Raw genomic sequence first — 57,671 nt, forward strand, 5'->3', positions numbered from 1 at the left:
GGGTTTGGTGAAGGATTTGTTCATTACCCACACGCATCTGGACCATCTTCGTGCAGAAGATTTGGAGATGCGGATGCCTGTTTATGCCCATGGATTGGATGTTCCTCTGCATGTTTATGGACACGATGCCGTTATTCGCAAGTGCCGAGATGCTGTTGGAAGACCTGATGCGGAGCGAATGGTGCTGCGAAAGATCGTACCGTTCGAAACCGTCGATACCGGAAATGCAAAGGTAACGGCGCTGCCGGCTTACCATGACCCGGATGAAACTTGTCTGCTCTTTCTGATCGAAAAGGATGGGAAGCGTATTTTTTATGGGCACGATACCGGCCTTCTTCCTGAAGAAACATGGCGATGGCTGGAACAGACGAGCGTGGACCTCGCCATCTTGGATTGTACGAACGGTCATTTGCCATTTACAGGCGGGCATCTTAATATTGAGGCGGTTCTGGAGATTAGGAATCGGTTACGCAGCAATGGAATTCTCAGCCAGGATGGTAAGGTTGTGGTTACACATTTCTCTCACAATATTGGACTGCTGCACGACGATCTTACGCAGTTTTTTGATCAAGAAGACATCATCGTTGCTTTTGATGGGATGATTTTGCAGCTATAATACGGGTCCCTGGATGCAGCGGCCTGAATGGAGTGATTGCAGTTCATGAAAGCTTCCGAACAGTATTACTTACAATACAGCCATCATGTTGAAATTGAGAGACAGCAGGCGATTGACGAGGGGAAAAACATCAGTGCAGAATTGGCTGCTAAGTATGAGAAGCTGGTCTTGATGCAGTGGAATGATCCCCAGCGTGAAGAAATGGCAGCGACTTATATAGACGAAATGGGGAAGCAGCCCTTAAGAGCTGACTTCTCGTTTGTTGAGCCTTCGAACCTGCCGGAAATTTTAATGGAACGATCGGCAGCAGAACTTTCGGCAGTTCAGTCTATTCCATATGAAGATTTAGCGGATAAAATGTATGGTGCATGGCTTGGTCGTTCCGCAGGCTGTTTACTTGGTCAGCCAATAGAAGGCTGGAGTAAGGAACGAATTATGGGTTTGTTAAGGGAGACAGGCAATCTTCCCGTTCATTATTATATTTCATCCGAAATTGACCCTGAGATTGCCAAAAAGTACGGCGTCATTAATGAGGGAGGGTCGTATGGCAACGAGTGCGTAAGCTGGATTAATAATGTGAAGCATATGGTTGAGGACGATGATATGAACTACACAATTATTGGCCTTGCTGTCGTGGAAAAATACGGCTATGATTTCTCTCCTGACGATGTAGCGGAGTCTTGGCTAAACCTCTTGCCGCTGCTGCGCACCTGCACAGCTGAACGAATTGCCTACCGGAATCTAGCTAATCGGTTGGATCCACCACTTTCAGCTACATATCGCAATGTCTATCGGGAGTGGATTGGTGCTCAAATCCGAGTTGACTTGTATGGCTACATTAATCCAGGAAACCCAGCGAAAGCAGCTGAAATGGCTTGGAGAGACGCTTCAATCTCACATGTGAAAAATGGCATCTACGGTGCTATGTGGACGGCGGCTATGCTGGCAATGGCTGCGGTGACGGATAATAGGCAGGATGTTATTAAAGCCGGGCTCGGTCAAATTCCTGCGAATTGTAGACTTGCTGAGGATATTCGGTCGGTATTGAACTGGTACGAAGAGAATGTGAACTTCGATACTGTAGTAGAGCGTATCCACCAGAAATATGACGAAAGTAATCCCCATCACTGGTGTCATACCCTCTCAAATGCGATGATCGTGGCCGCTTCGCTGCTGTATGGTGAAGGAGAGCTGGAAGCAACGATAGGTTTGGCAATCATTTCGGGCTTTGACACGGATTGCAATGCGGCTACCGCAGGATCTATTGTAGGTATGCAAAAAGGAGCGCGTAGTCTGCCGGAGAAATGGGTGAAGCCGCTAAACGATAAAATCCGTTCAGGAGTAGACGGGTTCGGAATCGTGTCTCTTTCCCATTTGGCAGAGCGAACGATGAAGCTGATTGAAAATAATCCTTATTTGAAGTGATGGAGTAGGTACTCATTGAAAGATTCTGATCATACAAACCCAATACCGTTTTGAACTGCACCCCAATTGTTAGACACCATCTAACAATTGGAGGTGCAGTTTTTCTATGACCAGGTTCAGTACAGATGGAAAAATACATGCTGTTATACGTTATCAAAAGGGATCAGACAGCTTGAAAACCATTAAGAATTTCTTTGGGATTATGAAATCTGAATTTCTGTACTTAAAGGAATTTGAAAGTATTGAGCATTTTAAACAAGAGCTCTCTACATATATCGACTATTACGATAATCTGTCTAACTTTAAGGGGTCACTTCACTCGAGAGAGTGGCTTTTTTTATGTCTAAAGAGGTTGAACGGGTGAGTATTACCTAGTTTTATAAGAGATAAGGTTATAGAGTGTATCACTAAAAGATTCATTTAGAATTACAAATCCGAGACAAATTACCTATTCCATCGTATAATTGTTTGAAGTGAAATAAATGTCTGATTTTATTCTCTAAAAAAGTAACAACTAAGGGGCGTACATCATGGATTCGATATTATTTATTGCAGCGTGGGCAATTGTTGGAATTTTTATTGGTGGAGTAATAGTACTGATTAAAGCTAAATTCAAGAAATAAATTTACAAAAAAACACGGATTTCATCATGAAAGAGCTGTATAATTTGTCATTCGGTGAAAGAATTGCATTCGAATTATTCGATTGAAGTTCCATCAGTGAGTAAACCAAAAATAAAGACGAGTGTAAAAATAGATGGCGAATTAATAATAAGGCAATGAATTCAACATCATAGTTTATGTACTCCAAATGGCTATGAGATTGAAACCATTTAGAATAGCTGAGTAACAAACCCAATACCGTGTAGGTGTTGGGTTTGTTGTATATTAGAAGAAAAGGGACTTGTGGAATTGTTAGACTGATATTCTAGGATATAGTATAGGTTTGCTGATCTCTTGTAGATGAGTGTAGTCGTAATCGCAATGAAGAGGTAGTTGCACATTTAATTAAAAAAGAGGAATTCGAAAGAGTTTTTGATAGATGTATGGATTGAGACAATTAATAGGAGGGATATATTTGACACTACTTAGAAAAGGCTCTAGGAAAATCGTTGTTGGAAATGAAGAATATAGGTTTATTATTTCGGCAACAGCAAAAGGTACTATTCTGTTAGTGGTAGAAAATGGGGATGTATCAGGAAAAAGAATTGAAGTGAAGATCGAATCAGACATTAATGATTTTTGGGTCGAATTTCCTTACGTTGAAGGTTTGAACTTAAAACTATTAAAACCAAAAGAAGTAGCTGGAATCATTCAGGAAGCAGTTAAGCTTAATTGGAATTCAAGAGAAAAAGGTTCACCTTTGTTATTTGATTGGGCTGACAATAAGTTGATTAGAAGTCAATGATGGAACTGTTTATCGCGATTTTCGAATGAAGGTTGAACAAAGAACATCAGCTAGCGAGCTTCTGAGAATTTAAAGTCTGGTTGGCAATCCAGTAAGATACATATGTTTAGCGTTTGTATGTTGTTTAAGTGCTTCGATCGTTTTGGAGTTAGGTTGCTTATATATTTCTAAATAGTCTATTTCGTTATATTCATGACGTACAGGAAAAGCCAATTTTTCTTCGGTTAAAGAAAACTCCGCAGTAATACCAGCTTTATTTCCACGAGCATCAAAGCGTATCCATCTTCCAATACTTTTGATATAAGCGGCATTAAGAGCATGGATGCAATACCCTGTACCTTGTGTATCACCGATTGTCAGTCGTTGATAACAAAATCCAGTTGGAATCCCTTTGCTTCTTAATAGAGCAGATAGTAAATTAGATTTGGCGTAACAAATACCTTCTTTGTAAAATAGCACATCCGAAGCGGTACATGTAATTCGGCTGCTTTGAATATCCCAAGAGTGAGATATATGGTCTCGAACAAATTCATAAGCATTCTTTATAAAATCGACTTCATTTAATGATTCGGAAAATAACTCCGCCGATTTCTCGTTGATTGTCGGGTGACTGAAATCAATGAGTTCTGTTTCCTCCAAATAATCTTCTAAACAATCCGATTCACATGATAAATTCATTGTAAAGTACCCTCCAGCATCGATTTAAACCATTTGAATTATTATGCATCAAGATGGATTAATATACAATAAGTAAAATCTAAATTCGTTTAACCATAGTTAACCATAGGAGTATTAATGACTGAATAATGAAATGTAATATGGTACAATAGACGGAGATTTCTTAAGAAGATTACGATATGTTTCATTTGTGTTCTTACAACAAAAAACCACTTCCTGAGTCAGCACATTCGTACTGAAAGAAAGTGGTCTAAGTAAACAAAAATGAGTTCTGGTCAGCTTGCCTGCGCAATGGCTTCCCAAAACCCTTGAAAGTGTATAGTTGGTGCGGTCGAGAGGACTCGAACCTCCACGGCTGTTACACCACTAGAACCTGAATCTAGCGCGTCTGCCAATTCCGCCACGACCGCAAAACATGTTTTAACACAAAATATCGTACCATGAGCAAGCTGGAATAGTCAACAATATTTTATAAAAATGGGGGAAAATGTTGTGGAACAATTAGAGCAAAAAATTATACAAGAAGGGATCGTCCTCAATGACAATGTATTGAAGGTGGATTCGTTCTTAAACCATCAAGTAGATCCGCAGCTTATGCTTGCCATAGGTCAAACCTTCACCTCACTTTTCGAAGCGCAAGCAATTACGAAGGTACTTACGCTTGAATCCTCAGGCATTGCACCTGCTGTTATGGCTGCTCTGCAAATGAATGTTCCGTTAATATTTGCACGTAAACGGAAGTCGCTAACACTTAAGGACGATCTCTACACGGAGAAAATCTATTCCTTCACTAAACAAGAGGAAAGTGAAGTATCGGTTTCACGCAAGTTTTTGGCGGCAGAAGATCGTGTCCTCATTATTGATGATTTTCTAGCGAACGGCGATGCAGCACTTGGTTTGGCTCGTATCGTAGAGCAAGCGGGAGCTTCGGTAGCTGGAATTGGCATCGTGATCGAGAAGGCGTTCCAGCCAGGGCGGGAAAAGCTGATCGAACATGGTTATCTCGTACATTCATTGGCAAGAGTCGCATCGCTCGCAGGCGGCAAGGTATCCTTTGCTCCCCATCCTGTTGTTCACTCGTAAGCAAAGCATTGACAATACAAGTTGTATGTAACTATAATGCTTACAGGATAATGAAGCTATAATAGCTATCGAATTTGACAGGTGGTGATTGCGTTGACTAGCAATAGGTTTGCAGTAGCCGTTCATATTATGACGTTATTGGAGACAAATAAGGCAGCACGACTGACATCAGACTATATCGCTGGCAGCGTAAATACGAACCCTGTTGTCATCAGGCGTATTCTTGGATTATTAAATAAAGCGGGTCTTGTTACTACAAACCCAGGAGTTGCAGGTGCTGTGATTACAAGGCCAGCAAGCGATATTACTCTTTATGATATTTACAATGCCGTGCATAACAACGGACAAGACGAGCTGTTTGCTATTCATGAGCAGCCCAATCCAGAATGCCCAGTTGGCCGTAATATTCAGTCCTCGCTAGAAACGGCGTTTCATGAAGCGCAGAAGGCGATGGAAAACAAGCTGGCTAACATTACACTTGAGCAAATTATTCAGGATGTTGTAAGCAAGTTTTAAAAATGGAGTGGATTAATCACAAGAGAGGCCTAAATGGGTCTCTTTTTTTTCTACATACTGAAGTTATAAAGTTTTTTCTGAGAAGCTGCAGCCTTCGCATATTTTCCAGCATTTTCACAAACAATGATAGTAAACAGTGAAGAGGTGCGTGCAGCAATGAGGAGACAGCATAATGCTTTTGAGGAAAGAGAAATGTGGAAATTTCGTAATAAGAAAAGACTTTATTTAGCTAGAACAGCTGCGGCTGCCCTACTACTTTGTACACTTGCAGCTGTTGGAAGTCCGCTCAGCTACGATAATGTATCCGCTCAGAGTTCAAAGATAAGTGCGGCTGCGCAGGTGGATGAACGTAAGCCAGTGGCAATCGTAATCGATGATTTTGGAAATAATATGAGCGGAACAGAGGAAATGATGAAGCTTCCGATCAAAATTACAGCGGCAATTATGCCGTTTATGCCAACGACTAAGAAGGATGCAGAGGAAGCGTATAGACTTGGCCACGATGTCATTGTTCATATGCCGATGGAGCCGAATAAGGGGCTTAAAAGCTGGTTGGGCCCTGGGGCGCTTACGACTGATCTGAGCGATGCTGAGGTTCGTAAACGGGTAGAGGAAGCTATTGACGATGTGCCTCATGCAATCGGGATGAACAATCATATGGGCTCCAAAGTAACAGCAGATGAGCGGATGATGCGAATTGTACTCAGCGTATGCAAGGAACGGGGTCTCTTTTTTCTCGATAGCCGGACTACCTTCAAAACGGTTGTTCCCAAAATAGCCAAAGAGCTGGGTGTGCCGACAGTTTCCAATGATGTATTTCTTGATGACATTTATACCGTTCAGCATATATCCAAGCAAATCGGTGTACTTCGAAAACATTTGGAGTCACATGTTAGCTGCATCACAATCGGACATGTAGGAGCACCTGGGAAGTATACAGCCTCGGTTCTCCATCAATCCATACCTGCAATGCAGCCTAGCGTGAGATTTGTGAAGCTGACTGCACTTATTGGCGGAGACTCAATGAACGATCCACTTATACTGCCGAATTCCTGAGGCAATGGCTTCAGCAACTTCTTGCTGACGCTGTGGATCTGTCAACATCGTACGATCATGATCGCTGCTAATAAAGCCCATTTCTACGATAACAGCAGGATCTTGAACTTTTCTAAGTAAATAAAACGGTTTTCCTTCCCTTGGAAGGAATGCCGTATTTTGCTGTCGATTGAGCGCATCTTGTATGCAAAATGCAAGTAATGAGCTTTCACCGCTACTCTGATGCAGCACTAGAGGGCCTTTCTGCATCCTTTTCTTAGACCAATTTACATGCAAACTAATGAGCAACTCACTTTCAATTTCATCGGTTAATTGGCGGCGCTGTGATAAATCCTTACGATGTCTTGAACGCGTATTATGCCAACGATTATCGTCGCTGAGAGCATAATCGCCGGTTCGATTAAGTACAGCTGGAATGTTATGGCTTCGTAAAATGAAATACAGCTTACGAGCAACAGCTAAATTAATGTCCTTCTCTAGAATATCAGCCGCTGAAGCTCCCCCGTCAATGCCGCCATGTCCAGCATCAATGATGACAACGGTTGACGGCAGCGCCCAATCCTGATTATAGCCTACCGGCAGAAGAGGCCATGCAAAAGCGCTGGATGAGCTGCTGGAAGCAGCCAGCCATATTGCAACAAAGATTAATGCCATTTTACGAAACATGCTGATTGTTCCTCCAGATTTCTTTGACATAAGGTTAGCGTGGCTGTTTAGAGGGAAACTCATGCATGTTTAGTTTGGATGGTTAAGGGGCAAACTTAAATTATTAATTCATACGGTATTGAAGGGAATGAGTCATATGGCAAAAGGCGATGAATACGTTAAATTTATGGCCGAAAAATTAATTGCTTATATAGAGACGCCAAGGGAAGAACGGAAACAAACCAATGTGTTAGCCAAATCTCGGAGAGAGCATTGGCTAACGCGTTGGTTTGGATGGGGACCTATGAGTATCATGTTATGGTGGCGAGGACGCGCTGAGCGTCATCGGTAAAAGTGGCCAAGTTCGATAAGAAGTTGAAGCGGAATATAACGGCGATCGGATTCATCTTCACCTGCTTCAAGAGCGACATAAATTTGTTCGTTGTCCCATTTGTTATATCCGACTACAGACCAGACATACAACATTTGACCATCAAACAGCTCTGCGGTATAGCGGAGCTGTTCTTTGTTGTTTATTTTGGCAAAAAGAGATGAGTAAGAGCTTGAGCTTAAAGTGAGAGGTTTATTCGTTAGCCAAGGAAGCTTATCAAATGGATTAAATGACGGCAGAGAGACTTGTTTGAGAAGTGCTGCTTTCTGCGTGCTTAACAAGGGGACGGCCTTATCAAGCTTTGTTGAAGCAGCATTCATCCAATCTTCCTTGTTGGCAGGAAGCGATTCACCACTAGCGGCATCGGCATAATAAGTTTCTTCCGCCGTCGTTATTCTCCATGCGGCAAGGAGAGGATGAACGTATAACCTTTCAATCTGGTTTGCAGGTTTCAAAAGCTCCAGCTGCTTAATCGCTCGCGTGAGAGTGCTCTCGTCGAATAAGGGTTGGCTGTTTGTTCCGTACTCACCCAGTTGATATCCACCGGTCTCCACCGCATTAACGACGAGATAACCAACTGTATTTTTATTTTGCATGACAAGTACAAGCCAGCTATGCGTTCCTGGTCCGATTGGAGAAACAACGATCGTCGACTTCTTCCATGCGGCAAAAGATGGCTGTACGGCTAGTTCTTCAACCCAGCGCTGCGCTTGCTGCTGAACAGGCTCATAAACGGTTGTAGGATTAGAAACGGCCGTAGCAGCTTGTGGCTGCAATCCGCCTGCATACAATACAATAGCGGTTAAGACGCATGCCGCAGTAAACTTAATGAATTTTTTTGGCATAATTAATCACCTCCATGTTATTGTATAGGACAAGCTTTAAGAAGGCTGTTACAACCTGTCGTGTAAGGGCGGCCTAGTGACCGCCTTTTTTTGACGTATTGCTGCGGATAACGTCTAATCTATGTCAATCGATACCCTCGAGATGAAAGATGCCGCAGTTAATGGCGGACGCAGTCACTCTAGGTTCGTATTGCCACCTTATTTCGGATTGACGTTGTGCGAATTGCTCTTCGATTGCCGGCTTGTTATCTTCGAGAGCATTCTTAACGAGCGGCTCATAATAGCCGATTATTCGGTCAAGCTCTTCCTTTAGCCTAGCCGAGGCACCCTCAGCCCAGCTATAGTCGTAGCTGCGAAGCTTGCGCTCAAGCGTTTGCTCCACGATGTTAAGTGCTTTATTAAAGGAAAGGCCGTTTTTGGTGATGTGAATATTAGCTGGCAGACGTGGTGTAAGCTTATGCGTGAGCAACCGATCGTAGAAATGCTCTATACATTGGCCAGTCGCTAGCGAGACGCCGTAGCTATGAATTTCTTCACGCTTGCGATCGCAAGCAAATTCCACTCGCATATTAACCGATAGCCATGCAGTGTAAGGTGTAGAAGCAAAGGGATTACTGGAACGTTTATCAGGCTCCTGAAATAAATGAACGAAACTGCCCTTCGCCTTCGCAGCATCAAATATTTGCTCCAGCTTGCGTGCGCCAAAAAACAGGTCTTCGCGCGGAACGCGAACAGGTGCTGTCAGACTTCCGTGAACGAATCCAAGAGACCGTCCAAGAGCAGCATTCGCAGCTATATCCTGAGCGTTTAAAACAGCATCCTGCTCCGTAATCACAGCTTCATTTTTTTTTAGCTCTTCGGCAGCATCATATTTGTTTTTGTCGGTAACGAACAGGAAAGTCATCGTCTCCGGTTCTGCGTCAACACGATCGACGAAGCTCCAGTAGTAGGGGCGATTCGTAAGCTCACGGTCGGCGTGAGGAGAGAGCTTGACCGTAAAATGGCTTGGTGATTTTTCTAGAATCGAGCATTCTGTAGCTTCTAAATAGCGGTTTACGAATTTGTGCACCTGTTTTTCGTTCAAGGCTGCACCTCCACAGTTTGTCCAAGCGTATCCAAATTCACTAGTAGATCAGGACTTGTTGGCAGCGGATTTTCTCCGGTCAACACCTCTTCACGAATCCGGCTTAGGGAAGAGCCCAAATGATTGATTTTCTGTTTTAAATCCGTATCGTTGCCCGATTCGAGCAGCATTCGAGCAAGTCGCTGCTCAAGCGAGCCATCCCCTTTTTCGAAACGCTCCAATATATGATCCAGCTCACCGATAACAAGCTCGAACAGATTGATTTTTTCATGCAATAGGTTGACGATATGCTCTTCAATCGTCCCGATTGTGCATAGGTTATAGATCTTCACGTCTTCCTTTTGTCCAAGGCGATGCACGCGGCCAATGCGTTGTTCGACTCTCATCGGATTCCATGGCAGGTCGAAATTAATCATATGGTGGCAAAATTGTAGATTGATCCCTTCGCCGCCAGCTTCCGTTGCGATTAAGATTTGTGCGCGACCACGGAATAAATCCATCATCCAATCCTTCTTGCCTCGGTTCATACCGCCACGATAAGGTACGGCAATCATGTTTTGCGCACGGAAAAACTGCAGCAAATATTCCTGAGTAGCCCGGTATTCGGTAAAGATGATGACCTTGTCATCCATTTCTTTGACAAGCTCCATCGCTTTTTCTGCTTTTGTATTTGCCTTGATATTACGAATCTTCTCGACGAGCTCCCATATTTTTGGACGCATAGGAGAGTCTTCTGACGTTTTCTTAAATAGATTCACAAGAGTTAGAAATACGGCATCGCGGCTGCTGCATACTTCACGCTGAAGGGTAACGAGAGAGAGCATGCTCGATAAATCACCGCCGCTTTCCTCATAACGCTCTTTGACGAACCCGGTTACCGCATCGTACAGCGCTTGCTCTTCTTCTGAAAGGTTAAGCGGTATATTTTTGACAAATCGTTTCGTGAAATGAATGCCGCCGTCCCCGCGCCGATTACGAATCATGACGCCGGACAGAGCTTCCTGCAGCTGATCTTCATTTTTCGGTAGACGCTTGTCGACAACAAAGTTTGCAGCAAATTCACTTTGACCGCCTAGTTGACCTGGCTTGAGCAGTGTAATGAGATTGAACAGCTCATCCATATCGTTTTGGATAGGAGTGGCCGTAAGTAGCAAACAATATTTTTTACGCAAAAGATTAGCGAACTGATAGTTAGTCGTTTTCTTGTTTTTCAGCTTATGCGCTTCATCGATAATGATGATGTCATAATCTGTACCTAGCACAATCTCGCGATGCGGATCACGCTTCGCGGTATCGATAGAGGCGACAACTACATCATATCCCCATGTATGCTCCTTCTTCTGAGCTACAGCGGAGATGCCGAATTTCTGATTCAGCTCACGCACCCATTGGAGCACAAGTGAAGCGGGGACAAGAATGAGGATACGCTTTGCTAATCCGCGCACGATGTATTCCTTGAGAACGAGTCCTGCTTCTATCGTTTTCCCTAGACCTACCTCATCGGCTAAAATCGCGCGGCCTCCCATTTCATGCACGACTTTGCGGGCTGTGCTGATTTGATGTGCCATCGGCTCGAAGGCCGGAAGGGATCGCAAACATAACAATTCTTCAAAGCTTTCTATTCGCTTCGCTTGCTCGGCCTCCATGGCGAGCTGATATAACGTCCAATCATCCCATGGACCGCCTTTTGACAAACGGTTTTGCAGTTCTTCAAACCAAGAGCGGTCATGCTGCAGTTCGACTAAAGGATGAAGCTTGCGAGAAGTTAAAGCCGAGCCTGCTTCACCTGAGGCAGCCTGCGGTGTCGTCTGAAATGTCATCTAGTACAGCTCCTTCCGCAGTAAAAGGATAAGTTGTTATTAGTATTGCCTTCTCATCTAATATTAATAAGATACTGCTAAAAAAAGAGCATGGACTAGAAATATAATGAGAGTGGGCATATTAGTGGTCAGGTTTGCTAAATTTCGCCACAAACAAGCATGTTAATCAACATATAGTATAGTATAATGGTTTAATGACACAATATATTGTGCTAAAAGCATATAGTATCTTACCTATGCCTTCAGCACGTTAGTTTGAGGGAGGAAGCATTCGCGATGGAGATGTCTGGTGAAAAGCGACTTGAGGGACTAAGTGAGAAAATATTTTTGGATCGATATGCTTGGAAAAATGCAGATACGAGTAATACGGTGGTCGGCGATATCGCGCTTGTTCTAACGAAAGATGATCCGAAATTTCCTGTAAAGGAAGTCGGAGAGGTGATCTCGCGTGAAGGTAATAATGTCACGGTTAAGCTTAGAAATGGTGAGCTTGTGGAGTCTAGTATCGATAAGCTCACCCTTACAATAGAGAAGACGCCGGAGGAAATGTGGGATCGTCTTGCTGGTGCGATGTCATCCGTTGAAGCAGGTCTAGATAAGCAAAAGGAATGGCGTGAAAAATTCAGATATTTATTGGATGATTGGAAGCTGGTTCCAGGGGGGCGAATTGCTGCGGGTGCCGGCGCCAGTGAGGAACTGACGCTGTTTAATTGTTATGTGATTCCTTCACCAAAAGATAGCCGCGGCGGCATCATGACAACGCTCACTGAGATGACTGAAATTATGGCACGAGGTGGCGGTGTTGGGATGAATCTATCGTCGCTTCGACCGAAGCGAGCAATTGTTGCCGGCGTCAACGGATCATCCAGCGGTGCTGTCTCGTGGGGCGGTCTATTCAGTTATGCGACGGGCTTGATTGAGCAGGGCGGAAGCCGCAGAGGCGCTTTGATGCTTATGATCAATGATTGGCATCCGGACGTGTTGGATTTCATTACGGTTAAACAAACGATGGGTCAAGTGACCAATGCGAATTTGTCTGTCTGCATAAGCAACGCATTTATGAGAGCAGTGAAGGAAGATTTGGATTGGGAGCTTGTCTTCCCAGATACAAAGGAAATTGATTATAACGAGCTTTGGACTGGGGATCTGGAAGAATGGCGTAAGCTTGGCAAAAGGGTCATTTCTTACAAAACCGTGCGTGCTCGTGAAATTTGGCAAGCGATTATTGAATCGGCTTGGAAATCAGCTGAGCCAGGCGTCGTCTTTATGGAGTATTACAACCAAATGTCGAACAGCTGGTATTTCAATCCGATCATTAGTACAAATCCTTGTGGAGAACAAGGGCTGCCAGGCTGGGGCGTTTGTAATTTGTCTGCTGTGAATCTATCCAAGTTTTATGATGAAGAGAAGCATGACGTTGCTTGGGATGAACTTGCTAAGGTGACAAGGTGGTCGGTAAGGTTCCTGGATAACGTTATTGATAAGACACCTTATCATTTTGAAGAAAATGAACGTAATCAAAAGCTGGAGCGCCGAATTGGACTTGGTACGATGGGGCTCGCAGAGCTTATGATTAAGCTTGGTGTCCGATATGGCAGCGCGGAATCATTGGTTTTTTTAGATAAGCTGTACGGATTTATGGCGCGCGAGTCTTATTTGGCATCATCTGAAATAGCTGCTGAGAAAGGTTCATTTCAAGCGTTCGAAGCAGATAAATATGTTCAGAGCGGATTTATGAAACAATTAATAGCCGAGTTTCCGGAGATCGGAAAGTCAGTAGCTGAGAGAGGCATGCGAAATGTGACGGTTATTACACAAGCGCCAACCGGCAGCACAGGTACGATGGTTGGAACCTCTACAGGCATTGAGCCTTATTTTGCATTCGAATACTATCGTCAGAGTCGGCTTGGCTTTGACAAGCAGGATGTGCCGATCGCTGCATCTTGGAAAGAGTCTCATCCAGGTGAGGAGCTCCCCGATTATTTTGTTACCTCGATGAGTTTGTCTGCTGAGGATCATATTAGAGTACAAGCGGCTATTCAGCGCTGGGTAGATAGCTCAATATCCAAAACGGCGAATTGTCCGGCTGATTTTACGGTGGAAGAGACGGGCCGGTTATATGAGCTTGCATTTGAGCTTGGCTGCAAAGGCGTAACGATTTACCGGGATGGCAGCCGAGATGTGCAAGTGCTCTCTACGGCGAAAGAGGAGAAGGCTGAGGTCGCTTTTGACGCAGCTTTGGTGGAAGCAGTTGTCCCTGCGGTTCAACCGGAGCAGGAGCTTGATAAGCAGTATAAACGCAGGCCGCATGTGCTGCGGGGCGCAACTTATAAGGTAAACACACCATTTGGCATGGCTTATATTACGATAAATGACCTGAATGGCATACCGGCAGAAATATTCTTGAATGTTGGCAAGGCAGGCTCTGATGTATTTGCGATGGCTGAGGCCTTGGGTCGAGTATGCTCATTATTTCTACGGTATGGCGATCATGGAAACAAGGTGAAATTGCTCGTCAAACACTTAAAAGGCATCGGCGGATCTGGAGCGATTGGATTCGGAGTCAATCGAGTGGAGTCTATAGCTGATGCCGTTGCAAAATCACTGGAGATTCATATGGAGAATGGGATGGAGCAAGAGTCCGCTACACAAATAGTGCAAAGAGAAGAAACAGCAGCGTCTGCGGATTATACGTTCTCGAAAGCTAATGAAGACACTTCTTCCGTTGATTTGTGTCCGTCATGCGGCTCTGCAGCTCTCATTAATATTGAAGGTTGTAAGCAATGTACGCAATGTGGGTTTAGCAAGTGTAATTGATTGTTCATTTAGTGAAAAAGTCATCGTTACCGGGAAGCCGATAACGATGACTTTTTATTTGCAGCTGAAGATCAAAAAAATAACTAAAGAACTTAAAAAGCAATCTCAGTCAAATCTCGGGGCATTTTGAGCAACTCTGTCGAAAGCTATTTGCCACCAAATATATTATTATAAAAGCAGTTTCAAATGGCATACTCGTTTGACGGCTTTTATTTGTAAAGGTGTGAGAGTAATGGATGACTGGAAAATTCCTTTATGCCAAGCAAAAGTACTGGATGAATGGATTACAGCCTTTTACCGCGTGCAAGGAATGGAGATTCCTATCGTTAATTTTCACTCCCATCATGAATATGAGATTTATTATTTTTATGGAGGGGAGTGCAAGTATTTAATTAATAATCAGATATATGATTTGCAGCCTGGCGATATCATCTTATTGGACGGCTTGACCTTGCATAAGCCCAATCCGCGTTCCATTCCTACGTATACGAGGAGTATGCTTCATTTTTCGCCTGCTTGGTTGCAGGAACTGTTGACTGTTCTTGGAGCTTTGAAGTTGTTGGAACCCTTTCATAACCTTAACAATTGTTTGCTTCGAACGGGGAATGATGAATCGGGGCAGTTTGTCGAGGGAAGCATCAAGCGGATCGCTGGCTTCTTAGTTCAGATAAACGAAGAGATGAAGCGAACAGGCCAAAAAAACGAGCTGCTTGAAGCGGAATTGAAAATGGATGTTGTACAATTGCTGCTGGGCATTTACAAAATGGCACAAAAAAAATTCACCCATGTGCGGAAAAAAATGACGGGAAAGGAACAGCATGCCGAAGCGATTTCGACTTGGCTTAAGGCGCACTATACCGAAAAAATAAGTTTGGATCAATTGGCTGCGGAGTTAAATCTGAGTAAGTATTATGCATCGCATATTTTCAAAGAAACGACCGGTTTTACGGTGATGGATTACGTAATGGGCTGCCGACTGAATCAGGTTAAATATTTGCTGGAAATAGAGCCTGATCGGTCTCTGACAGAGGTATCCCGTGCAGCGGGTTTTGAGAGCGTGTCGCATTTTAGCCGCTATTTTAAAGAAAAGATGGGTATCACGCCATCCGGTTACCGTGAAAAAAAACGCATGCGAATGAGGGACGACGAGCCTTGAATAACCATCAAGGGTTAAGTCTCAAGATTAAGCACGGTTAATTGAAAGCGGATACAAAAATGCCTATCAGCTGCAAATCGATATTTTCGGAAAAATTTACGTGAGGAGAATTCATAATGAAAAAAGTAAGAATGGGAATTATCGGCATAGGTGCGCAAGGCGGGCTTTACGCCGGATTTATAGCAGATGGAAAAGTCAATAACATGGTTATCGGGGCGATATGTGACATTGACCCAGAAAAAAAGGCAATGTGCGTGGATAAGTATCCTGGCATTCCTTTTTATGAAAATTACGTGGACATGCTCGAAAGCGGTAATGTTGACGCGATTGTAACCTGTGTTCCGCATTATCTTCACCCCGAAATGGGCATCGAGGCTTTAAAGAGAGACATCCACCCTTTGGTCGAAAAACCGGCTGGTGTCTATACCAAACAGGTACAAGAATTAAACGATTTTGCAGCATCCAAACCTGCATTAACCTTTGGCATTGTGTTTAACCAGAGGAGCAATCCGCTTTATCAAAAAGTCAAAGAGATGATTGATCAGGGTGAAATCGGTGAGATACGCCGCACTAACTGGATGATTACAACCTGGTGGAGACCGCAGGGTTACTACGAGCAAAGCGCGTGGAGAGCAACTTGGGGCGGTGAAGGCGGCGGTGTACTCGTAAATCAAGCACCGCATCAATTAGATTTGCTCCAATGGATTTGCGGTATGCCAAAAAAGGTTTATTCCAATGTTAAGTACGGATACCAAAGAAATATCGCTGTCGAAGATGAAGTAACCGCAATGCTCGACTACGGGAATGGCGCTACGGGTGTATTTATTACGTGCACACATGATGTTATTGGCACGGACCGCTTTGAAATATTGGGAGATAAAGGGAAGATTGTCGTTGATGACAGCAAAAAAATTACGATCAAACGACTGAATAAATTAGAGTCCGAAATGAGTTCAACGATGAAATGGGATGATGTCGTGAAAATATTTATGGGCCAAGGCCTCTCCGAAATATATGAGGAAGAAGTGCTGGAATTTGAAAGTGTTTGGGGAGCTCAGCATATCGCTGTCCTGGAAAATTTTGCTGCGAATATCGTTGACGGCACACCTTTGCTTGCGCCTGGCACCGATGGAATCCATGGTGTGAGGCTGGCGAACGCGATCCATCTGTCTAGCTGGTTAGGCAAAGAAGTAGATATTCCATTTGATGAAGAGTTATTTGCAGCTGAATTAAACAAGAAGGTGGAAGAAGAAAGAAAAACACCGATTCATAAATAATGCAGCATAAAAGGAGGTCGTGACCACATGGGAAAAGGTAAGATTGGCGTACAAATGATGATGCTTAAAGGAAAAGTCGAAGAGTTAGGCGTTTATGAGACAATGAGAACGTTACATGAATTGGGGTACCGGAGTGTTGAAGTATCTCAAATTCCGATGACGGAAGATAACGTAGCTGCGTTTAAACGGGCATCTGAAGATTTCGATATCAAAATTGCCTCACTTTCGGCTGCCCTGGAGCCGATGCTGCCGGGCATGCCTGGCGAAACATTAACCAATGATTTTGAGAAAATGGTGAATGATTGCAAAATCTTGAATTGCAGCTTCTTACGCATCGGTATGCTGCCGTTCCATATCATGGGCGATAAAGAAAAAATAATGGCGTTTATAGGGAAAGCTGAAATGATGGCGGAGAGATTAGCCAAGCATGGCATCGAATTATATTATCATAATCACCATATTGAATTTGCGAAATATGATGGCGAATATTTATTGGATCTAATGAAGAACAATACCTCTAAACTAGGTTTTGAGTTAGATGTCCATTGGATTCAAAGAGCGGGCTTAGATCCGATCACATTGATCAAACAATACGCGGGCCGTATCTCTTTGCTGCATTTAAAAGATTATCGGGTAGGGCAGATGAATGTGGATGAGGAAGACTTCAAGGATATGCCAAAGTTTTTCCAGCGGTTCACCAATGTGATTGAATTTGCGGAAGTCGGCGAAGGAAACTTGGATATGAAAGGAATTATTGAAGCGGGCCTTGCGAGCGGGGCAAAGTATTTTTTAGTGGAGCAGGATGAGCTTTACGGGCGCGATCCCTTTGATTGCTTGAAAATATCGGGCGACAATTTAAGAGCAATGGGCTATTCCGATTGGTTCTAAAAAATCGATGCGATCTTATAGTTAACTGAACAGACCAGATGCTGCCCAGCGGCTTCAGGTCTGTTTTTGCATGAATAATGTTCTATTGTAAGCTGCGGTATTCCGTTGGCGTTATGCCTTCAATTTTTTTGAAAATACGTGTGAAGTATCCGGAGTCATTAAAGCCGACGGCTCCAGCGATATTGGCAATCGTATCTTGAACGTTTTTCAATAACCGTTTTGCTTCTTTAATTCGGATTAAGTTTTGGTAGTCAGTAAGGGTCATTCCTGTTTCTTTTTTGAATTGTCTCGATAAATGAACGGGATGAACAAAACAATGTTGAGACAAGCTATCCAAATTCAGAGGTTTGCCCATGTAAGTGTTTAAGTGTTCCATGGCTTTCTTGATCAAAGGGGAATAGCCTGAGATCGCATTATGATTCACTAATTCGCAATATTCATTGCTCATGAGTGCCATTAAAGTATCGTAGGATTCAATTTTATCGGTACGCTCGATTTGCTTGGAAAATTTTTCGGAAATTTTGTGAAGGAAAAATGGCTGTACTTTTCCCTTTTCTGCGGCTATACGTAATAACGTATTAAAAATAATTAAACCGTTTTTCATGGCTCTAACCGGTTGGTTCGGGAACCTGTCGGAGAGATCGTACATGTTATTCATTTTTATCATCAAATCGTTTATAAGCTCAGTGTCGCCAAGTTCTACAGCATGCATGATTTCTTTCTCAAAACGATATTTGTGTTCGATTAATTCGACATCCTGTTCATCAGGTTGATAATAGTTAGAATCAGTGATTGATTTTTGATGCTGCTCTACATGTTTTTGTCTTGCGGGGATAACCTTCATCGGAACATGATAAAGCGTCTCTGCTTTATCGAGAATGTTGGTAATACTTTGTACTTTGGAGATCCCGAGAAGCGTCAGGCCTCTAAAAAATTCTTCTAACGCAAATCGACTGTTTTGTTGAATGTTTAGTTTACTCGTATCCGGGATTTGCAATAAGAAAGGGCCGTTTACCAAAACGAGAGTGCCGTTGTTGCTGGTTTGAAAATTACGAGCTAAGTAGGAAAGTCCCCAGTCGTTCGTATATAAGCAGCATTGATCATGTCGCACTGCTTCCTTGCAAAGGTGTTGAAGAGTTTCTCTCTGCTCTTCAAAAAGAAAATCCAACAGTTGGTCATGCTCATGAGCGAATAAGGTAGAACCGTCTTCGTCTAACACTAAAGTATTAATACCCGTCAAATGAAAAATGGTCGTACTGATCGGAGTGATTTGGAGAAAATCATGTCCCATGTTGAGCCGTGTCTCCTTGACGTTAATTTAGTCCTGAATGTGCTAATACAGTACTTATTCTTGTAAGCGCTTTTAGTATAAGCTTTATCTTACAGAAACACAATAAGGTACACAAAGGAGTAGAGAGATGTTATATCCCATAGTAAGTGATTCCCGTGCAATTATTGATTTAAACGGTATTTGGAAATTCAAGCTGGATACCGGAAAAGGTTTTGAAGAGAAATGGTTTCAATCTTCGCTTAACGAAACGATGAATATGGCAGTTCCTTCGTCTTTCAATGATGTAGGTGTAACCGCCGATATTCGTAATCACGTAGGCTGGGTATGGTATGAGAAAGAATTTACGGTACCGAGTATCTTCCGTTCCCAGCGAATCGTGCTGCGGTTTGGTTCGGCAACGCATACGGCTAAGGTTTATGTGAATGGAGAGCTCACGATGGAGCATAAAGGCGGTTTCACCCCTTTTGAAGCCGAGCTTAGCTCAAATCTGGTCGGAGGTTCAAACCGTGTAACGGTTGCCGTAAATAGTATCGTGGACGAAACAACGCTCCCGATTGGGATCTACACGGAGAAAGATATTCCCGGCGTAGGCAAGGTTGCTCGGAATCAGCCGAACTTCGATTTCTTTAATTACGCAGGAATTCATAGACCAGTCAAGATTTATTCGACTCCCCAAACGTATGTCAAAGACATTACGATCGTTCCTTCAATAAATGAGAAGTCAGGGATTGTGAACTATTCTTTGGATGTTGTGGGAGAGGCTGACGTTAGAGTAAGCGTATTAAATGCAGACGGTGCAATAGTCGGAGAAGCGGGCGAAGCGCAAGGCGAAATCAGAATCGCCGATGTGAAGCTGTGGGAGCCGCTTAACGCTTATTTGTACAATCTTAAAGTAGAGCTATTAAACGGCGATCAAATCGTTGATGTATATTTCCAGCCTTTCGGAGTCAGAACAGTTGAGGTCATTGACGGAAAATTCCTGATTAATAATAAGCCGTTTTATTTCAAGGGATTCGGCAAGCATGAAGATACCCCTATTCACGGAAGAGGCTTTAATGAATCGGCCAATGTTATGGACTTCCGATTAATGAAATGGATCGGAGCCAATTCATTCCGTACGGCACACTATCCTTATTCGGAAGAGCTAATGAGATTAGCCGATCAAGAAGGCTTAGTCGTTATCGATGAGACTCCTGCTGTAGGACTTCATTTGAATTTTATGGCCGCGATGTTTGGCGGAGGTGCAAAAAGGAATACTTGGGCTGAACTAAAAACGCAAGAACATCATCAAGAAATAATTAAAGAGTTGATAGCTAGGGACAAAAACCATGCTTGCGTGGTCATGTGGTCGATTGCGAATGAACCGGCTTCTGAGGAAGAAGGGGCATACGAGTATTTTAAACCGCTTGTTGAACTGACTAAAGCCATTGACCCGCAAAAAAGACCGGTAACTATCGTCACGCATTTAATGTCAACACCCGATACATGCAAAGTAGCAGAGCTTGTCGATGTACTCGCATTAAATCGGTATTACGGTTGGTATGTGGATGGCGGGGATTTGGAAAATGCGAAAGTGAATCTCCGTAAGGAGCTGAACGGATGGCGCGAGCGCTGTCCAAACAAACCGATTGTGATGACCGAATACGGCGCCGATACGGTTGCAGGATTACATGATATCGATGCCGTCATGTTTACGGAAGAATATCAAGTCGAGTACCTGCGTGCGAATCATGAAGTTTTTGATGAATTCGATAATTTCGTCGGCGAGCAGGTGTGGAACTTTGCCGATTTTAATACAAGCCAAGGATTTATCCGTGTGCAAGGGAACAAGAAGGGTATTTTCACAAGGGACAGAAAACCCAAATACGCAGCCCACGCACTGCGCGAAAGATGGTCTGCCATTCCGGATTTCGGTTATAAGCAATAATTGCGATTGGCCTTGCACCATGTAATGAACGTAAATGTAAACTCGGGAATTCGGATAGATGAAGGCCGCTGGCTAACGTCTATCCCGTCCCGAGATTTTGTACCTACTCGGGGGATAAGACATGGAACAAACTGCAAAGCTGTTGGAAAAGACGGAGGCTCCGGCCAGTCAAGGCGTTAGAAAATTCGGGATCAGAGATAAAGTCGGCTATATGTTCGGAGACGTTGGGAACGATTTGTTTTTTACATTAATTAGCGGTTATTTAATGTTGTTCTATACGGATATTTATGGAATATCCGCTGCGACTGCCGGCATGATTTTGCTAGTAGCTAGAGTACTGGACGCATTATTTGATGTGGCATGGGGAGCTTATGTCGATTCTAGGCCTGTCGGTGCGAGAGGTAAATTCAGACCTTACCTGTTATATAGTGCTATTCCTGTAACCGCTTTCGGTATTCTGACATTTACTTATTTTCCGGTCGCCGCAGGCTGGCAGGTTTTTCTGGCAACGGCTACCTACATTATATGGGGCTTGGCTTACTCTACAATAAACATACCTTATGGTTCATTAGCATCCGTTATCACATCGGATCCCGTGGAAAGAACATCGCTTTCTACATTCAGGACGATGGGTGCTATTCTAGCTAATGTTTTTATTATGACGGTAGCGCCGATTATTATATTTGGCAGCGGAAAAACGCCTACAGCAAACGGATTTGTAACGATAGCCATCATTTGCGCCGTGTTGGCGATTATATGTTACTTAAGCTCCTACCGAATGACGGTAGAAAGAATAAAAACAGTTAAGCCTGCCTCTGAGAAAATAAATTTATTGATAACCGTAAAAGGCTTATTTAAAAACAAAGCACTACTAGGCATCATGCTCGCTTCCTTCGGAATGATGGTCTCATTGATGGTGGTATCCGCAATAACGCCTTATTTGTTCAAAGATTATTTCAAAACACCGGGACTAATCTCGATTGCTGGTTTAATTGGATTGGGTTCCGCGCTCCTTGCCATGCCGCTCGTCTCTCCTCTAGTAAAGAAATACGGAAAAAAAGAGAGCGCTGTCATCGGCTTGATTATTGCGGTTGTCATTAATTTCATTATGTTCGTTCTACCGATCACAAGCCCTTATGTATATATTGGTTTTTACTTTGTATCAAGCTTTGGCATGGCTTTCTTAAATATATTGGTTTGGGCCATGGTCTCGGATTGCATCGATTATCAGCAGTTCATTACAGGCAAACGTGAAGAGGGAACCGTATATTCCGTCTACTCCTTAGTTCGTAAAATTGGTCAAGGGGTTGCGGGAGGACTCGGCGGTTTTGCGCTCGTTGCCGTTGGGTATAATTCCGGATTGCAGATTCAAACGGAAGAAGCTGCGAGAGGAATAAAGAATTTGATCACACTGATTCCCGCGCTTGGCTCGCTGATCGCGTTAGTTGCTATTGTGTGGATTTACAATTTATCGAAGCAGCGTTTGGTCTGGTTAAATGAGCAGTTAAAAAATTAATCAGCTGTAGAGATTATTCGATGACGTAATCCATTGTCCGGGGCATAGCCTCGGGCTTATTTGTTTTGGTTTGGGATACGGATCGGGGGTTTATCCATGCATGAAAAAGAGTCAAATGGGAATTTTAAGCAAAGAAAGTATAGAAGGCGGTGTTTTGATGGATAGTGATCTCAAGCAAACCAATGAACCGTTGGTTGCTGACCTACAAGAGAATATCCATAAAATGAAACAACGAATGGGTAATAGCACAGATGTTATTGTCCGTGAAATCAAACTAGGGATGATGGATGTAAAAGCTTGCCTCATCTTTATTGACGGGCTGATCGATTCAAATGCAGTAAACGATTTTGTTCTGGAATCACTGATGATAAAAAACGATTATTTATCATCCGAAAAATTAAAATCCGAAGGAAACGTTTTGCAATACTTGAAAGATTATATTTTAACAACAACGGCAGTTAAACATGATGTAGATGATTTTAACGGCATGTTTCATTCGCTGCTGTCTGGAAGCGTTATTTTGCTGATGGATGGTCATTTATCCGGATTTTCAATCAGCCTGAGCGGCTGGAAAGAGCGCGCGATTACAGAGCCTACCTCAGAAACGGTTATTCGAGGGCCTAAGGAAGGTTTTACGGAAAATTTGAGGGCGAATACGGCCATGATCCGAAGGAAGATAAAATCCCCGGATTTGTGGTTGGAAACCATTCAAATCGGGAGTTTGACACAAACAGATGTAGCGATTCTCTATATCTACGGAATTGCTAACGAGAAGGTAGTAAAAGAAGTGCTCACGCGTCTAAAGCGAATCGACATAGACGGCATCCTAGAAAGCAATTACATAGAAGAGCTGATTCAGGACGAGGCGAAGACCCCATTCCCGACTGTATTTAACTCGGAGAGACCGGATGTGATAGCGGCTTCGCTGCTTGAGGGCAAAGTGGCTATATTAGTTGACGGCACTCCTTATGTACTTGTCGTACCTGCCTTATTTGCTTCCTTTATACATTCTGCGGAAGATTATTATCATCGTGCGGATATCGGTTCACTTATACGGTTATTACGTTATTTGGGGATATTTATCGCCCTATTTGCACCGTCTATTTACGTTGCCGTTACCACTTTTCATATTGAAATGATTCCGCGCACACTTCTCGGTAGTTTGACTGCTCAACGTGAAGGCGTACCTTTTCCCGCTTTTATCGAAGCCATGATCATGGAAATTACTTTTGAGATCTTACGTGAAGCTGGCATTCGAATGCCTAGGAATATTGGACAAGCGATGTCCATTGTCGGTTCGATCGTTCTTGGGACTGCAGCAGTTGAAGCGGGACTTATTTCTCCGGCAATGGTTATCGTCGTCTCTATAACTGCAGTTGCCAACTTCGTTATTCCATCGAATGATATGGCCATATCGATCCGCTTAATGCGGTTTCCTTTTATTTTCTTGGGCGCTTCATTTGGACTATATGGCATTAGCTTAGGATTCATTACCATGGTCCTTCATTTAAGCAGCTTACGTTCGTTTGGCGTTCCCTATTTAAGTCCGTTTGCACCATTTGACTTTCAAGGTCAGAAAGATGGCTTATTGAGGGCACCTATCAGGTCCATGATTTTCCGGCCGAAATTAATAGCACGGCATAATCTAATGCGGCAGCGCGTGCGTCGACCAAAATAAAAGCTGATCAGGCCAAGCGACGTATTCGGAAGGGAATAGGATGAAAAGAAAATTAGCTGTCCTTTTATTGTCTGTTTTCTTATTAGCATTTGTAACAGGCTGTTGGAGCCGTAGCGAATTGAATGAATTTTCGATAGCTGCCGGGATGTCCGTCGATAAACCAGGGGATATGTATGAGGTAGCCGTACAAGTTTTAGAACCGAAACAATATGCATCTAATAAAAAAGGGGGAGGAGGGCAATCTCCCGTCATCCTTTTTAAAGCAAAAGGTTATTCCATTTCAGAGGCACTGCGGAAGATGACAAAGACGAGTCCAAGAAGGATACACTTAGGGCATTTACGCATACTCGCAATCGGTGAAAAAACAGCAAGAGAGGGTCTAAATGAAATTATAGATTTTTTTAGAAGGAATAGGTACTCTCGAGCAGACTTTGACATCGTCATAGCAAAAGGCTCAGCTGCTGAAAATATATTAACGGTGATGAGCCCAATTGATAATGTCCCGGCGGCGAAGGTATATCAATCGATTGAAGCCTCAGAAGATTATTTGTCGTCAGCGGGGGGAGTGAAATTGGATGCCCTCATTACCACCTTGTCGAGCACGGGGAAAAGTGCGGTATTACCTGGTCTCAAAGTGACCGGAAACTTGAAAAAAGGCAACTCTGCGGATAATTTAAAGACGATAGAGCCCTCTAGCGATATTGAACTACTGGGGCTATCCGTATTTAAGGATGACAAACTCATTGGCTGGCTAAGTCAGCAGGAGAGCCTAGGCTTCAACTACATCACTGATAATGTAACCCATTCGGGCTTAGTCACCGACTGCCCGAGCGGAAAGCAAAAAATTTCATATGAGGTCATGCGCTCTAAAACGAAGGTCAAAGGAAAAATTCAACAAGGCGTACCCCGGGTTGAACTATTCGTTCGAACAGAAATGAACATTGACGAGATCGCCTGCCATATGGATCTAGCAAATCCGGCCACCATTGTCGCACTTCAGGAGGATGCATCGAAGTATCTTGAGCAATTTTTGACCAATACGATCAAAACAGTGAGAACCAAATATAAAACCGATATCTTTGGTTTCGGCGAAGTTCTGCATCGAGCAGATCCAAGAGCATGGAGAGCGTTAAACGGTAATTGGGATAAGCAGTTTGCCGACCTCCAAGTTGCGGTTAAAGCTGAAGTGAAAATACGGAATATGGGCACAGTCATTCATTCGATGTCAAAAGTAGCTGGAAAGGAATGATAAGACATCTTTTAAGCATAGCCCAAGGACTGCATGCGAAGCTGCCCAATCCATTACAATGGCTTACTATCTTATATAGACCTTTGAGTGAAGCGGTATTTCATCTATTAAGTTAACTATAACTGAGGGGGGCGGATGAAGGTATGGAGCATCGAAGCGCGATTTCGACCAGGCAGCTTTCAATATTGGTCATCATGAATGTAACAGGTACTTCGATACTTACGATACCTTCAATTCTTGCAATGGAAGCCAAACAAGATGCTTGGTTAGCTGCAATTCTGGCGCTATTACTAACGCTGCCCATACTTTTTTTATACTTGGCCTTACATAAAAAGCATCCTATGAAAAATTTAACCGAGATTTTTGAAGCGGTGTTGGGAAAATGGGTTGGAAAGATAATTTCCTTGCTATTTATTATGATTTATCCTGTCTTATTAAGTGCTCTTACCTTAAGGGGGATGGGAGGATTTGTTCAGGTACAAACGATGCCAGAAACGCCAATCGGAGCGATATACATCATTTTTATTTTAGTTGTCATATACGCAGTGAAATTAGGGATAGAATCCATTTCCCGAACTGCTGAAATTCTGGTGGCGATTAGTCTTTTCATGCTTGCCTTTATGTCTATCTCTCTTATACCCCAAGTCCATATTGAACATCTATTACCCATCCTTGAAGGTGGATTTAAACCAGTCATAAGAGGCGCTGTTCCTTTGATGAGTTTTCCGTTTTTAGAGCTCGTTCTCTTTTTGATGATCTTCCCTCATGCAAACGAGCAAGCAAAGGTTAGAAAAGCTCTTTTATCAGGTGTTTTTATCGGATGGTCGCTCTTGTTCTTGATTACGATTCTTTCGATTCTTGTATTAGGCTTAGAGATTACATCGAGCGAAACCTATCCAAGTTATGCTTTGGCAAAAAAAATTAGTATTGGAAAATTTTTCGAAAGGGTAGAGTCAACGATTGCGTTCGCATGGTTTTTCACCTGTTTTATTAAAATGAGTACTTATGTTTATCTGATCGTTTATGGTTTAGCACAAACCTTAAATTTAAAAGACAGCAAATTTTTAACGATTCCGCTTGGTATGCTGATTGTGAATGTTGCTTTGCTTTTTGTACCGAATTCGAGTTACATGATTAACTTCAGCAGAACAATTTTACCGTTTTTTAATCTAACGTTTGGATTAGCCTTGCCGTTATTTTTATTGGCAGCAACCCTTGTTAGGGGCTATGTGAGAAAGGGATAATCGTTTTTCTGCTTCGTCATTCACCTTTGGGAGGTAGAGTCGCGGATCACGAGTTCAGGCTCTAAGTATACGGTTTTTAGTGATTCCGGGTCGTCAATAAGATCGAGAATGGTTGTTGAAATGACGGATGTTATCGTATCTATGGCTACGCCGACAACGGTCATCGGAGTTTCAAGGTCTTCCATTTGAGGCAGGTTGTCATAACTGACTACGGAAATATCCTGCGGAACGCGAAGTCCATGCTCTCCGATAGCCCGAATGATGCCGCGTGTCAAATCGATGCCGCCACTGATGACGGCTGTAGGACATGCCGTTTGCTCCAGCATCGTACGTGCGGCCATGTATCCGTCGTGAAATTCTAAGCCATTCATGTGAAGCACGGCGTCGTTCCTGACCTGTAAGCCCAGACGGATCATTTCGTCGCGAAAAGCTTCGATCTTTACGGTCTGCAGCGGATCTTGCGTGTTAGGTTCGCCAATATAGGCGATATCTTTATGACCGAGTTCAACCAAGTGACGTACGGCAAGACGAACGGCTTGGCCTCTGTTTACGTCAACGGCAGAGTACGGTGTGTAGCCTGCAGCGCCATAAGTCAGAATGGGGATCTGCAGCGGAATTAACTTGTTGAAGCTGGAAATACTATCCCTGTCCCCAAAGACGAGTATGGCGTCTACTTGGTAACGACGGAAGATTTCGATCGCTGATTCCAAATGGCTTATGGAGAGCAAAGTAACGTAACCCTTCTTTTCGAGTTGTTCATTAATCTTTGTAATCAGGGAGGAAAGGGCGGCGCGTTCAATGGATGGCCATACGACGCCAATCGCTCCGCTTCTTCGGGAGACGAGGCTTCGGGCTGCGATATTGGGTTGGTACCCCATTTCCTTTGCGATAGAAAGTATATGCTGTTTTGTTTTGTTCTGTACGAGCGGGCTGTCTCTCAATGCCTTGGAGACAGTGGAGAAACTGACGCCCGCTCGGTCTGCGATGTCTTTAATGGTTACCATGGATTCCCTCCGAAAGGCACTAGTCCGAGTTCTGATTTATGTCGTTCACTTTATCATAGAATACATTTTTTGCAAATGAAAGCGGCATATTTTTCGTATAGACAGCAATGGGATATTCGGATATCATAAAAATAACAACGTTGTTAATTTGGGATTAAAGGTGGTTTTATAGATGTTTGAATTACAAAATACCGTTTCAGTCGTAATCGGAGGCAATGGCGTGTTAGGCAGTGCCATGTCTGCCGCGCTTGCGGAAGCAGGATCAAAAGTGGCGGTCGTCGGCAGGGACATGGAAAAAGCTCGGCTCGTTTGTGAGCAGATCGAACGGAATGGCGGAATAGCGATTCCTTTGAAGGCGGACGCGACTAAAAAAGAGGAACTGCAGTCGGTTTTGAATGAAGTGCTTGAATGGGGCGGCCGTGTGGATACGCTTGTTAATGCCTCGGGGACAAATAGCGCGACACCGTTTTTTGATCTCGAAATGGAGGAATGGGACCGGATTATGGATGTTAACCTCAAAAGCGTAGTTTTGGCCAGCCAGGTTTTTGGTAAAAGGATGATCGAGCAGGGGGATGGCGGCTCCATAATCAATATTTCTTCCGTATCCTCTTCACCGCCGCTGTCTCGGGTATTTACTTACTCGGTATCGAAAGCTGGGGTAAATAGCGTAACTCAATATTTGGCCAGGGAGTTCGCTCCGAGCAAGGTAAGGGTTAACGCGATCATTCCCGGATTCTTCCCGGCAGAACAAAACAAAAAAATCTTATCACCGGACAGAGTGGAATCGATTATGAAGCATACGCCAATGAACCGCTTCGGAGATCCGGAGGAACTTAAGGGAACCATTGTTTACTTGGCCTCATCAAAAGCATCATCATTTGTCACCGGAGCGATGATCCGGGTTGACGGAGGATTTGGAGCGATGACAATATGAGTGATTTACTTCGAAGTTTAGTTGAAAATACACCTATTCCGAAGCTGGTAAAAATTCGTCAGTCGTTTGATGACACCATACTTGAAGATCCCATAGGAGAACTGATTGGGCGGTTGCGTACTGCCGATTCGATGACTGGGATTACTGCAGGACAAAGGGTTGCGGTTGCCGTAGGCAGCCGGGGAATTTCGCGAATCGATGAGCTCACAAAGACCGTTATTGACGAATTAAAGAGAATCGGCGCCGAGCCTTTCATTGTGCCATGTATGGGAAGTCATGGGGGAGCGACAGCAGAAGGGCAAACGGAGGTGCTTGCCCATCTCGGCATCGATGAGACGCGTATGGGTTGTCCGGTCCGTTCATCGATGGAGGTCGTAGAGCTTGATCGCCTGCCGAACGGCTTGCCGATTTACTGTGACAAAATCGCCGCTACGGAGTCGGATGCCATCATCGTCATTAACCGCATAAAACCGCATACGGCTTTTCGAGGGGCGATTGAAAGCGGCATGTTTAAAATGATCTCGATCGGACTGGGGAAGCAAAAAGGAGCAGAGGCTTGCCATCAGTTGGGCTTCAAGTATATGGCTGAGAATGTACCGGCAATGGCTCGTGTGATGATCGAGAAGCTTCCGATCCGGTTTGGGGTAGCGGTCGTGGAAAACGCGTATGACCAAATCTGCCGGATTGAGGTTCTCGGAACGGATACGATGGAGGAACGTGAGAAGGAGCTGCTAATCGAAGCGAAGAGCCGACTCCCGCAAATCCTTTTCAATGATCTGGACGTTCTTGTTATTGATTACATCGGAAAAAATATTAGCGGTGACGGAGCGGATCCGAATATCACGGGCAGGTATCCGACGCCTTATGCGCACGGGGGACCTGAGGTGAACAAGATGGTTGTTCTCGACCTGACGCCAGAGTCCCAGGGCAATGCAAACGGAGTGGGCACAGCCGATTTCACGACAAGCAGACTAGTTAGCAAGACGGATTGGCCAGCGACTTATGCCAATGGACTAACCTCTACGGTCTGTGCGCCGACGAAACAAGCGACAACGCTTGAGAATGATCGCGATGCCATTAAGGCAGCGATCAAAACCTGCAACATTTTGGATTACACACAGTGCAAGCTGGTTCGTATTCGGGATACGCTGCATCTTGGAACGATTGAAATTTCCGAATCACTGCTTGAGGAAGCCAAAAGAAATCCGCGCATCGAGATTTTGGAAGGGCCTTACGAGTGGAAGTTCGACGAGGAAGGATTTTTGCCAAAATGAGTGCGGATGCCAAAATAGTCATAGCCATTGATATCGGAACGACGAGCACGAAGACGTTGGCCGTCGACCTGACAGGACAGATCCTTGGAAGCCACTCGATTGAGTATCCGCTGCACACGCCGAAGCAAGGGTATGCCGAACAGGATCCCGATGTCATCTGCGAGGCTGTAATTGATAGCGTTGGTCATGTTATGAAGAAAGGCAGTTTTCAGACTGGGGAAATACGGTGTGTTGCCTTTAGCTCGGCCAATCACAGCTTGATACTGCTTGATGCGAACGGACTTCCGCTCACACCCAGCATCACCTGGGCGGATTTGCGCAGCGCAGCCCAGGCCGAGCGGTTGCTGAATGACGGAACGGGATTATCGGTCTATTCGCGGACGGGCACGCCGATCCACCCGATGTCACCGCTCGTCAAGCTGATCTGGATGAGGGAGGAAAGGCCGGATCTATTTCATTCCGCGCATCATTTCGTCGGAATAAAGGAATATATTTTGAATAAGTTATTTGGAATTATGATGATGGACCATTCGATAGCAAGCGCTACCGGTTTATTTAATCTCGAGACGTTAACATGGGATAAGGAAGCATTAATTCTGGCAGGCATTCGTGAGGATCAATTGCCCAAGCTTGTTCCTTCGACGGAGCGAATCGATGGGCTGAACAGGGAAGCGGCAGAACGGATGGGACTTGGTACGGACACGCCATTCATTCTCGGGGCGCAGGACGGAGTATTAGCCAATCTTGGAATTGGTGCGGTGGAGGAAGGTGTGCTGGCAGTGACGATTGGCACAAGCGGGGCTGTACGGACGACCGTAAAACGGCCTACCTTCGATGCGGATGGGAAACTGTTCTGCTACGCTTTGACGAAAGATCATTGGTTTGTCGGCGGACCTTCCAACAACGGTGCTATCGTAGCCAGGTGGATCTCGGATCGCCTCTACCCTGGGAAATCGATTGATGAGGTGCTCCCTTTAGCCGCTGCTGTGCCTCCGGGATCCAACGGCCTGCTTTTTCTACCTCTCTTATCGGGAGAAAGGGCTCCTTTCTGGGATGCCCAGGCCAAAGGTGTCATGTTCGGATTGACGCTTGCGCATAGGGAGACGGATATGCTTCGCGCTGCAATGGAAGGCGTTCTGTTTCAGATTACCGCAATCGTTTCCTTAATGAAGCAGGCAGGTGAAAAGCCTAAAGAGGTCAGGGCATCCGGAGGTTTTGCACGTTCTGCCTTATGGTGCCAAATGATGGCCGACATGCTGGGCGTGCCCGTACGGGTACCCGAGTCAGTAGAAAGCTCAGGACTCGGAGCCGCTCAGCTTGGATTATACGCTATGGATGGCTGCCGCGGCCCGCTGCTGAGGTGGAAGGAGCAGAAAGGCAGCTTCTTTGAACCCGATATGAGCAATCATAAGCATTATCAAAAAATACTTCCACTATATTTAAGCATATACGATCGATTGAAAGAGCCTATGAGGGAAATATCGAAACTGCAGCATATGTCGGTTGGATGAATTTAACGGAAGGCGGTGTCAATAGTATGCATGATAAATACAGCAAGCTGCAGGCGATTCTAACGGAAATGGAATCGGTTGTGGTGGCGTTCTCCGGAGGCGTTGACAGTACCTTTCTTCTGGATGCCGCAATAAAAACACTGGGAAGCGAGCGGGTCTTGGCGGTTACGGCCGACTCAGAAACCTATCCGACGGAAGAGCTTGAGGAAGCGATCCGGCTGGCGAAGAGCATTGGCGCGACTCATAAGGTAATCGAAACGTCTGAATTAAGTATTCCTGGCTACAAAGAGAATAATGCAAACCGTTGTTATTTTTGCAAAAAGAGTTTATTCGAGCATATCGAGCCGTTCATCGAGGACGGAGCTTACCGCCATATTGTCTACGGGCTCATTGCGGATGACATGAATGAGCATAGGCCTGGGGTTCAAGCGGCGAAAGAACGAGGTGTGCGGGGACCTTTGCAGGAAGCCGGACTTTATAAGGAAGAGATCCGTGATCTCTCCCGTGAGCACGGACTGCCCACTTGGGATAAGCCGTCATTCGCTTGTCTTTCCTCTCGGATTGCCTACGGCGAGACGATTACGATCGAGAAGCTTGGACGTGTCGGAGAAGCTGAACGCTATATTCGTTCACTAGGTTTTGGGCAAGTAAGGGTCAGGAGTCATGGCGATATCGCACGAATCGAAGTGGAACCGAGGGCAATGGAGCTGCTCATTAGCCACGCCTCCATCATTTCAGAGCGATTGAAAGAGCTTGGATTTATCTACGTTGCGATGGATCTTTCCGGTTACCGCAGCGGAAGTATGAATAAAGTGCTTGAACTTGGGGGCTCGGCGATATGAATGAGTTTGAGGATCTTGGATTTTGTAAGCTGGATGTGGGTCGCAACGAGCGGACGGGACATCCGGAAGTCGTTTTTGGACAGGGAAAGACCGTGGATCAGGTTGAAACCATTTTCTCAAGGCTTGTGGAAAATCATGGAAGGGCACTTGTCACCCGGGCAACGGCCGAGATGGCGGATCGAGTGATCGCAAGGCACCCTGAGGCTCGTTATGATAGTGGATCTCGACTTATCTCGCTGGGTCAATCCGCGCGCAAGCTCCCTGGAAAAGTGGCGGTTCTGACCGGAGGGACTTCGGATATACCGGTGGCGGAGGAAGCGGCAGGGACAGCGGAATGGATGGGCTGCGAGGTTGATCGTATCTTTGACGTCGGAGTAGCGGGAATCGATCGGCTTCTTAGCCAAAAGGAACGCATCCGGGAAGCGTCTGTTGTGATTGGGGTTGCCGGTATGGAGGGCGCCTTAGTCAGCGTTGTCGGAGGACTCGTCCGCAGGCCGGTTATAGCGGTACCTACTTCTATCGGTTATGGCGCTAATCTTCAAGGGATTACAACGCTTCTTGCCATGATGACCTCCTGCGCAGCCGGCGTGACCGTCGTCAATATCGATAATGGCTTCGGGGCAGGGTTTCAAGCAGCAATGATCTTACAATTGGTAGCGGAGGGCACTTAGAATGAGAACTGTCTATTTGGATTGTATTTCAGGCATCGCAGGGGATATGACACTTTCCGCACTCGTGGACCTGGGCGCAGACGAGGAGTATATTGTCAGCCATTTATCGAAACTTCCGATCGATCCTTTCACGATGGAATTCGTAAAGGTGGACCGAAGAGGCATAACCGCGAAATGGTTGAAGCTAAGCTTCGATCACAGTGAGCATAACGGCGGACACGATCATCACCATCATTCGCATGATCACGCACATGCTCACACACATGACCATCATCATGAGCATTCGCATGATCATTCACACGATCACCATCATGAGCATTCGCATGCACACGCACATGATCACCATCATGAGCATTCACATGATCACGCACATGACCATCATCATGAGCATTCGCACGATCATTCACACGACCATCACCATCATGAGCATTCACATGAGCACAGAAAAGCATCTGACATCATAAGAATGATCGAGATTTCAACGCTGCCGGATCGAGTGAAAGAGAGAAGTCTGTCCATCTTTCGCTTAATCGCTGAAGCGGAAGGCAAGATCCATGGCATGGACCCAGCCGATGTTCACTTTCACGAAGTGGGAGCGATGGACTCCATTTTGGACGTTATTGGCGTTTGCCTTGCACTGGAGAGCTTGGATGCTGGCAAAATTATTGTCTCTCCTGTACCAACGGGAACGGGCAGGCTGCGTATGGCCCACGGCTTATATCCGATCCCTGCTCCCGCTACGGCAGAGCTGCTGCGAGGCGTACCATTATCTGAGTTCACGGCTAAAGGGGAATTGACAACGCCGACAGGTGCTGGGATCGTCAAAGCGCTGGCCTCAGGTTTTGGTCCATTGCCCGCAGGAACGATTGACCGAATCGGATATGGCGCAGGTACAAAAAATTTCGACCATCCGAACGTTGTCAGAGCTGTTTTATATCAACAGGAGCAAGAGAAAAATTTCAACGAGACGATTGTCGTACTCGAAGCGCAGGTAGATGATTCAACGGGGGAGACACTTGGTTTTGCCATGGAAAGGCTGTTCGAAGCCGGAGCTCTCGATGTTTACCATACTCCTGTCTATATGAAAAAAAATCGTCCAGGCGTCCTTGTCACTGTTCTATGCCATCCGGCAAACAGCTCGCGGTGCGAGGAGACGATGCTTGCAGAAACATCGACTTTCGGCGTACGCAGGAGCGAATGGCAGCGTAGGGCGCTTGCTCGCCAGTGGATTCAGGTGGAAACTCCTTTCGGATCGGTGAGAGTGAAGCAGGCTCTAGATGGAGAAAAAATCATTCGCCAATCGCCGGAATATGAGGATGCGGCCCAAGCCGCTAGAACGTACGGCATTCCTCTCGAAACCGTCTACAGCGAAGTCTATAAACTGCTCAGAGAATAGGAGTAGGGAAACTAGTGGAGTTAATAGGTTTGTTAGCATTGTCTATATTGCTGGGTCTGCGCCATGGCATAGATTTGGACCATGTGGCAGCTTTAGCTGATATAACGGGAGGCAGCTCGGGCTCGAAAAAAGAGAGGATGAAGCTGTCTCTGTGGTACGCGGGCGGGCATGAAGCGGTCGTTTTCGTTCTTGGCTGCAGTATACTTGTATTTGCTTGGAGTGTACCGATTTGGGCCGATCAATGGATGGGCAAGGCAGTAGGCATAACCTTGATCTTTATGGCCATCCTTATTTTGATTGGAAGAAGAAATGGGAACGGTGCCTATTGGAGCCGCGGCATCGCTATATTTCAGAAGCTTAGGCGGAGAAACGGCGAGCCGTTTACTTTTACGCGTCGGAATGTATTTACAGTCGGAGTCATCCATGGTATCGGTGCGGAAACGCCGACACAGCTTCTTTTGTTCACCACGGTCGCCGGAGTAGCCGCAACGAACCACGGTATGCTTGCGGTAGCCGCGTTTAGCATTGGATTACTACTCTCTCACGCAATCATAGCGATTGTCAGCATTTGGTTTCATGATCTTGCCAAAAAAGTTCGTCCGCTGCTTCCAGTTACGATGTATGCCGCTTGTTTATTCAGTTTTGTTCTTGGAGTAAGCTATTTGCTGGAGTAATTGCGGTCTTTTTTAACAACGTTGTTATTGATAGGATGCCTGGCATCCTTCTCTATATAAGCAATAAAGAGATTGAAGCATATTTGAATAAAGGGAGAGAAAGTATGTGAATAGAAAACAGATTGGTGTCATTGGCCTTGCTGTCATGGGGAAAAATTTAGCATTAAATTTGGAGAGCCGTGGATTTGAGGTTGCCGTCTTTAATCGATCTTATGAAAAAACAAAAGAGTTACTTGCAGAAGCTGACGGCCGAAAGCTATACGGATATGAATCTTTAGGGGACTTTGTCGCTTCGCTTGCGCTGCCAAGGAAAATTCTGTTGATGGTTAAAGCCGGGAATGCGACTGACGATACGATTAAACAGCTCCTTCCATTCCTGGGTAAAGAAGATATTATTATTGACGGCGGCAATTCGTACTTTGTTGATACACAGCGGAGAACGAAGGAGCTGGAGGCGCTAGGCATTCGTTTTATCGGTTCAGGCGTATCCGGCGGGGAGCAGGGCGCGTTGGAGGGACCCGCGATTATGCCGGGCGGAACCAAGGAGGCTTATGCACATGTTGAGCCATATTTGACCGCTATTTCTGCCAAAGTCGAGGGCGTGCCTTGCTGTACGTATATCGGGCCGGACGGAGCGGGTCATTATGTCAAGATGGTACACAATGGTATCGAATATGGAGACATGCAGCTGATTTGCGAATCTTATCATCTGCTAAAAGAAGTCATCGGTGCGGAGCCGGAGGAACTCCATCAAATTTTCAAGAAATGGAACGAAGGGGAACTGAACAGCTACCTGATTGAGATCACGCAGGATATATTCACCAAGATCGATCCGGAAACGGGTAAAAGAGTGGTTGATATTATCAAGGATTCTGCCGGGCAGAAGGGCACAGGAAAATGGACCTCGCAAAATGCCCTTGATCTCGGCGTTCCATTGCCTGTCATCACGGAATCTGTTTTCATGCGTTATTTATCATCTCTGGGAGAAGAGCGTAAGAGAGCCTCGGCGATGTTTGACAAGCCTGTTGTATCGAAATATAGCGGAAACCGGGATGATTTCATTGAGCTGGTGCGGAAAGCGCTGTATGCAAGCAAAATATGCTCCTATGCACAAGGTTTTGCTCAAATGAAAATGGCTTCCGATACTTATCAATGGGACCTGAATTGCGGTAGCATTGCCATGATATTCCGTGGAGGTTGTATTATCCGTGCGCAATTCCTTCAAAACATCAAGGATGCCTTTGATAACGATGCGAATCTTCCTAATCTGCTCGTAGACAGCTATTTTAAAAATATTGTGAATGATTATCAGCAAGCATGGCGGGAAGTGGTTGCAGCTGCAGCGCTGAATGGCATCCCTGTACCGGCATTCGCTTCGGCATTATCTTACTTTGACGCGTACCGTACTGAGCATCTCCCGGCAAATCTGCTTCAAGCTCAGCGCGATTATTTCGGAGCACATACGTTTGAGCGTATTGATAAAGACGGCAGTTATCACTATCAATGGAATAACTAAGAAAAGGGGAAATGAAAATGAGTACACAAATGGATATGAGTTTGGTTGATCTTCGGCAGACGGTTGAGCGCTTGGCACTTAGCACGCCAGTCACCGATATGCATACGCATTTATATGCGCCTGAATTCGGAAGTTTGCTTTTATGGGGCATTGATGAATTACTAACCTATCATTATTTGATTTCGGAGAGTTTCAGGTGGTCGGAGGAAGAGTACGACCACTTCTGGTCTATGACTAAGCGGGAGCAAGCGGATTGGATATGGAAATTGCTTTTCCTTGACCATTCGCCGGTAAGCGAGGCAGCTACAGGATTTATAACGATTCTCAAACGGCTTGGACTGGACGTATCCTCTCGTAACCTTGACGATTACCGCCTAGCGCTTGAAAAACGTACGGTGCATGAACAGGTCGATACGGTCATGCAAATCGCGGGAATCGAGAAAATCGTGATGACTAACGACCCGTTCGATCCCGTAGAACGTCCTGTCTGGCAATCAGGGAAAGGTAAAACGGATCCACGGTTTTATGCAGCGCTTCGCGTGGATGCACTGCTCAATGATTGGCCTCATGCTGTGAGCGAGCTTCAAGGTCTAGGTTATGATGTACAGGCGGAGTGGACGGAACGGACGAAAGAGGAGACCCGCCGTTTTCTATCCGAATGGATCACTCGCATGGATGCGCTCTACCTTGCCGTGTCCATGCCGGGCGATTTCACATATCCAGCCGATGATCATCGGAGCAAAATGATTGATGAGGTTATGATTCCGGTATGCCAAGAGCAAGACATTCCGTTTGCGCTGATGATTGGCGTTCGGAGAAAAGTAAATCCTTCGCTCGGATTGGCAGGAGATATGAGTATGCAGTCCGACGTGTCGGCCGTGGAAGCGTTGTGCCGCCGATACCCGGAGCAGAAGTTTCTTATTACGATGCTGGCAAGAGAAAACCAGCATGAGCTGACGGTGCTTGCCCGCAAGTTCCGTAATCTGATGATTTTCGGCTGCTGGTGGTTTCTTCACATCGAGTCGATGGTCGAAGAAATGACGCGGTTCCGCTTAGAGCTTCTTGGGACATCGATGATTCCGCAGCACTCTGACTGCCGCGTCTTCGAGCAGCTGATCTATAAATGGGAGCATTCCAGAAGAATTATCGGGAACGTGCTGGCGGACAAATACGAGAAGCTGCATCACAGCGGCTGGACCGTTACGGAAGAAGAAATACAGAGAGATTTAGATGATATGTTGAACCGGAATTTTTGGCGCTTTCTTGGCAAGGAGCAATAACTGTAAAAGGTTGGATTGATATTCGAACGGGCGCAGCCGATGGCTGCGCCTTCTATATGTATAGCTGTTCAGAGTTGAACAGAATCATAACCGACCAAAAAGACGTTTATTGCGCAAATTTTTTTCAAAATAGAAAAAATATTGCCCTGTGTTTGAACTTCGTGCTCCCTATAATCAAATCATAGACGAACCGCAATCAGACAGCTGCCCATTTTGTTTGAAAGCGCTTTAAAGGTTTTGTGTCTATAATCCTACCTCTGTTGATCATCTTCATCATGGCCAAAAACAAGTGAATGCCAGCAAGGTCATGGGAAGTGTCAAAAAATAGATCAATTCAATTAAGGGGGAAGTTGAATGATTAAGAAATGGATGAAGGGCTCTGCAATTGTTTTCACGACTGCGGCAATGCTTCTGACAGGCTGTTCCTCATCAACTGGAACAAAAGACACAAACGCCGTAAGCAATGAGGGGAGCAAAACGGACCCCGTCACGATTAAGGTTCGTACGTGGTACAACCTTGAAAACGAGAAATTCGATGTAGTGAAGAGGGAATTCGAGAAACAGTATCCAAACATCAAAGTTGATTTCATATCCGCGGGGGATAACAATTCTAACGAACACGTGAAAAAAGTGGATTTGGCCGCAGCTTCAGACGAGGACATGGACGTCATCATGTTCTCCTCACCCGCTCATTATGTACAGCGGATCGAAGTTGGGATGTTAGAGCCGCTTGATGATTATTTGAACAAAGAGGAGATCGAATTTGACGACGAATATGCCGTCAATACGCAAGTGAATGACAAGTATTATGGTCTGCCAGGAAAATCAGTGAATTTCTTCGTAGCTATCAACGAAGACCATTTGAAGGAAGCTGGGCTGCCGCTTCCGACGGATTGGACTTGGGACGAATATCTGGAATATGCCAAGAAAATGACCAAACAGGATGGCGAGAAAAAACACTATGGCACCTACTTCCATACCTGGACTAATCCGTTTGCGATGCTCGGATTAGTTAGCAATACAGAAAACGGCTACTTGGTCACAGATGATAACAAATCTGCGAACATTATGAATCCGGCTATGCGTAAGTCGCTGGAAATTCGCTTGCAAGCAGAGAAGGATAAATCGGCGACGCCTTACGCCGAGGTGCTTAGCCAAAAGATGAACTATCGTCCGCAATATTTCACGCAAGCTGCAAGTATGATAGCGACAGGCACGTTCTTTATTCCCGAAGTAGGTGGAACGGAAAAAGTGCCTGCTACGTTCAAAACGGTTTTCGCACCGTATCCGAAAGTAAATAAAGAAGACCCTATGAATGCAACGATCTCATCTGATTATGTCACCATGTACAGCAAGTCGAAGCATAAAGAGGAAGCCTATACGTTCATCCGCTGGTTTACCACGGAAGGGCTTATGGTTCAGGGGCGAAATATTCCATCCTGGAAAAAGGCTAATATGGAAGAAGTGCTGGATAAGATCATTGCTGCGACAGCTAACCCTGAAATGATTGACAAGGAATCCGTGTTGAACTTTTTGAAAAATAGCGTGATGATCCCAGCGAAAAACCCGCCAGCTTATTCGGCGGAAGTTGAAAAAGTGATGCAAGAAGAGTTTGATCGCATGATGCTTCAAGGACAGGATATCGATAAGACAATGAATGCAGCACAAGAAAGAATTCAAAAGGTGATTGATTCCAACCAATAACCGATTGATTTCATCTAGTCGAATATAGAAGATGCCAGGGGCGAAAAGGTGATTCTTACCGCGTGATGCAGGGAATGGCCTTTTCGTTCTTTTAGAAATGACTTATCGACAAGCTGTCGAATTTTGCGCAAATTATTTCTCAAAGAGAAAAATTATTGCCCTGTATTCGAATGTAGTCCTCCCTATAATGAAACCATAGACGAACAACATGAGGTGATCAAATTGGAACAAGTGCTGCATGAAACCGGAACCGCGAGAAACAAGGTTCCACTAAAAAAACGAAAGAAATTTTTGCAGGACACGTTAGCCGGGTATTTGTTTATCGCGCCAATGCTAATTACGGCCACTGTGCTCACGATCATTCCGATTATACTATCCGGGATAATCAGTTTTACCGATTGGAACTTTATTGCGGGCTTAAGCAATATCAAATTTATTGGATTAGATAACTATACAAAAATGGCTTCGGATGAAAATTTTATCCGGTCATTAACCAACAATTTTGTTTTGATTCTAGTGATACCCGTCTCCTTATTCATCTCATTAGCTCTGGCGGTGCTCATCAATAAAGCAACTTACTTTAAAAGTGTTTTTAAAGTCATTTATTTCATGCCTTTTATATCTAGCTTTGTTGCCGTAGCCGTTCTGTGGCGGGTTTTATTCCATCCAAGCAGCGGACCCATAAACGGATTCCTGATGTCGCTTGGAATTGATCATCCGCCGGCTTGGCTGGCAGATCCGAACTTTGCTCTTATATCCGTCATGATTATTATGGTGTGGGCGGGGATAGGTTTTGAAATGATTATCTTCATGGCCGGACTGCAAAACATTCCGGTAGACCTGTATGAAGCAGCTGACATCGATGGGGCTACGAAAATTCGGCAATTTTTCACAGTTACGATACCTCTTTTATCGCCAACGACATTCTTCCTGCTCATTACCGGCATTGTCGGTTCCTTTAAAGTGTTTGATCTGATTATGATCTTAACGAATGGCGGGCCTGCGGGATCGACGTCCGTTATCGTGTTCTACTTATATGAAGTCGCTTTCATTCAATTGAAATCCGGCTATGCGTCGGCGATTGGCATCGCACTTCTTCTCTTAATTCTGGCAATCACCGTCGTGCAATGGATCGGCCAGAAGAAATGGGTAAATTACTAGGGGGATTCCTATGAGCTCGTTACGTGTTAGCCGTATAATCATTACTTTATTAATGAGTGCCGGAGGAATCATGTTCGTCATGCCATTCCTGTGGATGCTCTCCGCTTCCTTCAAGCCGGAGCTTGATGTGCTATCGTATCCTATTCAATGGATTCCGAAAAATTGGAATATTGTTGAAAATTACCGGGAAGTTTGGTTTGGTGCGCTGCCTTTTAGTTTGTACTATTGGAACACGATCAAGATTACCCTACTGACAACCGTATTTTCTCTAACCATATCAGCAATGGCTGCTTACGGATTTTCAAAAATTTCATTCAAGGGGCGCGATTTGCTGTTCATCGTTATTCTCGCGACATTCATGATTCCGAGTCAAGCGATCTTAGTGCCACAATTTATTATGTACCGTTGGTTAGGCCTATTTGACAGTCATACCGGCTTAGTATTATTAAGTGGTTCCTCCGTGATCGGGACTTTCCTGCTTAGACAATTTTATATGAGTATTCATAACGAAATTATCGAGTCGGCGCGCATAGACGGTGCCAACCATTGGACCATCTTTGTTCGAATTACGCTACCGTTAGTAAAATCTGCTTTGGCTACCGTAATGATTCTGCGTTTTATATGGACATGGAACGATTATCAGAATCCGTTGATTTTCCTGCGGTCAGATCATTTGTTTACGCTTCAGTTAGGGATGACGAAGTTTTCCGACGTGAATGGAGAGTTTTATTCGCTCATGATGGCAGGTGCCGTATCTGCAATCCTACCATTGCTGATCATCTTCATCTTCGGTCAAAAACATGTTATAGAGGGTGTGGCTTCAGGCAGCGTCAAAGGATAGAAAAGAGAAACCAGGGGGAAACGACATGATTAAGAAATGGATGACGAGTTCGACCATCGTATTTATCGCTGCGGTATTATTTTTGGCAGGCTGTTCCTCATCAACGGGAACGAAAGAAACAAATGCCGGGACCGATAAAGACAAGAATGCAAAACAGGTCACGATTAAGGTTCACACCTGGTACAATCTAAAAGCTGAAAAATTCGATATCGTGAAGCAGGCGTTCGAGAAACAGTACCCGAACATCAAAGTCGAATTCGTATCGGCAGGAGATAACAATGCCACCGAACAAGTGAAAAAAGTCGATTTGGCCGCAGCTTCGGGTGAAGACATGGACGTCATCATGTTCTCACAACCTTCTTTTTACGTGCAGCGGGTCGAGCTCGGCATGATCGAGCCGCTTGATGATTATTTGAACAAAGAGGGAATCAAATTTGAGGATGAATACAGTGTCAATACGCAAGAGAACGGCAGAATCTACGGTCTGCCAGGAAAATCGGTAAATTTGCTCGTTGCGATTAACGAAGACCATCTTAAGGAAGCTGGGCTGCCGATTCCGACAGATTGGACGTGGGACGAGTATCTCGACTATGCCAAGAAAATGACAAAACTCGGCGACGGGAAAAAAAGGTATGGAACGTATTTCCATAGCTGGACTAATCCGTATGCCATGATTGGACTCGTGAACCAACCCCAAAACGCCTACCTTGTCACGGACGATGGCAAATCGGCCAATATTATGAATCCGAATATGCTTAAATCGCTGGAAGTGCGTTTGCAAGCAGAGAAGGACAAATCGGCAACCCCTTACACCGAGGTGGTTAGCCAAAAGCTGAACTATCGTCCGCAGTATTTCAATGAAGACGCGAGTATGATCATGACAGGAACGTTCTTCCTTCCCGAGACTGGGGGCACAGAAAAAGTGCCGGCTACGTTCAAAACGGTATTTGCGCCATATCCAAAAGTAAATAAAGAAGATCCGATCACGACTTCCGTATCAGCAGATATATTGACGATGTACAGTAAGTCCAAGCATAAAGAGGAAGCGTATACGTTCATCCGTTGGTTTACAACAAATGGGCTCGTGGAGCAGGGCAGAAATATTCCATCCTGGAAAAAAGCCAATATGGAAGATGTTTTAGATAAAATTATCGCTGCAACGTCTAGCCCTGAAATGATTGACAAGGAATCGGCGTTGAACTTTTTGAAAAACAGCGTGATGGTACCCGTCGTAAATCCACCAGCCTACTCAGCTGAAGTAGAGAAAATGATGCAGGAAGAATTCGATAAAATGATGCTTCAAGGCCAAGACATCGAAAAAACGATGAATTCGGCGCAGGGGAGAATTCAAAAACTGATTGATTCGAATCAATAATCGCTCCCATGTAAATATACAACCTAGAGGACATTTTATTGAAAGATAAAAGTGAATAGTTAACTAAGCTGGAGCAGCCTTTACGGTGCTCTAGCTTTCGTCAGTTTATAGGGAAAGGAGAACGTGGAATGAAAATCAACTTCTTGAGAAAGCTGTCGCTAAGACAAAAACTGATCGCGACATCCATGGCTTGTTTGATGGTTCCTACGCTTATTATGCTGTATAACACGAGCTTGTTTTCTCAACAAATCATTCGCGAACAAGCATTGAACAGCGCGAATCAGTCGTTAACAATTATTCAATACCAAATTCACGGCATTATCGAAGAAATGGTTGAAGTATCGAATAGAGTTCAATTCAATGATGAGCTAAAGATGTTACTTCGAAGTCCGGAAGAACCGTTAAACACCATGTCAATTACAGCTCTGCTTGAACAGATGGCGAACGCCCGGCCAGATATCCGCCTCACTTTGCTCACAAAGGATGGACGTTATTACTCCAACTATTCGTATTACGAGTTTGATCCTGCCTCTTTCCGCAAGCTGCCATGGTTCGAGAGCTTATCTGGATTATCGCCGTTCGAAACGATGTATATGGGCGTACAACCCAATTATTTGAAATTTCAGGCCGAGGAAGATCCGTATGTGATCATGACAGCACGCGCATTGACAGACTATTCCGCAGAGCCGTTCGCCTATTTAATTGTTAGCCGCTCGGAAAATACGGTTAGCGATATGATCGATAACCTGTCTGAAGACATCTATTTATTGGATCAGAATCAACGGATTCTGTCCTTCCGCGACGATCGTTATATCGGCAAAAATTTCAGCAGCCTGGTGTCGACAAGGACAGGCGCTTCACCTGAAATGATGAACATAGCAGGAGAAAATCAAATTTATGTATCGATGCCCGTACAATACGCCGATTGGTCATTGGTTAGCTTGGTCCCCTACGAGCAATTAACAGACAAAGTAAACCGGATATACCGATCAGGACTGCTGCTGCAAATCTTGTTTGCAACGGGTTTTCTGCTTTTCCTCACCTATTTACTCCGGAAATTTACCAAACCAATCAAAATTTTAGGTGATGTAGCGCTCAAGGTAGAGTCGGGTGATATGCAAATCCGATCTAATGTGAGGGCAGGGGATGAAGTAGGCCGACTTGGCAAATCTTTTGATCATATGCTTGACCGCATCTCGGAGATGATTGAACAAATAAAGTTGGAGCAAGAGCTTAAGAGACAAGCGGAGCTTGCGATGCTGCAGGTACAGATAAATCCGCATTTCTTATTTAATGTACTAAGTTCGATTCGATTAAAGCTGCTTCTCAAGGGTGATGATGAGAATGCCGAGCTGGTCGGATCGTTATCTTCGTTGCTGCGGGTTACTCTCTCCTCCCAGCAGGAGTTTGTTCCTTTACTGACCGAAATCGAAATAACCCAGCAGTATATGGAGTTGATGAACTTTTCTTTGCGGCATCAGATCGAGTCCACGATCGAAATCAATGCGGAGCTGCATATGGAAACCATTCCAAGATTTATTCTCCAGCCTATTATCGAGAATTGCTATAAGCACGGTTTTTCAAGGCGAGGCGGTATCATTTCTATCCGTGTGGAAAAGATCGAAGAAGCCTTATACATCACGATTAAAGATAATGGCGCCGGTATGAGCGTTGACACATTGGAACGCATAAATGTGGGGTTAAAGCGCAGTAAGCTGCAAATCATGGAGAGAAATGATCGAAACGAAGGAACCCTGGCGGGGATCGGGCTGACGAATGTGTATGATCGGCTAAAATTAATATATGGCGACTATTTTCAGATGATAATGGAAAGCGAATATCAAAAAGGGACGACGGTTCTATTCATTTTCCCCGCTACCATAATGGAGGAAAACCAAAATGTATAAAGTAATCATTGCAGATGATCACATGCCGGTTCTTGAATATTTGAGAGCCAAGCTCCCATGGGAAGAGCTGGGATTAGAACTATTAGCAGCTTGTTCGGATGGGGAAGAAGCACTCCAAGCATGCAAGAGCCAACCGCCTGATATCTTAATCACGGATATCGGGATGCCAATCATGAATGGTTTAGAGTTAATTGAAGAAGCGCGCAAACTAAATCCCGGTCTCAAGACGGTCATTTTGTCCTGCCATGAAGAATTTCATTTTGCGCAGCAAGCTGTAAAACTGAATGTAAATGATTATATTTTGAAAGAAACGATGCGCATTGAACAGTTATCGGACATTGTAAACCAGCTCATTGTGCAGCTTGAAAAAGAAAAAGCGATACAAAACGATCATCAGAAGCTGCAAGCCATCGTCTCGCATGGTCTCTCATCGCTAAAAACAACATTTTTGCAATCGCTGATCGACCAGCCTTTATGGGATGAGAAGGAGTGGGAGCAGAGAGCCAAGAGTTTGGGCATTCATCTAACGGCTGGCGGCCGCTATTTGCCTGTGCTTTGCAAACTTGAGCGTTTCCCGGATTTAGAGGATCGTTTTGGAGGAGCGCATCAGATCCGTTTTGTTGCGGAAAACGCTTTGATCGAATCTGTTCAAATGGCTGATCCTATCGTATTGACCCTGAATGAAAGGACTTTTTACATTCTATATCCTTTCCCGAAGTCAATTAAAGTAAATTCAAAGGGTATGATAATCGACGATTTGCTGATGGTCCAAAAAAAGTTCCTTCGCAGCTTGAAAATCGGGGTCTCTTTTTATTTGGGCGAAGCCTTTGATTCAATGACAACGTTGAAGAAGCAGATTAGATTACTGTTAAATACCAAGACGTTCCGCTTCTATTCGGGGGAGCACCGTATTCTAAATGTACAGCCGATGGAGTCGACGGAGGAAGAACTATTTGTACACTATATCGATGCAGTAAATGATATCAGAAAGGGTTTACAATCGGACGATGCTGAGCTTCTGAAGAGCATGGTCGGAAAATGGTTGAAGCATATTGAATCGAAGAGGTATCCCGTAGATTCTGTGCGCGGTTGGTTGCTGAAAATCGTGTCTGACATGGAGTTGAAGTACTCTGTCATGCATCATTTTTTGACTAATTACAGTGCTGAATTGCTGCAGCAAAAAATTTATGCCATGGATACGTTGGACCATCTTGGAGATTGGTTATATCACTTTCTGGTTGATAAGATGGACTCGGTCAGCGTGAGCAAGGATCAATCCATTCGTAAAGAAATCGCGGAAGCGCAAAGATATGTGCGCATGCATTTAAACGAGAAAATCGGTATGGATGAAATGGCCAGAAGATTAAATCTAAATCCTACACACTTTAGCCGTATTTTCAAAAAAGAAACCGGTGAAACCTTTGTCGAATTCGTTACCAAAAGAAAAATGGAGAAGGCTCAAGAGCTGCTGGATAAATCCAATCAAACGATTGAGCAAATCTCGCAAGAGCTTGCATATGACAATTCCAGTTACTTCAATAAGTTATTTCGTGCATTCTCCGGCATGTCACCAAATGAATACCGTAAAAATATTTAGAATGGGATTCCTTTATCGATTGCCTGCGTTAACTTCAGCTGCTTAGCCACAATAGATGAATAAACGTCGTCAATGGCAGGGGGATTTATCACTCCCGTTCTTTTCTTTTCGAATAATTGTGTATGGCTTCGATCAACAACGAGTAATTGAAATCCGGCCAACTCTTCTCCGTAAACCATAATTCAGCGTACGCGGCCTGCCACAAAAGGAAGTTGCTAAGCCGCTTTTCACCGCTTGTCCGAATGATTAAATCGACAGGTGGATAATCGGAGGTAGCGATCATTTTCTCAAATTGTTCGTCAAATGTATGCGGATCTGCGCCGCTTGCGATGAGCTGTTTTGCAGCTTGAAGGATTTCTGTTCGGCCTCCGTAATTTAGAGCCATATTCAGAAGCATACCTGTGTTATTCTTCGTTATTTCACAAGTTCTCTTAATTACATCCACCGTATGAGCAGGGAACGAGCTGATGTCACCTATATAAGTTACTTTTACATTTTTTTGATTCAGCTCGTCAATGGTATGATTCTGAAAATATTTGATAGGCAGCTGCAATAAATAGTCAACCTCGGCTTTTGGCCTTCTCCAGTTCTCCGTAGAAAACGCATATAAGGTTAAGCAGCTAAGCTTTAGCGAAATGGATTTTTTTATTATTTTCTGCATCGTTTTCATCCCATAAAAGTGTCCAACGTTTCTTGGAAGTCCTTTACGTGTCGCCCATCTTCCATTTCCGTCCATAATGATAGCGATATGCTTTGGAAAATACTTATAACGATCCTGCTTGAAAAATAGATGTGACCACAGCATGACTTTCCTCCTCAAGCAAGTTAATAATCTTTATAATCGAGACACGACCCATAATATCAAGTATGCTGCTGGGACGAGTAATAATTGTGCTAGCAATGTACCCATCACACGAGACAACATGAGTAGTCCAAATACTTTGGTTAAGGCAGCGCTCTTTTTCTCTCCCTTTAGCACTTTATCTGTCAATAAACCGACTTCAGGATCAATGAGGAGTGCAAGCAATATCGTTGCTATCCCATTGATTAGTCCAGAAGATTGAGAGGCGGTAATCGCATGTTCGGTGGTAATGGAAGAAGCGAGCAAAGCAGCCAGCACACCAATCGTATAGACCGCTGTTACGATAATGTTTAGTAGAAACAATCGTTTTGGAATGCCGCCGATTCTCATTCGCGCCAGCATTTCCAGCTTTGGGAGACGGAAGTGTGCACGCGTGTTTTTAATTTTCTCAATAGTTACGGTCGTTCGCAGCAATCCTGGGATAGAGCCTGCTACCTCCAAATGGGTAATGACTCGTCTTGCCAGCATGACCGCGGTTGGGAATGCAAGCATAGCAGCAATCGTTCCGAGTGATGCGCTAAAGATAATCATTCGAAACTGCTCGATCAGAGAATACTCCATAGAGGTTTTCGCAGAATCAATGAGCTTTCCCATAAGTGGTGCTTGCACCATGTTGGCTGTACGTGATACGAGCAGGATAATGCCGGTTAATGATATAGCGACAGCTATTTTCCCTAGACGCACGCCTGCCAATCGAAGGGAGTAGGTGATCGTTTCTGCAAAATGAATAATGAACGTAAAGCTGCTAACCAGAATGATCTGTTCTAGCATCGCAGCACCTCTTTTCCTTATGGAGATAGGTAGGATTCTACTAACATTAAAAAGGAAATAACAAAATTAAAAAAGAGAAAGTAAATAACCAAGTTTTTCTTATTTTATGATAAAAGAAGCATTCTCATCTCTCAGCTAGCAAAATATTAATTGTGAAAAATGATAAACTCAGACTCTATCGAATCATTAACAAAGATCGTAAAAAAGAGAGCGCTTTATTGACAAACTACGGGTAATCGAATAAGATTCACCTATCTGAAAGGTAAAAAGGATGATAGAAATGATACAGAAAGTTAAGAAGCAAAATGTTCATGAGTTGGTCTCTGAAGAGATTCAAAAATACATCGAGGTGAAAGGTTTGCAGGAGGGCGACAAGCTGCCTTCTGCTGAAGAGCTGACCAAATTATTAGGCGTAGGACGCTCCTCTTTGCGCGAAGCACTGAGGTATCTTGAAGCTATTGATATTGTCAAAGTTGTTAACGGAAAAGGTATTTTTGTCAATGATTCTGATTCATATCGCTATAGCGGCAAGGTAAAGATAGAGAACGAGAAGAAGTTTCTCCTTCATATTTTAGACGTGCGCAGAGCTTTGGAAGGAAAGGCCGTAGAGCTGGCTGCGATAAGAATTAGCGATGAAAAAATTGAAAAGATGCGCTTGTGCTTGGTAGAGTACGATGAGTGCAAACGCAGAGGTCTGGATACTTCAGCAATTGATTATACTTTTCACCAGTATATTTATGATGCTGCGGCGAATCCGCTGCTTCACAGCGTGTATGAATCCATCTCTGAATTAATCAAACGTTTCTTTGCTGGCCCGTTCGGCGTTAAGGAATTATTCGATAATACTTATCCGTTTCATCGCACGTTATTTGATGGCATAGCTAAACATGATGTTCATCATGCATTAGCTGAATTTAACAAAATGATGGATATAATCGAGGAAACGATCCGTCATTATTAATAAAATTAGTTATTGACAAGTTGAAAGTGCTTACATTATATTTAACCTATCATACAGGTAGATAGTATGACACTATGTCTCTAGGGGGATTCATATGTTTGGTAAACCAATGAAAACATGGATGTTATCCGCTTTGACGGCTGTTATGGTTTTTACTCTGACCACAGCTTGCAGCTCTTCAAATGATGGGAAAAAGCCCGAAAGTGGAAGCACAGAGAAAGTAATTACGCTTCGCATGATTGAAAGCTTGACCAGCCCGAGTCGTACAGCATTGATTAAAGAAAGTATTGACAAATTCATGGCCGAGAACAAGAATATCAAGGTTGAATTAATCTCTCCACCGTTTGATCAGGCTGATAACAAAATCAGAACGATGTTGGCCGCCAAACAACCGCTAGACGTTTTGGAAGTACGCGATCTTAACGTTGCAGAATTCGTAAATAATAAATACGTAGAGCCGTTGAACGATTATACAGGCTCATGGAGCGACTTTGGTACGGTAACTGCTGTTGCCAAATCCGTTGCTTCCGTCAAGGATAAGCTCTACTTTATACCGAATGGATTGTATCAACGCCAATTATTTTACCGTGCTGATTGGTTGAAGGAAGCGGGCATCAATGCTCCAGCTACCTACGAAGAATTAGTTAATGCATCAGTTAAGCTGACGGATGCTGCGAAGAACCGTTACGGCTTCTCATTCCGCGGCGGTCCTGGTGCTAATGGAGTTCCGGATGCCATCATTCAGGCATACAACTCAGAGAAGATCAATGTTGAGGATGCTATGTTCCTGAAGGATGGCGGAACGATCTACTCTTCTCCAGAAGCTAAAACGGCATTGGATCTGTATGTGAAGCTATACAAAGAAGGATCACCTCCAGACTCTATCAACTGGGGCTTCCAAGAGCAAGTACAGGCATTTACTTCTGGTGTAACCGCATTCCTTCTGCAAGATCCTGACGTTATTCAAGTATTGAATGAGAACATGCAAGAAGGTACATGGGCAACAGCTCCAATGCCTACTGGTCCAGCAAGCAAAGCGATGATTTCTGCTGGTGGCGCAGGATGGGGTATAACTTCCCACTCCGAAAATAAAGAAGCTGCTTGGAAATTGATCACGTTCTTGTCCTCGCCTGAGGAGAACACTAAGCTCTCCAAGAGTCATGGGACTGTGCCGATCCACTCCTCCGCTACTGAGGATGAGTTTTTCCAAAACGGGCCATATAAGACTTTACTCGATATGACGAATAAGCCGGATACTTTCATAAATTTCAAGCCGCCATTCGAATATCCTGCTAATGGACAATGGGGTACCGTAGCTATGGAAAGCGGTCAGGCGATGCTGCTAGGTAAAACTTCGGTCGAAGATACGTTAACGAAGTGGAACGAATACTGGGACAAGGCGAAAGCGGACCTAAACAAATAAACTGAAAAATGGTGATGGGTAGCTCATTAGCTGCCCATCGCATTTTCTAATCAAGGGCGGTGAATGCATTGAGAAAGCAGCGAACGTATATTATGCTCAGCTTGCTACCAGCTTTGGTGTTGCTGCTGATATTTACGTTTTATCCATTTCTGCAAGGGGTAGTCATGGCGTTTCAGAACTATGTTCTGTTCGATTTGACGAATGTTCGGTTTATCGGATTCCAGAATTTCGTAACCGCTTTCCAGGATGCCAAGTTTCTCAAAGCAATGACGAATAGCGCGTACTGGGTGTTTTTCTCCTTAACGTTTCAATTTATAATTGGCCTCTCGCTTGCACTTATCTTGCGCAAACCGTTTAGGGGCAGAGGGATATATCAAGGGTTTATCTTTTACTCTTGGGCTTTGTCTGGTTTCTTAATCGGCTTGATTTGGAAATGGATGTTCAACTCGCAGATGGGCGTTATTAATGATATCTTGTTGCGTACGGGTCTCATTGATACTAGAATCGGCTTTCTCTCCGATCCAGACTGGGCGATGTCTTCGGTAATTATCGCAAATGTATGGTACGGTATCGCGTTTTTTGCAATCATGCTGCTTGCAGCACTTCAATCGGTTCCAGCAGATTTGTATGAAGCAGCAGAAATGGATGGAGCGGGGAGCATTCGCAAGTTTGTCAATGTGACCTTTCCTTTTATCCTTCCTACGATTATCGCAACGACTTTGCTAAGGGCTATTTGGATCTTCAATGACCCAACGATTATTTATGGTTTGACTAACGGCGGTCCTGCAGGAACCACGCATATACTATCCTCTCTAATGCTGGATAAAATTATATACGGCGGGGACTACGGGATGGCATCTGCAATCGGCGTTACGATGATAGCGATTCTAATTCTGTACACGATTTTCTATTTGTTTGTGACCAAGTCGGAAAAGGTGGGTGATTTTTAAGATGAAGCCACGCATACTGACCGGTCTGAAGGTGTTGTATTTAGCGCTGCATTTTGTAATCATGGTATTTCCTTTATATTGGATTGTCATTACTTCACTTAAGCCGCAAAAAGACATTTTCTCTTTCCCGCTTCAATATTGGCCGAAGCAATTCACATGGGATAACTATATCCAGATTTTTAAAATATCCAAATTTCATGTTTACATCGGCAACAGCTTATTGGTGGCCGTACTCGCTGCCACTATAGTTATTTTCATAGCGACTCTAAGCGCATATGTAATGGCCCGCTTTCAGTTCAGAGGGCATAAACAAATTATGATGGCGTTTTTCATTACGCAAATGCTTCCAGGATTTATCGCACTGGCACCATTGTACTTACTGATGGCGGACTTGGATTTGATTAATAAACGGATGTCATTAATCATCTGCTATACGGTTATGCTCATTCCATTCTCTACAATTATGCTTCGAGGCTTTTTCCAGCGTGTTCCAAGCAGTCTAGAGGAGGCAGCCATGATTGATGGTTGTTCGCGTCTGACCGCATTGTTAAGAGTCATCATTCCGGTCATGCTCCCGGGGATTGCTTCGACCTTCATCTTTGCATTTGTACAAAACTGGAATGAGTTGTTCATGGCTGTCATGTTTATCGATGACGAGGCATTGAAGACGCTGCCAGTAGCTATGAATTCCTTCGTGATGAAATTCGATGTGGATTGGGGGGCGATGTCGGCTGGAACGGTGTTATCGGTTATTCCTACCGTCATATTGTTCGCTTTTGCCCAGCGGTTCATCGTAGAGGGTTTAACACAGGGAGCAGAAAAAGGATAATAAATTTATGGAATGGATAGAGGGAACCGACATGATGGAGAGAAAAGAATTGGATAATCAACTGCATACAAAAGTCTCTCACGATCAGGTAGATATGAAACATTATGGTGCAGTAACGATACCGATCTATCAAAACAGCTTATTTACATTCGAGAATCATGAAACCTTCGATAACGCGATGCAAGATGTATTAGCCGCAAACGTATATTCCCGAGGCAACAATCCAACGGTAAAATATTTGGAAAGCAAAATCGCCGATTTGGAAGGCGGCGAGCAATCGCGCTGCTTCGCATCCGGTATGGCAGCCATTTCAGGAACCTTGCATGCGCTGCTTAGTTCAGGCGATCATGTCATCTGCGTTGAGCAGGCTTATGGGCCGACACGAGAATTTCTGAACGAAATGTCGTTAAGGTATCAGGTGGAAGTAACTTTTGTAGATGGTAGTTTGCTCTCCGATTTCGAGGATGCATTGCAGCCAAATACAAGGATTATATACGTGGAAAGCCCTACTTCAGGCCTCTTCCAGCTGCAGGATCTTGAAGGAATAGCTCAACTTGCCAAGAAGGCAGGAGTCATAACAATGATTGACAGCAGCTGGGCAACGCCATGCTTTCAACGGCCGCTGACAATGGGTATCGATCTTGTGCTGCATTCGATGACTAAGTTTTTTTCGGGTCATAGTGATTGTTTAGGCGGGGTAGTAACAGGACGGGCTTCGCTAATTAATCAAATAGAGAACAAAGGGTATATGCTGTTAGGTGGGATTATGACAGCTCATACAGCGTCGTTAATGATTCGTGGTTTACGTACGCTTCCGCTTCGAATGGAGCGGCACCAGAAGAGCGGCATGATCATTGCGGAATATTTGGAGAAGCATCCAATGGTCAATCGAGTAAACCATCCAGGCCTCCGTTCTCATCCACAGCATGATTTGGCGCAAAAACAATTGGACGGATACAGCAGCTTGTTCTCTTTTGAAACAAAGCTTCCCGTCGCCGTCATGAAGAAATGGGCTGATGCGCTTCACTATTTCCGAATTGCTGTCAGCTGGGGTGGTTATGAGAGTCTCGTTACGGTAAATACGACGCCAGAGCGAAGAAACCCGGACGGAACCAACCCTTCAGTAGTCAGATTGTACATTGGGATGGAAGATCCGCATACGCTGATTGATGATATGGAGAGAGCATGGGAGCTAGTGAAGGTGTAGGGTAATAGATGGTGTAGACCACTTCCTCGGAAGTGGTCTTTTTTTGTGTTGGTGGGGTTGAGCGGAGGGAGAGCCGAGGTTTCGAGCAGTCTTAACGGACATTAGTTCCGTTAAATTATAATCCAACGGGGTTCATTTCAATACGACTAGTCTCATTCGTCGAGTTTTATTTGACGATATGGCTATCAACCACTACTTTTATTTTGACGGCGTGGTAGTTCTCTTTCCAAATCTTCTCGTTCCAATCTCTTGAATGAGCTCTGACGTAATTGCCTAAGCCCAGTGGATCTACTTGCAATTGTTGAAATTTCTTTGCTAACGCTTCACACTCTGCCTGGAGCTGATTATTCATCACAATGTCCATTTCTTTAGGACTCATTCGCGAGTGTTGTGCTTCATTCGATTCTAATCTTTTGCCGGTTATACGGATGTAAAGCGTCATTTCTCTATTATCATTCGAATATTTGTAGCGCAGTTTAGTTCTCAGGTTGCGAATCGAGATTTCATCTTGATCTTTCAGCCTTACCTTAAAAAAGCTCGTACGGGTATGCTGTTGTTTCATCCAGCTATAAGGAATCATTTCGGTTAACGACATTTTTCCGACATAAACAGCATCTTTTAATAATGCAATTCCGGTTAAGCTTACTCTATCGTTGATTAAATCAATGATGGGCATGACAGGATCCATTCCTTCGCCCTTGAGTTCATACATGAATTGATGAAGATTCATCCGCGGCAGGCCGAATGTATTAATATTGTTCTCGATGACTTGGCAGAGATACCTACCGAGTGGCTGATTGGTGTGAGGATATTTATTACGGAAAATTTCGTCAGCTTTACCTGTTGTCATGGCTAGAGACATCCTGCCGGTAAGCAGAGGATCCTGAGAAAAGATTTCGGTGAAATCCTGAATACCTAATTGGATAATCGGTTTGCTGAAGAGTAGAATATTGAGCTTGCTGTTCGAGATATATTGATCACTATTGTGGTTCATATTCATCAGGACACTTTTGAGGTTATTCCCTTTATCGGTGAATAACTGATTGACAACGGTATGATTAATTTGAAAGGTAGGGACGCTTATCGTTATTTTATACAGATCCTCCTTAACATCTCCGCGCTTTTTCTCCATAGCCGTTTCGTCTGCTAGATCTATAGCGGTTCCCAGAGAAATATAGATATCCTCTACAATTTCCTTCCTCACGGAGCAGCCAGTCAATAAACAGCTTGCAAGCAAAAGTATACACCATCTCATTGATCACACGGCTCCTTTAAACCGGGATAGAAGGGCGAGTATCGGCACGTAAACGAAAATAAGCGCAAACCCGAAATAACTGGCGATCCGATAAATCGCCATGACTTGTTGCGAATCTTTGAAAGCTAAACTACCTGCAAGGACTAGAATGAGGAAAATAGGCAGCGTTTTTCTTTTTGAAACATTAAACTGCAATTTAGTGGATTGAATAGCCATCCAAACAAACATAGCAAGCAAAGGGACGAGTCTGAATATTTGAAAGGAAGCGCCGATAAATTCAACACGCTCCATGAAAGGAAGCTCAACAAATTTAAAAAGCGTTAAGATCGGCCAGTACTCTTCCTTCAATTGTCCTAAGCTATAGAACATCATCGAAAATATAAAAGCCATCAAATAAATGACCATGGTGACTGTATTTCCCCACTGGGACCATACTTGCGCCTTTTTTCCATTCTTAATGAAGGGATAAAAGATCAGCAGCGCCTCGATACCAAGGTAACCGGGCAGCATGCTCCAGGTAGCCTCGAACAATTCTGTGAAGCTATGTGACCAAACAGGCAGCAGATTCGATAGATGGTAATAAGGCATTAGAATGGCATAAATGACAATAAGCGCAATGGAGGCTTGAGCAAATAAGAAAAATCCGACAATGACGCGAAATCCACCAGCAACTATATAGTAGGCTAATAATAACAACAGAAAGATGAGGACACCTACTTGCAGATCTGGAAAAATCCAAATTTTTATAATCTCCGCATACAATCGCACACTCATCGCACTTATGATTAAGAAATTGATAATTAAAACGATGTTGAAACCACCGCCAATCAGGCTGCCAAACATACGCTTGTTTATAGAAATGAGATCGGTCTGTTGACGATTTAATAAGGAGTACATAAACCAAATTCCAATATGCATAAAGATAGCTGCCAAAATAATAGCGATCCAAGCATCTTGACCGACAAGGATGGCCAACCTACGTTGAAAGCTTAAATAATCGAGACCTGCTTGCGCGCCAAAAGCTAAATAAAAAGCGGATGAAGGCGGAATGGTCATATGATCTGGCACTTTATAATCCGTCTTCATCCTCATACGTCTCCTTACTCGTCAATGTCATTCAAAGGCTCCAGTTTACTCTTTTTACTCTTAAACAATGGACGGTTAACGGTGGCCCGGGTTGTAAAGTTGTTTAAAGGTGCTCTAATAATGGAATCTACCCAATCCTGCGGTCGAAGCGGATAATAAGGCTGTAGGAACGGAGTGCCTAATGACTTTAAACGCAATAAGTGAGTTAGCAAAAAACATGCGCAAATCAGTATGCCCACAAGTCCAAACATGGAAGCGGCAATAATAAATGGATACCGCAGCACACGAATGGTATTGCTCATATGAAATATAGGAACAGTGAACGAGGATAAGGCAGACAGTGCGACCAAGATCAGCAATATATTACTTGTTAAAGCAGCTTGGACGGCAGCCGTACCGAGTACGATACCGCCTACAATACCGATGGTTTGTCCAATTTTGGACGGCAACCTAGCTCCGGCTTCCCTCAATAATTCAATACTGAGTTCCATGAAAATGACCTCCATAAAAGGGGGGAAGGGAAGATTGATTCTAGATGAAATAATGGGCTCTAACAGCAGAGTTGGAATCAGATGATAATGGTAGGTCAAAACCGCAATGTACATCGGTGTTACTAAAATAGAAAAGAGAATGGCAAAAATTCGTAATATACGAAAAAACGAACCGATATGCCAAGGCAAGTAATAGTCCTCGTACGCAACGAGAAATTGGCCTAACGTTGCTGGACCCGAAAAGGCTTGTGATGATCCTTCCGCAATAACGGCGATGCCACCGGCCGATAAAATATGAACCAATCGATCGGGCCTCTCCGTTTCGATAAATTGAGGGAACAATGAATATTTATTATCTTCCATCAACTGAGTCATACTCGTACTATCTGTAATTACATCTGTATTAATGCTGTTCAGACGTTTAACCATACTCGTGATATTAATGGGATTAGCTAGGTCTTCTATGTACATTACGACACATCGCGTTTGAGTTACATGGCCGATCGTATACTCTTCTACCCTAAGCTGTGTAAGGGGGAGCCTTCTACGGATGAGCATGATGTTCGTATCCAAGGATTCAATAAATGCTTCTTTTGGTCCGATGACACTAAATTCAATTTCAGGAGCCTCAATGGAGCGGGCATCCGTTTGAATCACTTGGAGGGCGATACATGCATCTTCTTCAAGGGTGGAAATCATTAAATAACCGATTAGAAGTTTCTTGGTCATCTCCTCGTAATCGGTTAGAATAGATCGGTCAGAGAAAGGCAGTGCCTCATAGCTTTTCTGGATGCCTTCACCCTTTAGCCGATGTAAAGCTGGAAAAATATATTGGTTTAAGTTGTTCATATTAACTAACGTTTTATAATAACAAATGTAATAAGTCGATGTAGGAGTCTCATAGGTAAGGCTGACAAAATCAGTTGATTTGGAATGGAATTCAACAGCTTGATCATACAACTTACCCACAAATGACACTCCTTTCATTATCGTCCCATAGTTTGTCCGAAAGGGCATGAAATATGTGCCAATATAAACGATAATACTTGGATTACACTGATGCATCTTCCGGCACAATTACCTGAATATGACGCGGTATACTGCTTAGTTGGATGGGCAAGGAAGGTCCTTCTTCGCCATCTACGTTGGTCTTTACGGATTCAGACGAGCTTACTCTTACATTTTTTGCTGTAAAGTAAACCACATCTTTATGATTCTTAAAGTTGCCGAACAGTAAAGACAAGCTGGCTGTAATGGTATTGAATATATTAAGATCCTTTATAATGAAGCAGTGAAGCAGGCCATCGTCAACAGCCGCATCGGGCGCTAGTTTTTCAAAACCGCCTGCTGAGTTGGTTAGAGCGGCGAGAAAGAGCGGGGATTCTCCTTCCCATGTCTCTCCATCATAACGAATGCAAAGGGGATGGGTGGGCTGTTGTATAAGTTCTTTAATCCCTTCTTTTAAGTAGGCTAAAGAGCCAAACCTGGACTTATCGTCTGACGATACGGAAGAGAGTGATTCAGCAAATGAGCCTACGGC

Annotated in this window: 49 protein-coding genes, 1 tRNA gene and 1 pseudogene (2 of these 51 cut by a window edge); 37 read left to right on the forward strand and 14 right to left on the reverse strand. The window is 44.2% G+C overall.

Annotated elements, in window-relative coordinates; genetic code table 11:
• The 4 genes and pseudogenes from AC787_RS26045 to AC787_RS26060 form a co-directional block, all read left to right on the forward strand.
• A protein-coding gene (locus AC787_RS26045; protein ID WP_054027863.1) for an MBL fold metallo-hydrolase crosses the window boundary here: on the forward strand, window positions 1-616 show its 3' portion. It extends 197 nt beyond the left edge of the window; 616 of the gene's 813 nt are visible here — the last part of the coding sequence; the start codon falls outside the window, past its left edge; its stop codon occupies window positions 614-616.
• A 45-nt stretch (window positions 617-661) separates the two neighbouring features.
• Window positions 662-2,041 carry an ADP-ribosylglycohydrolase family protein gene (locus AC787_RS26050; RefSeq protein WP_054027864.1) on the forward strand — a complete coding sequence of 460 codons (1,380 nt, stop codon included), beginning with the start codon at window positions 662-664 and terminating at the stop codon, window positions 2,039-2,041.
• 181 nt (window positions 2,042-2,222) lie between these two features.
• Window positions 2,223-2,405: pseudogene (locus AC787_RS35445) on the forward strand (IS3 family transposase); the annotation flags it as partial.
• Window positions 2,406-3,118: 713 nt separating this feature from the next.
• A complete protein-coding gene (locus tag AC787_RS26060; protein ID WP_054027866.1) occupies window positions 3,119-3,448 on the forward strand; it encodes a hypothetical protein in 330 nt (109 codons plus the stop codon).
• Window positions 3,449-3,517: 69 nt separating this feature from the next.
• On the opposite strand, the gene AC787_RS26065 is transcribed toward AC787_RS26060, so the two are convergent.
• Both AC787_RS26065 and AC787_RS26070 read right to left on the reverse strand, forming a co-directional pair.
• Window positions 3,518-4,126, reverse strand: a complete 609-nt coding sequence (locus tag AC787_RS26065) for a transglutaminase-like domain-containing protein (protein ID WP_054027867.1) — start codon at window positions 4,124-4,126, stop codon at window positions 3,518-3,520.
• 323 nt (window positions 4,127-4,449) lie between these two features.
• A tRNA-Leu gene (locus AC787_RS26070) sits at window positions 4,450-4,536 on the reverse strand.
• An 82-nt stretch (window positions 4,537-4,618) separates the two neighbouring features.
• On the opposite strand from AC787_RS26070, the gene AC787_RS26075 reads away from it, so the two are divergent.
• The 3 genes from AC787_RS26075 (at window position 4,619) to AC787_RS26085 (ending at window position 6,781) form a co-directional block, all read left to right on the forward strand.
• Window positions 4,619-5,209 carry a xanthine phosphoribosyltransferase gene (locus tag AC787_RS26075; RefSeq protein ID WP_054027868.1) on the forward strand — a complete coding sequence of 197 codons (591 nt, stop codon included), beginning with the start codon at window positions 4,619-4,621 and terminating at the stop codon, window positions 5,207-5,209.
• 93 nt (window positions 5,210-5,302) lie between these two features.
• Window positions 5,303-5,725: an Rrf2 family transcriptional regulator gene (locus AC787_RS26080; RefSeq protein ID WP_082361148.1), complete on the forward strand. Its 423-nt coding sequence runs from the start codon at window positions 5,303-5,305 to the stop codon at window positions 5,723-5,725.
• A 156-nt stretch (window positions 5,726-5,881) separates the two neighbouring features.
• On the forward strand, window positions 5,882-6,781 hold the full coding sequence (locus tag AC787_RS26085) for a divergent polysaccharide deacetylase family protein (protein WP_235561122.1): 900 nt from the start codon (window positions 5,882-5,884) through the stop codon (window positions 6,779-6,781).
• On the opposite strand, the gene AC787_RS26090 is transcribed toward AC787_RS26085, so the two are convergent.
• Window positions 6,746-7,447, reverse strand: coding sequence for an N-acetylmuramoyl-L-alanine amidase family protein (locus tag AC787_RS26090; protein ID WP_054027869.1), 702 nt, complete (start codon window positions 7,445-7,447; stop codon window positions 6,746-6,748). The genes AC787_RS26085 and AC787_RS26090 overlap by 36 nt on opposite strands.
• A 136-nt stretch (window positions 7,448-7,583) precedes the next feature.
• Here AC787_RS26090 and AC787_RS26095 point away from each other — a divergent pair, with 136 nt between their 5' ends.
• Window positions 7,584-7,778: a YqzE family protein gene (locus tag AC787_RS26095; RefSeq protein WP_054027870.1), complete on the forward strand. Its 195-nt coding sequence runs from the start codon at window positions 7,584-7,586 to the stop codon at window positions 7,776-7,778.
• Here AC787_RS26095 and AC787_RS26100 read toward each other — a convergent pair.
• The 3 genes from AC787_RS26100 to AC787_RS26110 all read right to left on the reverse strand — a co-directional run bounded on the left by AC787_RS26100 (window position 7,769) and on the right by AC787_RS26110 (window position 11,566).
• The gene (locus AC787_RS26100) at window positions 7,769-8,662 is read right to left on the reverse strand and encodes a hypothetical protein (protein WP_054027871.1); all 894 of its coding nucleotides are present in this window, start codon (window positions 8,660-8,662) and stop codon (window positions 7,769-7,771) included. The genes AC787_RS26095 and AC787_RS26100 overlap by 10 nt on opposite strands.
• A gap of 124 nt (window positions 8,663-8,786) precedes the next feature.
• Window positions 8,787-9,746 (reverse strand): YqhG family protein, encoded by a 960-nt coding sequence (locus AC787_RS26105; RefSeq protein ID WP_054027872.1) that lies wholly within the window; start codon window positions 9,744-9,746, stop codon window positions 8,787-8,789.
• A complete protein-coding gene (locus tag AC787_RS26110; protein ID WP_054027873.1) occupies window positions 9,743-11,566 on the reverse strand; it encodes a DEAD/DEAH box helicase in 1,824 nt (607 codons plus the stop codon). Before AC787_RS26110 ends, AC787_RS26105 begins: the two co-directional genes overlap by 4 nt.
• Before the next feature lie 276 nt (window positions 11,567-11,842).
• On the opposite strand from AC787_RS26110, the gene AC787_RS26115 reads away from it, so the two are divergent.
• From AC787_RS26115 to AC787_RS26130, 4 genes are all read left to right on the forward strand, one after another.
• Window positions 11,843-14,383: an adenosylcobalamin-dependent ribonucleoside-diphosphate reductase gene (locus AC787_RS26115; RefSeq protein WP_054027874.1), complete on the forward strand. Its 2,541-nt coding sequence runs from the start codon at window positions 11,843-11,845 to the stop codon at window positions 14,381-14,383.
• A 232-nt stretch (window positions 14,384-14,615) separates the two neighbouring features.
• Window positions 14,616-15,539 (forward strand): helix-turn-helix domain-containing protein, encoded by a 924-nt coding sequence (locus AC787_RS26120; RefSeq protein ID WP_054027875.1) that lies wholly within the window; start codon window positions 14,616-14,618, stop codon window positions 15,537-15,539.
• A 116-nt stretch (window positions 15,540-15,655) separates the two neighbouring features.
• Window positions 15,656-16,816: a Gfo/Idh/MocA family protein gene (locus AC787_RS26125; protein WP_200930763.1), complete on the forward strand. Its 1,161-nt coding sequence runs from the start codon at window positions 15,656-15,658 to the stop codon at window positions 16,814-16,816.
• Between the two features lie 27 nt (window positions 16,817-16,843).
• Window positions 16,844-17,704 (forward strand): sugar phosphate isomerase/epimerase family protein, encoded by an 861-nt coding sequence (locus tag AC787_RS26130; RefSeq protein WP_054027877.1) that lies wholly within the window; start codon window positions 16,844-16,846, stop codon window positions 17,702-17,704.
• An 82-nt stretch (window positions 17,705-17,786) separates the two neighbouring features.
• Here the strand turns inward: AC787_RS26130 and AC787_RS26135 are convergent, their stop codons facing one another.
• Window positions 17,787-18,995: a helix-turn-helix domain-containing protein gene (locus tag AC787_RS26135; RefSeq protein ID WP_054027878.1), complete on the reverse strand. Its 1,209-nt coding sequence runs from the start codon at window positions 18,993-18,995 to the stop codon at window positions 17,787-17,789.
• Between the two features lie 127 nt (window positions 18,996-19,122).
• Here AC787_RS26135 and uidA point away from each other — a divergent pair, with 127 nt between their 5' ends.
• The 5 genes from uidA to AC787_RS26160 all read left to right on the forward strand — a co-directional run bounded on the left by uidA (window position 19,123) and on the right by AC787_RS26160 (window position 26,609).
• Complete coding sequence (gene uidA, locus AC787_RS26140) at window positions 19,123-20,922, forward strand: beta-glucuronidase (RefSeq protein WP_054027879.1); 1,800 nt, start codon at window positions 19,123-19,125, stop codon at window positions 20,920-20,922.
• A 121-nt stretch (window positions 20,923-21,043) separates the two neighbouring features.
• The gene (locus AC787_RS26145; RefSeq protein WP_054027880.1) at window positions 21,044-22,438 is read left to right on the forward strand and encodes an MFS transporter; all 1,395 of its coding nucleotides are present in this window, start codon (window positions 21,044-21,046) and stop codon (window positions 22,436-22,438) included.
• 100 nt (window positions 22,439-22,538) lie between these two features.
• A complete protein-coding gene (locus tag AC787_RS26150; protein ID WP_152970751.1) occupies window positions 22,539-24,116 on the forward strand; it encodes a spore germination protein in 1,578 nt (525 codons plus the stop codon).
• A gap of 40 nt (window positions 24,117-24,156) precedes the next feature.
• On the forward strand, window positions 24,157-25,365 hold the full coding sequence (locus AC787_RS26155) for a Ger(x)C family spore germination protein (RefSeq protein ID WP_054027881.1): 1,209 nt from the start codon (window positions 24,157-24,159) through the stop codon (window positions 25,363-25,365).
• A gap of 143 nt (window positions 25,366-25,508) precedes the next feature.
• Window positions 25,509-26,609 carry a GerAB/ArcD/ProY family transporter gene (locus tag AC787_RS26160; RefSeq protein ID WP_054027882.1) on the forward strand — a complete coding sequence of 367 codons (1,101 nt, stop codon included), beginning with the start codon at window positions 25,509-25,511 and terminating at the stop codon, window positions 26,607-26,609.
• Between the two features lie 20 nt (window positions 26,610-26,629).
• On the opposite strand, the gene AC787_RS26165 is transcribed toward AC787_RS26160, so the two are convergent.
• Window positions 26,630-27,613 carry a LacI family DNA-binding transcriptional regulator gene (locus AC787_RS26165; protein ID WP_054027883.1) on the reverse strand — a complete coding sequence of 328 codons (984 nt, stop codon included), beginning with the start codon at window positions 27,611-27,613 and terminating at the stop codon, window positions 26,630-26,632.
• A gap of 172 nt (window positions 27,614-27,785) precedes the next feature.
• Between AC787_RS26165 and AC787_RS26170 the strand changes: the two genes are divergently transcribed.
• From AC787_RS26170 to AC787_RS26240, 15 genes are all read left to right on the forward strand, one after another.
• Entirely contained in the window at window positions 27,786-28,547 is a 762-nt protein-coding gene (locus tag AC787_RS26170) for an SDR family oxidoreductase (protein ID WP_054027884.1), read from the forward strand.
• Entirely contained in the window at window positions 28,544-29,821 is a 1,278-nt protein-coding gene (locus tag AC787_RS26175; protein WP_054027885.1) for a lactate racemase domain-containing protein, read from the forward strand. The genes AC787_RS26170 and AC787_RS26175 overlap by 4 nt, the downstream gene beginning before the upstream one ends.
• Window positions 29,785-31,332, forward strand: a complete 1,548-nt coding sequence (locus AC787_RS26180) for a gluconokinase (RefSeq protein WP_321166168.1) — start codon at window positions 29,785-29,787, stop codon at window positions 31,330-31,332. Before AC787_RS26175 ends, AC787_RS26180 begins: the two co-directional genes overlap by 37 nt.
• A gap of 26 nt (window positions 31,333-31,358) precedes the next feature.
• Window positions 31,359-32,174: an ATP-dependent sacrificial sulfur transferase LarE gene (larE, locus tag AC787_RS26185; RefSeq protein ID WP_054028203.1), complete on the forward strand. Its 816-nt coding sequence runs from the start codon at window positions 31,359-31,361 to the stop codon at window positions 32,172-32,174.
• Entirely contained in the window at window positions 32,171-32,845 is a 675-nt protein-coding gene (gene larB / locus AC787_RS26190) for a nickel pincer cofactor biosynthesis protein LarB (RefSeq protein ID WP_054027887.1), read from the forward strand. Before larE ends, larB begins: the two co-directional genes overlap by 4 nt.
• Before the next feature lies 1 nt (window position 32,846).
• The gene (larC, locus tag AC787_RS26195) at window positions 32,847-34,241 is read left to right on the forward strand and encodes a nickel pincer cofactor biosynthesis protein LarC (RefSeq protein WP_054027888.1); all 1,395 of its coding nucleotides are present in this window, start codon (window positions 32,847-32,849) and stop codon (window positions 34,239-34,241) included.
• A gap of 14 nt (window positions 34,242-34,255) precedes the next feature.
• Window positions 34,256-34,915, forward strand: a complete 660-nt coding sequence (locus tag AC787_RS26200) for a hypothetical protein (protein WP_054027889.1) — start codon at window positions 34,256-34,258, stop codon at window positions 34,913-34,915.
• A 106-nt stretch (window positions 34,916-35,021) separates the two neighbouring features.
• Window positions 35,022-36,431 (forward strand): NADP-dependent phosphogluconate dehydrogenase, encoded by a 1,410-nt coding sequence (gene gndA, locus AC787_RS26205; RefSeq protein WP_054027890.1) that lies wholly within the window; start codon window positions 35,022-35,024, stop codon window positions 36,429-36,431.
• Between the two features lie 17 nt (window positions 36,432-36,448).
• Window positions 36,449-37,711 (forward strand): glucuronate isomerase, encoded by a 1,263-nt coding sequence (locus AC787_RS26210; protein ID WP_054027891.1) that lies wholly within the window; start codon window positions 36,449-36,451, stop codon window positions 37,709-37,711.
• Between the two features lie 354 nt (window positions 37,712-38,065).
• Window positions 38,066-39,415: an ABC transporter substrate-binding protein gene (locus AC787_RS26215; RefSeq protein WP_054027892.1), complete on the forward strand. Its 1,350-nt coding sequence runs from the start codon at window positions 38,066-38,068 to the stop codon at window positions 39,413-39,415.
• Window positions 39,416-39,637: 222 nt separating this feature from the next.
• Window positions 39,638-40,576 (forward strand): carbohydrate ABC transporter permease, encoded by a 939-nt coding sequence (locus AC787_RS26220; protein ID WP_235561123.1) that lies wholly within the window; start codon window positions 39,638-39,640, stop codon window positions 40,574-40,576.
• A gap of 10 nt (window positions 40,577-40,586) precedes the next feature.
• Window positions 40,587-41,417 carry a carbohydrate ABC transporter permease gene (locus tag AC787_RS26225; RefSeq protein WP_054027893.1) on the forward strand — a complete coding sequence of 277 codons (831 nt, stop codon included), beginning with the start codon at window positions 40,587-40,589 and terminating at the stop codon, window positions 41,415-41,417.
• 25 nt (window positions 41,418-41,442) lie between these two features.
• A complete protein-coding gene (locus AC787_RS26230; RefSeq protein ID WP_054027894.1) occupies window positions 41,443-42,792 on the forward strand; it encodes an ABC transporter substrate-binding protein in 1,350 nt (449 codons plus the stop codon).
• A gap of 128 nt (window positions 42,793-42,920) precedes the next feature.
• The gene (locus AC787_RS26235) at window positions 42,921-44,699 is read left to right on the forward strand and encodes a sensor histidine kinase (RefSeq protein ID WP_054027895.1); all 1,779 of its coding nucleotides are present in this window, start codon (window positions 42,921-42,923) and stop codon (window positions 44,697-44,699) included.
• On the forward strand, window positions 44,692-46,296 hold the full coding sequence (locus tag AC787_RS26240; protein ID WP_054027896.1) for a helix-turn-helix domain-containing protein: 1,605 nt from the start codon (window positions 44,692-44,694) through the stop codon (window positions 46,294-46,296). The genes AC787_RS26235 and AC787_RS26240 overlap by 8 nt, the downstream gene beginning before the upstream one ends.
• 88 nt (window positions 46,297-46,384) lie before the next feature.
• Here AC787_RS26240 and uppS read toward each other — a convergent pair whose 3' ends face one another.
• Both uppS and AC787_RS26250 read right to left on the reverse strand, forming a co-directional pair.
• Entirely contained in the window at window positions 46,385-47,101 is a 717-nt protein-coding gene (gene uppS / locus AC787_RS26245; protein WP_054027897.1) for a polyprenyl diphosphate synthase, read from the reverse strand.
• 30 nt (window positions 47,102-47,131) lie between these two features.
• A complete protein-coding gene (locus AC787_RS26250) occupies window positions 47,132-47,929 on the reverse strand; it encodes a lipid II flippase Amj family protein (protein ID WP_054027898.1) in 798 nt (265 codons plus the stop codon).
• A 280-nt stretch (window positions 47,930-48,209) separates the two neighbouring features.
• Between AC787_RS26250 and AC787_RS26255 the strand changes: the two genes are divergently transcribed.
• The 5 genes from AC787_RS26255 to AC787_RS26275 all read left to right on the forward strand — a co-directional run bounded on the left by AC787_RS26255 (window position 48,210) and on the right by AC787_RS26275 (window position 53,299).
• Entirely contained in the window at window positions 48,210-48,890 is a 681-nt protein-coding gene (locus AC787_RS26255) for a FadR/GntR family transcriptional regulator (RefSeq protein ID WP_054027899.1), read from the forward strand.
• A gap of 94 nt (window positions 48,891-48,984) precedes the next feature.
• Window positions 48,985-50,313 carry an ABC transporter substrate-binding protein gene (locus AC787_RS26260; protein ID WP_152970753.1) on the forward strand — a complete coding sequence of 443 codons (1,329 nt, stop codon included), beginning with the start codon at window positions 48,985-48,987 and terminating at the stop codon, window positions 50,311-50,313.
• A gap of 59 nt (window positions 50,314-50,372) precedes the next feature.
• Window positions 50,373-51,263 carry a carbohydrate ABC transporter permease gene (locus tag AC787_RS26265; RefSeq protein WP_235561124.1) on the forward strand — a complete coding sequence of 297 codons (891 nt, stop codon included), beginning with the start codon at window positions 50,373-50,375 and terminating at the stop codon, window positions 51,261-51,263.
• Between the two features lies 1 nt (window position 51,264).
• A complete protein-coding gene (locus AC787_RS26270; protein WP_054027900.1) occupies window positions 51,265-52,092 on the forward strand; it encodes a carbohydrate ABC transporter permease in 828 nt (275 codons plus the stop codon).
• Between the two features lie 7 nt (window positions 52,093-52,099).
• Window positions 52,100-53,299: a trans-sulfuration enzyme family protein gene (locus tag AC787_RS26275; RefSeq protein ID WP_235561125.1), complete on the forward strand. Its 1,200-nt coding sequence runs from the start codon at window positions 52,100-52,102 to the stop codon at window positions 53,297-53,299.
• Window positions 53,300-53,465: 166 nt separating this feature from the next.
• Here AC787_RS26275 and AC787_RS26280 read toward each other — a convergent pair whose 3' ends face one another.
• The 4 genes from AC787_RS26280 to AC787_RS26295 form a co-directional block, all read right to left on the reverse strand.
• Window positions 53,466-54,554, reverse strand: coding sequence for a Ger(x)C family spore germination protein (locus AC787_RS26280; protein WP_054027901.1), 1,089 nt, complete (start codon window positions 54,552-54,554; stop codon window positions 53,466-53,468).
• A gap of 3 nt (window positions 54,555-54,557) precedes the next feature.
• A complete protein-coding gene (locus AC787_RS26285) occupies window positions 54,558-55,640 on the reverse strand; it encodes a GerAB/ArcD/ProY family transporter (RefSeq protein WP_054027902.1) in 1,083 nt (360 codons plus the stop codon).
• Between the two features lie 14 nt (window positions 55,641-55,654).
• Entirely contained in the window at window positions 55,655-57,100 is a 1,446-nt protein-coding gene (locus tag AC787_RS26290; protein ID WP_054027903.1) for a spore germination protein, read from the reverse strand.
• Window positions 57,101-57,182: 82 nt separating this feature from the next.
• Window positions 57,183-57,671 carry the 3' portion of a diacylglycerol/lipid kinase family protein gene (locus AC787_RS26295; RefSeq protein WP_054027904.1) on the reverse strand. It continues 408 nt past the right edge of the window, so the window shows 489 of its 897 coding nt (coding positions 409-897); the start codon falls outside the window, past its right edge; it ends in the stop codon at window positions 57,183-57,185.

Source organism: Bacillus sp. FJAT-28004, from assembly GCF_001280845.1.
In the GTDB taxonomy this organism is placed as follows: domain Bacteria; phylum Bacillota; class Bacilli; order Paenibacillales; family Paenibacillaceae; genus Pristimantibacillus.

What these genes read in the sequence shown, in the direction of transcription:
- AC787_RS26050 (WP_054027864.1), top strand. Translation starts at nt 662, where the DNA reads ATGAAAGCTTCCGAACAGTATTACTTACAATACAGCCATCATGTTGAA.
- AC787_RS26065 (WP_054027867.1), bottom strand. Translation starts at nt 4,126, where the DNA reads ATGAATTTATCATGTGAATCGGATTGTTTAGAAGATTATTTGGAGGAA.
- AC787_RS26085 (WP_235561122.1), top strand. Translation starts at nt 5,882, where the DNA reads ATGAGGAGACAGCATAATGCTTTTGAGGAAAGAGAAATGTGGAAATTT.
- AC787_RS26090 (WP_054027869.1), bottom strand. Translation starts at nt 7,447, where the DNA reads ATGTTTCGTAAAATGGCATTAATCTTTGTTGCAATATGGCTGGCTGCT.
- AC787_RS26095 (WP_054027870.1), top strand. Translation starts at nt 7,584, where the DNA reads ATGGCAAAAGGCGATGAATACGTTAAATTTATGGCCGAAAAATTAATT.
- AC787_RS26100 (WP_054027871.1), bottom strand. Translation starts at nt 8,662, where the DNA reads ATGCCAAAAAAATTCATTAAGTTTACTGCGGCATGCGTCTTAACCGCT.
- AC787_RS26110 (WP_054027873.1), bottom strand. Translation starts at nt 11,566, where the DNA reads ATGACATTTCAGACGACACCGCAGGCTGCCTCAGGTGAAGCAGGCTCG.
- AC787_RS26115 (WP_054027874.1), top strand. Translation starts at nt 11,843, where the DNA reads ATGGAGATGTCTGGTGAAAAGCGACTTGAGGGACTAAGTGAGAAAATA.
- AC787_RS26120 (WP_054027875.1), top strand. Translation starts at nt 14,616, where the DNA reads ATGGATGACTGGAAAATTCCTTTATGCCAAGCAAAAGTACTGGATGAA.
- AC787_RS26125 (WP_200930763.1), top strand. Translation starts at nt 15,656, where the DNA reads ATGAAAAAAGTAAGAATGGGAATTATCGGCATAGGTGCGCAAGGCGGG.
- AC787_RS26130 (WP_054027877.1), top strand. Translation starts at nt 16,844, where the DNA reads ATGGGAAAAGGTAAGATTGGCGTACAAATGATGATGCTTAAAGGAAAA.
- AC787_RS26135 (WP_054027878.1), bottom strand. Translation starts at nt 18,995, where the DNA reads ATGGGACATGATTTTCTCCAAATCACTCCGATCAGTACGACCATTTTT.
- uidA (WP_054027879.1), top strand. Translation starts at nt 19,123, where the DNA reads ATGTTATATCCCATAGTAAGTGATTCCCGTGCAATTATTGATTTAAAC.
- AC787_RS26145 (WP_054027880.1), top strand. Translation starts at nt 21,044, where the DNA reads ATGGAACAAACTGCAAAGCTGTTGGAAAAGACGGAGGCTCCGGCCAGT.
- AC787_RS26150 (WP_152970751.1), top strand. Translation starts at nt 22,539, where the DNA reads ATGAAAAAGAGTCAAATGGGAATTTTAAGCAAAGAAAGTATAGAAGGC.
- AC787_RS26155 (WP_054027881.1), top strand. Translation starts at nt 24,157, where the DNA reads ATGAAAAGAAAATTAGCTGTCCTTTTATTGTCTGTTTTCTTATTAGCA.
- AC787_RS26160 (WP_054027882.1), top strand. Translation starts at nt 25,509, where the DNA reads ATGGAGCATCGAAGCGCGATTTCGACCAGGCAGCTTTCAATATTGGTC.
- AC787_RS26165 (WP_054027883.1), bottom strand. Translation starts at nt 27,613, where the DNA reads ATGGTAACCATTAAAGACATCGCAGACCGAGCGGGCGTCAGTTTCTCC.
- AC787_RS26170 (WP_054027884.1), top strand. Translation starts at nt 27,786, where the DNA reads ATGTTTGAATTACAAAATACCGTTTCAGTCGTAATCGGAGGCAATGGC.
- AC787_RS26175 (WP_054027885.1), top strand. Translation starts at nt 28,544, where the DNA reads ATGAGTGATTTACTTCGAAGTTTAGTTGAAAATACACCTATTCCGAAG.
- larE (WP_054028203.1), top strand. Translation starts at nt 31,359, where the DNA reads ATGCATGATAAATACAGCAAGCTGCAGGCGATTCTAACGGAAATGGAA.
- larB (WP_054027887.1), top strand. Translation starts at nt 32,171, where the DNA reads ATGAATGAGTTTGAGGATCTTGGATTTTGTAAGCTGGATGTGGGTCGC.
- larC (WP_054027888.1), top strand. Translation starts at nt 32,847, where the DNA reads ATGAGAACTGTCTATTTGGATTGTATTTCAGGCATCGCAGGGGATATG.
- AC787_RS26210 (WP_054027891.1), top strand. Translation starts at nt 36,449, where the DNA reads ATGAGTACACAAATGGATATGAGTTTGGTTGATCTTCGGCAGACGGTT.
- AC787_RS26215 (WP_054027892.1), top strand. Translation starts at nt 38,066, where the DNA reads ATGATTAAGAAATGGATGAAGGGCTCTGCAATTGTTTTCACGACTGCG.
- AC787_RS26225 (WP_054027893.1), top strand. Translation starts at nt 40,587, where the DNA reads ATGAGCTCGTTACGTGTTAGCCGTATAATCATTACTTTATTAATGAGT.
- AC787_RS26230 (WP_054027894.1), top strand. Translation starts at nt 41,443, where the DNA reads ATGATTAAGAAATGGATGACGAGTTCGACCATCGTATTTATCGCTGCG.
- AC787_RS26235 (WP_054027895.1), top strand. Translation starts at nt 42,921, where the DNA reads ATGAAAATCAACTTCTTGAGAAAGCTGTCGCTAAGACAAAAACTGATC.
- AC787_RS26240 (WP_054027896.1), top strand. Translation starts at nt 44,692, where the DNA reads ATGTATAAAGTAATCATTGCAGATGATCACATGCCGGTTCTTGAATAT.
- uppS (WP_054027897.1), bottom strand. Translation starts at nt 47,101, where the DNA reads ATGCTGTGGTCACATCTATTTTTCAAGCAGGATCGTTATAAGTATTTT.
- AC787_RS26250 (WP_054027898.1), bottom strand. Translation starts at nt 47,929, where the DNA reads ATGCTAGAACAGATCATTCTGGTTAGCAGCTTTACGTTCATTATTCAT.
- AC787_RS26255 (WP_054027899.1), top strand. Translation starts at nt 48,210, where the DNA reads ATGATACAGAAAGTTAAGAAGCAAAATGTTCATGAGTTGGTCTCTGAA.
- AC787_RS26260 (WP_152970753.1), top strand. Translation starts at nt 48,985, where the DNA reads ATGTTTGGTAAACCAATGAAAACATGGATGTTATCCGCTTTGACGGCT.
- AC787_RS26270 (WP_054027900.1), top strand. Translation starts at nt 51,265, where the DNA reads ATGAAGCCACGCATACTGACCGGTCTGAAGGTGTTGTATTTAGCGCTG.
- AC787_RS26275 (WP_235561125.1), top strand. Translation starts at nt 52,100, where the DNA reads ATGGAATGGATAGAGGGAACCGACATGATGGAGAGAAAAGAATTGGAT.
- AC787_RS26280 (WP_054027901.1), bottom strand. Translation starts at nt 54,554, where the DNA reads ATGAGATGGTGTATACTTTTGCTTGCAAGCTGTTTATTGACTGGCTGC.
- AC787_RS26285 (WP_054027902.1), bottom strand. Translation starts at nt 55,640, where the DNA reads ATGAAGACGGATTATAAAGTGCCAGATCATATGACCATTCCGCCTTCA.